The sequence below is a fragment of the Agathobaculum hominis genome, assembly GCF_014288055.1.
In the GTDB taxonomy this organism is placed as follows: Bacteria; Bacillota; Clostridia; order Oscillospirales; family Butyricicoccaceae; genus Agathobaculum; species Agathobaculum hominis.
In genome coordinates, this window is the sequence record NZ_JACOPK010000004.1 from 1 (window position 1) to 57,224 (window position 57,224).

General features: G+C 58.8%; 57 protein-coding genes and 1 rRNA gene (1 of these 58 running past the window's edge). 47 read left to right on the plus strand and 11 right to left on the minus strand.

The window, feature by feature from the left end; all coding sequences use genetic code 11:
* Nucleotides 1-128: 128 nt before the first annotated feature.
* The 7 genes from rrf (at nt 129) to metG (ending at nt 6,882) form a co-directional block, all read left to right on the plus strand.
* Nucleotides 129-245: ribosomal RNA gene (rrf, locus tag H8S02_RS04935) — 5S ribosomal RNA — on the plus strand.
* A 340-nt stretch (nt 246-585) separates the two neighbouring features.
* Nucleotides 586-1,443 carry a Rossmann-like and DUF2520 domain-containing protein gene (locus H8S02_RS04940; RefSeq protein ID WP_186969578.1) on the plus strand — a complete coding sequence of 286 codons (858 nt, stop codon included), beginning with the start codon at nt 586-588 and terminating at the stop codon, nt 1,441-1,443.
* Nucleotides 1,440-2,282 (plus strand): 3-methyl-2-oxobutanoate hydroxymethyltransferase, encoded by an 843-nt coding sequence (panB, locus tag H8S02_RS04945; RefSeq protein ID WP_186969579.1) that lies wholly within the window; start codon nt 1,440-1,442, stop codon nt 2,280-2,282. The genes H8S02_RS04940 and panB overlap by 4 nt, the downstream gene beginning before the upstream one ends.
* Before the next feature lie 22 nt (nt 2,283-2,304).
* Nucleotides 2,305-3,162 (plus strand): pantoate--beta-alanine ligase, encoded by an 858-nt coding sequence (gene panC, locus H8S02_RS04950; protein ID WP_186969580.1) that lies wholly within the window; start codon nt 2,305-2,307, stop codon nt 3,160-3,162.
* Nucleotides 3,159-3,551: an aspartate 1-decarboxylase gene (gene panD / locus H8S02_RS04955; protein ID WP_118684522.1), complete on the plus strand. Its 393-nt coding sequence runs from the start codon at nt 3,159-3,161 to the stop codon at nt 3,549-3,551. Before panC ends, panD begins: the two co-directional genes overlap by 4 nt.
* Before the next feature lie 154 nt (nt 3,552-3,705).
* The gene (locus H8S02_RS04960; protein WP_118684524.1) at nt 3,706-4,482 is read left to right on the plus strand and encodes an IclR family transcriptional regulator; all 777 of its coding nucleotides are present in this window, start codon (nt 3,706-3,708) and stop codon (nt 4,480-4,482) included.
* Nucleotides 4,483-4,947: 465 nt separating this feature from the next.
* Complete coding sequence (gene metG, locus H8S02_RS04965) at nt 4,948-6,882, plus strand: methionine--tRNA ligase (RefSeq protein ID WP_186969581.1); 1,935 nt, start codon at nt 4,948-4,950, stop codon at nt 6,880-6,882.
* A 58-nt stretch (nt 6,883-6,940) separates the two neighbouring features.
* On the opposite strand, the gene H8S02_RS04970 is transcribed toward metG, so the two are convergent.
* Nucleotides 6,941-7,729: a site-specific integrase gene (locus H8S02_RS04970; RefSeq protein WP_186969582.1), complete on the minus strand. Its 789-nt coding sequence runs from the start codon at nt 7,727-7,729 to the stop codon at nt 6,941-6,943.
* 142 nt (nt 7,730-7,871) lie between these two features.
* Here H8S02_RS04970 and H8S02_RS04975 point away from each other — a divergent pair, with 142 nt between their 5' ends.
* The 21 genes from H8S02_RS04975 (at nt 7,872) to tyrS (ending at nt 25,647) form a co-directional block, all read left to right on the plus strand.
* On the plus strand, nt 7,872-8,771 hold the full coding sequence (locus tag H8S02_RS04975) for a stage III sporulation protein AB (protein WP_186969583.1): 900 nt from the start codon (nt 7,872-7,874) through the stop codon (nt 8,769-8,771).
* The gene (locus H8S02_RS04980) at nt 8,765-9,283 is read left to right on the plus strand and encodes a stage III sporulation protein AB (protein WP_186969584.1); all 519 of its coding nucleotides are present in this window, start codon (nt 8,765-8,767) and stop codon (nt 9,281-9,283) included. Before H8S02_RS04975 ends, H8S02_RS04980 begins: the two co-directional genes overlap by 7 nt.
* Before the next feature lie 17 nt (nt 9,284-9,300).
* A complete protein-coding gene (gene spoIIIAC, locus H8S02_RS04985) occupies nt 9,301-9,495 on the plus strand; it encodes a stage III sporulation protein AC (protein WP_118684534.1) in 195 nt (64 codons plus the stop codon).
* Nucleotides 9,492-9,881 carry a SpoIIIAC/SpoIIIAD family protein gene (locus H8S02_RS04990; RefSeq protein WP_186969585.1) on the plus strand — a complete coding sequence of 130 codons (390 nt, stop codon included), beginning with the start codon at nt 9,492-9,494 and terminating at the stop codon, nt 9,879-9,881. Before spoIIIAC ends, H8S02_RS04990 begins: the two co-directional genes overlap by 4 nt.
* A gap of 11 nt (nt 9,882-9,892) precedes the next feature.
* Entirely contained in the window at nt 9,893-10,984 is a 1,092-nt protein-coding gene (locus H8S02_RS04995) for a stage III sporulation protein AE (protein WP_186969586.1), read from the plus strand.
* Nucleotides 10,981-11,448, plus strand: coding sequence for a hypothetical protein (locus tag H8S02_RS05000; RefSeq protein WP_118723446.1), 468 nt, complete (start codon nt 10,981-10,983; stop codon nt 11,446-11,448). The genes H8S02_RS04995 and H8S02_RS05000 overlap by 4 nt, the downstream gene beginning before the upstream one ends.
* Nucleotides 11,445-11,969 carry a hypothetical protein gene (locus tag H8S02_RS05005; RefSeq protein WP_186969587.1) on the plus strand — a complete coding sequence of 175 codons (525 nt, stop codon included), beginning with the start codon at nt 11,445-11,447 and terminating at the stop codon, nt 11,967-11,969. Before H8S02_RS05000 ends, H8S02_RS05005 begins: the two co-directional genes overlap by 4 nt.
* A gap of 46 nt (nt 11,970-12,015) precedes the next feature.
* Nucleotides 12,016-12,543: a SpoIIIAH-like family protein gene (locus H8S02_RS05010; protein ID WP_186969588.1), complete on the plus strand. Its 528-nt coding sequence runs from the start codon at nt 12,016-12,018 to the stop codon at nt 12,541-12,543.
* Nucleotides 12,544-12,612: 69 nt separating this feature from the next.
* Nucleotides 12,613-13,074 carry an Asp23/Gls24 family envelope stress response protein gene (locus H8S02_RS05015; protein ID WP_186969589.1) on the plus strand — a complete coding sequence of 154 codons (462 nt, stop codon included), beginning with the start codon at nt 12,613-12,615 and terminating at the stop codon, nt 13,072-13,074.
* Nucleotides 13,075-13,329: 255 nt separating this feature from the next.
* Nucleotides 13,330-13,806: a transcription antitermination factor NusB gene (gene nusB, locus H8S02_RS05020; RefSeq protein WP_186969590.1), complete on the plus strand. Its 477-nt coding sequence runs from the start codon at nt 13,330-13,332 to the stop codon at nt 13,804-13,806.
* Complete coding sequence (locus tag H8S02_RS05025) at nt 13,799-14,746, plus strand: tRNA (adenosine(37)-N6)-threonylcarbamoyltransferase complex transferase subunit TsaD (RefSeq protein WP_186969591.1); 948 nt, start codon at nt 13,799-13,801, stop codon at nt 14,744-14,746. The genes nusB and H8S02_RS05025 overlap by 8 nt, the downstream gene beginning before the upstream one ends.
* A 48-nt stretch (nt 14,747-14,794) precedes the next feature.
* Nucleotides 14,795-16,069: an exodeoxyribonuclease VII large subunit gene (gene xseA, locus H8S02_RS05030; RefSeq protein ID WP_207722069.1), complete on the plus strand. Its 1,275-nt coding sequence runs from the start codon at nt 14,795-14,797 to the stop codon at nt 16,067-16,069.
* Nucleotides 16,070-16,306: an exodeoxyribonuclease VII small subunit gene (xseB, locus tag H8S02_RS05035; protein ID WP_118684554.1), complete on the plus strand. Its 237-nt coding sequence runs from the start codon at nt 16,070-16,072 to the stop codon at nt 16,304-16,306.
* Nucleotides 16,303-17,184 carry a polyprenyl synthetase family protein gene (locus H8S02_RS05040; RefSeq protein WP_186969592.1) on the plus strand — a complete coding sequence of 294 codons (882 nt, stop codon included), beginning with the start codon at nt 16,303-16,305 and terminating at the stop codon, nt 17,182-17,184. The genes xseB and H8S02_RS05040 overlap by 4 nt, the downstream gene beginning before the upstream one ends.
* A gap of 813 nt (nt 17,185-17,997) precedes the next feature.
* Nucleotides 17,998-18,585: a hypothetical protein gene (locus H8S02_RS05045; RefSeq protein ID WP_207722070.1), complete on the plus strand. Its 588-nt coding sequence runs from the start codon at nt 17,998-18,000 to the stop codon at nt 18,583-18,585.
* Nucleotides 18,586-18,612: 27 nt separating this feature from the next.
* Nucleotides 18,613-20,478 (plus strand): 1-deoxy-D-xylulose-5-phosphate synthase, encoded by a 1,866-nt coding sequence (gene dxs, locus H8S02_RS05050; protein WP_186969593.1) that lies wholly within the window; start codon nt 18,613-18,615, stop codon nt 20,476-20,478.
* On the plus strand, nt 20,471-21,268 hold the full coding sequence (locus H8S02_RS05055; protein ID WP_186969594.1) for a TlyA family RNA methyltransferase: 798 nt from the start codon (nt 20,471-20,473) through the stop codon (nt 21,266-21,268). Before dxs ends, H8S02_RS05055 begins: the two co-directional genes overlap by 8 nt.
* Nucleotides 21,268-22,128 (plus strand): NAD(+)/NADH kinase, encoded by an 861-nt coding sequence (locus H8S02_RS05060; protein WP_186969595.1) that lies wholly within the window; start codon nt 21,268-21,270, stop codon nt 22,126-22,128. Before H8S02_RS05055 ends, H8S02_RS05060 begins: the two co-directional genes overlap by 1 nt.
* A 42-nt stretch (nt 22,129-22,170) precedes the next feature.
* Nucleotides 22,171-22,626, plus strand: coding sequence for an arginine repressor (argR, locus tag H8S02_RS05065; protein WP_186969596.1), 456 nt, complete (start codon nt 22,171-22,173; stop codon nt 22,624-22,626).
* Between the two features lie 18 nt (nt 22,627-22,644).
* A complete protein-coding gene (gene recN / locus H8S02_RS05070) occupies nt 22,645-24,324 on the plus strand; it encodes a DNA repair protein RecN (protein ID WP_186969597.1) in 1,680 nt (559 codons plus the stop codon).
* Nucleotides 24,325-24,423: 99 nt separating this feature from the next.
* Nucleotides 24,424-25,647 carry a tyrosine--tRNA ligase gene (gene tyrS / locus H8S02_RS05075; protein ID WP_186969598.1) on the plus strand — a complete coding sequence of 408 codons (1,224 nt, stop codon included), beginning with the start codon at nt 24,424-24,426 and terminating at the stop codon, nt 25,645-25,647.
* Nucleotides 25,648-25,707: 60 nt separating this feature from the next.
* On the opposite strand, the gene H8S02_RS05080 is transcribed toward tyrS, so the two are convergent.
* Nucleotides 25,708-26,622, minus strand: coding sequence for an AEC family transporter (locus H8S02_RS05080; RefSeq protein WP_186969599.1), 915 nt, complete (start codon nt 26,620-26,622; stop codon nt 25,708-25,710).
* Nucleotides 26,623-26,666: 44 nt separating this feature from the next.
* On the opposite strand from H8S02_RS05080, the gene H8S02_RS05085 reads away from it, so the two are divergent.
* The gene (locus H8S02_RS05085) at nt 26,667-27,521 is read left to right on the plus strand and encodes a LysR family transcriptional regulator (RefSeq protein WP_186969600.1); all 855 of its coding nucleotides are present in this window, start codon (nt 26,667-26,669) and stop codon (nt 27,519-27,521) included.
* Here H8S02_RS05085 and H8S02_RS05090 read toward each other — a convergent pair.
* Both H8S02_RS05090 and H8S02_RS05095 read right to left on the minus strand, forming a co-directional pair.
* Nucleotides 27,518-28,513, minus strand: coding sequence for a D-isomer specific 2-hydroxyacid dehydrogenase family protein (locus tag H8S02_RS05090; RefSeq protein ID WP_118684574.1), 996 nt, complete (start codon nt 28,511-28,513; stop codon nt 27,518-27,520). The genes H8S02_RS05085 and H8S02_RS05090 overlap by 4 nt on opposite strands.
* A 3-nt stretch (nt 28,514-28,516) precedes the next feature.
* Nucleotides 28,517-29,713, minus strand: a complete 1,197-nt coding sequence (locus H8S02_RS05095) for an aminotransferase-like domain-containing protein (protein ID WP_186969601.1) — start codon at nt 29,711-29,713, stop codon at nt 28,517-28,519.
* A 261-nt stretch (nt 29,714-29,974) separates the two neighbouring features.
* Here H8S02_RS05095 and H8S02_RS05100 point away from each other — a divergent pair, with 261 nt between their 5' ends.
* The 5 genes from H8S02_RS05100 to H8S02_RS05120 all read left to right on the plus strand — a co-directional run bounded on the left by H8S02_RS05100 (nt 29,975) and on the right by H8S02_RS05120 (nt 37,058).
* Nucleotides 29,975-32,542: a translation factor GTPase family protein gene (locus H8S02_RS05100; protein ID WP_186969602.1), complete on the plus strand. Its 2,568-nt coding sequence runs from the start codon at nt 29,975-29,977 to the stop codon at nt 32,540-32,542.
* A gap of 187 nt (nt 32,543-32,729) precedes the next feature.
* A complete protein-coding gene (locus H8S02_RS05105) occupies nt 32,730-33,161 on the plus strand; it encodes an RrF2 family transcriptional regulator (RefSeq protein WP_186969603.1) in 432 nt (143 codons plus the stop codon).
* Between the two features lie 112 nt (nt 33,162-33,273).
* Entirely contained in the window at nt 33,274-33,750 is a 477-nt protein-coding gene (locus H8S02_RS05110) for a MarR family winged helix-turn-helix transcriptional regulator (RefSeq protein WP_186969604.1), read from the plus strand.
* Nucleotides 33,743-35,434, plus strand: coding sequence for an ABC transporter ATP-binding protein (locus H8S02_RS05115; RefSeq protein WP_186969605.1), 1,692 nt, complete (start codon nt 33,743-33,745; stop codon nt 35,432-35,434). The genes H8S02_RS05110 and H8S02_RS05115 overlap by 8 nt, the downstream gene beginning before the upstream one ends.
* Nucleotides 35,427-37,058, plus strand: a complete 1,632-nt coding sequence (locus tag H8S02_RS05120) for an ABC transporter ATP-binding protein (RefSeq protein ID WP_186969606.1) — start codon at nt 35,427-35,429, stop codon at nt 37,056-37,058. The genes H8S02_RS05115 and H8S02_RS05120 overlap by 8 nt, the downstream gene beginning before the upstream one ends.
* 51 nt (nt 37,059-37,109) lie before the next feature.
* Here H8S02_RS05120 and H8S02_RS05125 read toward each other — a convergent pair whose 3' ends face one another.
* Nucleotides 37,110-38,306, minus strand: a complete 1,197-nt coding sequence (locus H8S02_RS05125; protein ID WP_186969607.1) for a M24 family metallopeptidase — start codon at nt 38,304-38,306, stop codon at nt 37,110-37,112.
* A gap of 172 nt (nt 38,307-38,478) precedes the next feature.
* On the opposite strand from H8S02_RS05125, the gene cls reads away from it, so the two are divergent.
* Both cls and H8S02_RS05135 read left to right on the plus strand, forming a co-directional pair.
* Nucleotides 38,479-40,005 carry a cardiolipin synthase gene (cls, locus tag H8S02_RS05130; protein ID WP_186969608.1) on the plus strand — a complete coding sequence of 509 codons (1,527 nt, stop codon included), beginning with the start codon at nt 38,479-38,481 and terminating at the stop codon, nt 40,003-40,005.
* 70 nt (nt 40,006-40,075) lie between these two features.
* Entirely contained in the window at nt 40,076-40,315 is a 240-nt protein-coding gene (locus tag H8S02_RS05135; RefSeq protein WP_186969609.1) for a hypothetical protein, read from the plus strand.
* Nucleotides 40,316-40,397: 82 nt separating this feature from the next.
* Here the strand turns inward: H8S02_RS05135 and H8S02_RS05140 are convergent, their stop codons facing one another.
* Together H8S02_RS05140 and H8S02_RS05145 are read right to left on the minus strand one after the other, a co-directional pair.
* On the minus strand, nt 40,398-40,727 hold the full coding sequence (locus tag H8S02_RS05140; RefSeq protein ID WP_186969610.1) for a hypothetical protein: 330 nt from the start codon (nt 40,725-40,727) through the stop codon (nt 40,398-40,400).
* On the minus strand, nt 40,714-41,064 hold the full coding sequence (locus H8S02_RS05145; RefSeq protein WP_186969611.1) for a PadR family transcriptional regulator: 351 nt from the start codon (nt 41,062-41,064) through the stop codon (nt 40,714-40,716). Before H8S02_RS05145 ends, H8S02_RS05140 begins: the two co-directional genes overlap by 14 nt.
* A 161-nt stretch (nt 41,065-41,225) precedes the next feature.
* Here H8S02_RS05145 and H8S02_RS05150 point away from each other — a divergent pair, with 161 nt between their 5' ends.
* Complete coding sequence (locus H8S02_RS05150) at nt 41,226-41,717, plus strand: COG2426 family protein (protein WP_243166419.1); 492 nt, start codon at nt 41,226-41,228, stop codon at nt 41,715-41,717.
* 45 nt (nt 41,718-41,762) lie between these two features.
* Here the strand turns inward: H8S02_RS05150 and H8S02_RS05155 are convergent, their stop codons facing one another.
* Nucleotides 41,763-42,527: a DUF134 domain-containing protein gene (locus H8S02_RS05155; protein ID WP_186969613.1), complete on the minus strand. Its 765-nt coding sequence runs from the start codon at nt 42,525-42,527 to the stop codon at nt 41,763-41,765.
* Nucleotides 42,528-42,673: 146 nt separating this feature from the next.
* On the minus strand, nt 42,674-43,855 hold the full coding sequence (locus H8S02_RS05160) for an MFS transporter (protein ID WP_186969614.1): 1,182 nt from the start codon (nt 43,853-43,855) through the stop codon (nt 42,674-42,676).
* Between the two features lie 92 nt (nt 43,856-43,947).
* Between H8S02_RS05160 and H8S02_RS12680 the strand changes: the two genes are divergently transcribed.
* Nucleotides 43,948-44,070: a hypothetical protein gene (locus H8S02_RS12680; protein WP_279287268.1), complete on the plus strand. Its 123-nt coding sequence runs from the start codon at nt 43,948-43,950 to the stop codon at nt 44,068-44,070.
* Between the two features lie 79 nt (nt 44,071-44,149).
* Here H8S02_RS12680 and H8S02_RS05165 read toward each other — a convergent pair whose 3' ends face one another.
* Complete coding sequence (locus H8S02_RS05165) at nt 44,150-45,589, minus strand: nicotinate phosphoribosyltransferase (RefSeq protein WP_118722322.1); 1,440 nt, start codon at nt 45,587-45,589, stop codon at nt 44,150-44,152.
* A gap of 495 nt (nt 45,590-46,084) precedes the next feature.
* On the opposite strand from H8S02_RS05165, the gene H8S02_RS05175 reads away from it, so the two are divergent.
* From H8S02_RS05175 to H8S02_RS05215, 9 genes are all read left to right on the plus strand, one after another.
* On the plus strand, nt 46,085-47,338 hold the full coding sequence (locus H8S02_RS05175) for an argininosuccinate synthase (RefSeq protein WP_118722324.1): 1,254 nt from the start codon (nt 46,085-46,087) through the stop codon (nt 47,336-47,338).
* 72 nt (nt 47,339-47,410) lie between these two features.
* Nucleotides 47,411-48,802, plus strand: coding sequence for an argininosuccinate lyase (gene argH / locus H8S02_RS05180; protein ID WP_186969616.1), 1,392 nt, complete (start codon nt 47,411-47,413; stop codon nt 48,800-48,802).
* A gap of 2 nt (nt 48,803-48,804) precedes the next feature.
* Entirely contained in the window at nt 48,805-49,728 is a 924-nt protein-coding gene (gene argC / locus H8S02_RS05185) for an N-acetyl-gamma-glutamyl-phosphate reductase (RefSeq protein ID WP_186969617.1), read from the plus strand.
* Between the two features lie 17 nt (nt 49,729-49,745).
* Nucleotides 49,746-50,954 carry a bifunctional ornithine acetyltransferase/N-acetylglutamate synthase gene (gene argJ, locus H8S02_RS05190; RefSeq protein ID WP_186969618.1) on the plus strand — a complete coding sequence of 403 codons (1,209 nt, stop codon included), beginning with the start codon at nt 49,746-49,748 and terminating at the stop codon, nt 50,952-50,954.
* 217 nt (nt 50,955-51,171) lie between these two features.
* Entirely contained in the window at nt 51,172-52,068 is an 897-nt protein-coding gene (gene argB, locus H8S02_RS05195; protein ID WP_243166420.1) for an acetylglutamate kinase, read from the plus strand.
* A gap of 62 nt (nt 52,069-52,130) precedes the next feature.
* Entirely contained in the window at nt 52,131-53,312 is a 1,182-nt protein-coding gene (locus H8S02_RS05200) for an aspartate aminotransferase family protein (protein ID WP_186969619.1), read from the plus strand.
* A gap of 62 nt (nt 53,313-53,374) precedes the next feature.
* On the plus strand, nt 53,375-54,289 hold the full coding sequence (gene argF / locus H8S02_RS05205; protein ID WP_186969620.1) for an ornithine carbamoyltransferase: 915 nt from the start codon (nt 53,375-53,377) through the stop codon (nt 54,287-54,289).
* A 150-nt stretch (nt 54,290-54,439) separates the two neighbouring features.
* Entirely contained in the window at nt 54,440-55,204 is a 765-nt protein-coding gene (locus H8S02_RS05210; protein WP_186969621.1) for a tRNA threonylcarbamoyladenosine dehydratase, read from the plus strand.
* A gap of 375 nt (nt 55,205-55,579) precedes the next feature.
* On the plus strand, nt 55,580-56,503 hold the full coding sequence (locus H8S02_RS05215) for an FUSC family protein (RefSeq protein ID WP_186969622.1): 924 nt from the start codon (nt 55,580-55,582) through the stop codon (nt 56,501-56,503).
* Nucleotides 56,504-56,627: 124 nt separating this feature from the next.
* Here the strand turns inward: H8S02_RS05215 and H8S02_RS05220 are convergent, their stop codons facing one another.
* Nucleotides 56,628-57,224, minus strand: partial view of a recombinase family protein gene (locus tag H8S02_RS05220; RefSeq protein WP_186969623.1) — the end only. It continues 1,083 nt past the right edge of the window; only the last 597 of its 1,680 coding nucleotides appear in the window; its start codon lies beyond the right edge, outside the window; it ends in the stop codon at nt 56,628-56,630.

Genomic DNA, 57,224 nt, shown 5'->3' on the forward strand with positions numbered 1-57,224 from the left:
GCAGTAATGTATGGAGCGGACTGATACTAATAGGCCGAGGGCTTGACCTAAAAAATTAGGTGTAACCTCGATGAAGAATAGCGATTGCGAGTAAGATTGTTCAGTTTTGAAGGTGTAAATCTTCAAAAGTAGGTGTTAATGGTGACGAGGGTACACCTGTTCCCATTCCGAACACAGTAGTTAAGCTCGTTTACGGTGACAATACTTGGCTGGCGACGGCCCGGGAAGATAACTCAACGCCTACATCATTTCAAACCGATCCGAAAGGGTCGGTTTTGTTGTTTTTAGGTGGGAGAAAAATTCCGAATGGGAGCTTTCGGATGATTCGTGTCTGCGAAGTCAAAACACAGACTGTCGGAAAAATGATAGTTTTTCGAGAGCCTCTCAATACAGGTGTATGCTGCCATCACTTTTTCCTTGCTTTTTTTCATTCATCGCAGTATAATGCGATTATCGGGCTTCGCGCCCGGCAGGCGGATGGTATTCCCTTATGGAAACTGTACCGGCACATTTTATCCCTGAAAGCCCCGTTCCATCGGGCAGCAGGATCGCATCACCCATGAAAACGAAAGGCTGGGTGATCGAATGAAAACTGGTTTTATCGGAGCAGGCAAAGTCGGCTTCTCTCTCGGCAAAATGTTTGCGGAGAGCGGACTTCCGCTGACCGGCTATTACAGCAGGCAGCGAGAGGCGGCGCAGGAGGCGGCTGCATTTACCGGAACACGCGCATACAGTGATCTCTGCGAGTTGGTGCAGGACAGTGATGCGATTTTTCTGACTGTTCCCGACAGAGCGATTACCCCGGTTTATCTCGAACTGCGGTCGTTTTCCCTTTCAGGCAAACAAATATGTCATTGCAGCGGCGCACTCTCGGCCCGGGACGCTTTTCCCGGCATCGAGGAGACAGGTGCGTTCGGTCTTTCCATCCATCCGCTTTTTCCCGTCAGCAGCAGGTACGATTCGTATCGGGAACTTGCGGATGCTTTTTTCTGTCTGGAGGGCGAAAAAAGCGCCATCCCGGCATGGAAAACGCAGCTGGAGTGCTGTGGCTGCACGGTGCAGACCATCGATGCAGCGGTCAAGCCGCTCTATCATGCGGCCTGCGCCACGGCGAGTAATCTGGTCTGCGCGCTCGTGCAGCAGAGCATCGATGAGCTGACGCGCTGCGGCTTTAGTCAGGAAGATGCGCTTCGCGCACTGACGCCGCTCATCCGCAGCAACACCGCGCGTCTGCTTGCGGTCGGCCCGACAGAGGCGCTGACCGGTCCGGTCGAACGAAACGACTGCGAAACGGTGAAAAAACATCTTGCCTGTCTCACGGAGGGAAATGAGAGGGCGCTTTACACAGCAGCTACCCGAAAACTGATCGAAATAGCGGTCGGCCGGCATCCGGAAGCGGATTACGGCGCATTGCGGGAGCTGACGGAGGAAGGACAAAAATGAAAAACACAGTAGCAACTCTCGCCGCGATGAAGCGGAACGGCGAGAAGATCTCGCAGCTGACCTGTTATGACTATTCGACCGCGAAGCTGATCGACGCGGCGGGAATCAACATGATCCTGGTCGGCGACAGCCTCGGCATGACTATGCAGGGCTACAAGGATACGCTTCCGGTAACGGTCGATGAGATGATCGTTTACGGCCGCAGCGTTGTGCGCGGCTGCAAGGAGACGTTCGTTGTGGTCGATATGCCGTTCATGAGCTATCAGATCTCGATCGAGCAGGCGATGCAGAATGCAGGCCGCATCATGAAGGAGACTGGTGCGAGCGCGGTCAAGCTTGAGGGCGGAAAAGAGGTCTGCCCTCAGATCCGCGCCATCACGGCCGCAGGCATTCCGGTCGTCGCGCATATCGGCATGACGCCGCAGTCGGTCAACGCCTTCGGCGGCTTTACCGTGCAGGGCAAGGGCGAGGCAAACGCACGCCGCGTGCTCGAGGATGCGCTCGCGGTACAGGAGGCAGGCGCTTTCGCGGTAACGCTCGAATGCGTGCCGCCGAAACTCTCCGCGCTCATCACGAAAAAGCTCGACATCATCACCATCGGTATCGGCGCTTCGCCCGAGTGCGACGCGCAGGTGCTGGTCTGGCAGGATATGCTCGGCATTTCGGACTTCAAGCCCAAATTCGCCAAGCATTTCGCCGAGGTAGGCGAGACCATGCGCGAAGCGTTCCGCGCCTATGACGGCGAGGTAAAGTCCGGTGTGTTCCCGGCGAGCGAGCACACCTTTGTCAAGAGTGACTGCACGGAGGAATTTCTGGCGTCTCTCGATGTGGAATATTAAGGCTGCTGTGGAGGTAAATACAGTGATTATTGCAGAAACGATTGCGCAGGTTCGTGCGCAGGTAAAGGAATGGAAGAAGCAGGGCCTGACGGTCGGTCTCGTGCCGACGATGGGCTACCTGCATGAGGGTCACGCGAGCCTGGTAGACAAGGCGGTTTCGATGTGCGACCGCGTTGTCGCGTCGGATTTCGTCAACCCGACCCAGTTCGGCCCGAATGAGGACCTGGAGTCCTATCCGCGCGACTTTGACCGCGACTGCGCGCTGCTCGAGGGGCACGGATGCAGCATGGTGTTCCATCCCTCGGTCGAGGAGATGTATGCGCCGGACGCTGCGACCTTTGTTGAGATACTGTCCGACATGCCGGGGCAGCTGTGCGGCAAGACCCGCCCCATCCACTTCCGCGGCGTGTGCACGGTCGTGTCCAAGCTGTTCAATATCGTCACCCCGGACAAGGCGTTTTTCGGTCAGAAGGACGCACAGCAGCTCGCTATCATCCGCCGCATGGTACGCGATATGTCCTACGGCATCGAGATCGTCGGCTGCCCGATCGTGCGTGAGGCGGACGGTCTGGCCAAGTCCTCGCGCAACACTTATCTGAGTGCGGAGGAGCGCAAGGCGGCGCTCGTGCTGTCGAAGGCGGTATTCCTCGGCGAAAAGCTCGTCCGCGAGGGCGAAACGGATGCCGACAAGCTCGTTTCCGAGATGAAGGCCTGCATCGAGGCGGAGAAGCTCGCGAAGATCGACTATGTTTCCGCCGTCGACGCGGTCACGATGGAGAGCGTACACCGCATCGACCGTCCGGTGCTCGTCGCGATGGCTGTCTACATCGGAAAGACCCGTCTGATCGATAATTTTCTGACGGAGGACTGCGCGAAATGATGCTGAACATGCTCAAGGGTAAGATTCACCGCGCGACCGTCGTGCAGGCCGAGCTGGACTACGTCGGCTCAATCACGGTCGATCAAGATCTTCTGGATGCCGCCGGCATTCTGGAATACGAAAAGGTGCAGATCGTTGACGTCAACAACGGCAGCCGCTTCGAGACGTACACCATCTCGGGCGAGCGCGGCTCGGGCATGATCTGCCTGAACGGCGCAGCGGCGCGCTGCGTCAGCACGGGCGACAAGGTCATTATCATGTGCTACGCCCAGCTGAGCGCGGAGGAGGCGAAAACGCACAAGCCGCAGGTCGTTTTTGTCGGCGAGGACAACCGCATCGAGCGCATCACGACCTACGAGAAGCACGGTCTGCTGCGCGATATGGCTTAAAAAATCGACACGATCGCCGCTGTTCCGGGTACAGGCTCCGGACGGCGGCTTTCTTTGTTATGAAAAAAACAAAGGGATTTCCTCTTGCATTTTTCACATGAAACCTGTATGATGATAAGTAGTTTTATAATACGAAACGAAGGGAGCCTGTCATATGGCCGAACATTCCCCGGTTCAGTCGCTCGACCGGGCCTTTGACCTGCTGGAGATTTTATGCCGGTCGCGCGGCGGCATGACGATCGGTGCGCTGTCTGCGGAGACCGGGCTGCACAAGTCCACCGTGCACCGTCTGCTTACGAGCATGTGCATGCGCGGCTATGTGCAGCGCGACGCGGAGACCAGCATGTACCGCGCGGGCATGCGCCTGTGCGAGATGTCGAGCTATATCGTAGATAATCTGGACGTTGTCGACCGGGCGCGCGCCGTGCTGGAGCGCCTCGGCCGCGAGACGGACGAGACCGTTCACCTCGTCATGCGGGACGAACGGGATGTTGTCTATATCCATAAGATCGACGGCGGAAACAGCGCCATCCGTATGTTTTCGCGCATCGGCATGCGCCTGCCGCTTTACTGCACGGGCGTGGGCAAGGCGATCCTTGCGACATGGCCGAGGTCGGAGGCGCGCGCGGTCTGGGAAGCGAGCGACGTTTACGCATGGACGGAGAATACGATTACCGACGAGGAAGCGTTTTTCCGCGAGATCGACAAGGTGCGCCAGCTCGGCTACGCGCTCGACAACGAGGAGAACGAGGTGGGTGTCCGCTGCATCGCGGCGGCGATACCGGACTACCGCGGCCGGGCATTTTATGCGATCTCGCTGTCCGCGCCGACCGCCCGTATGGCAGACGAGCGCATCATGCAGTTGCGCGGTCCGCTGCTGCGTGCGAGCCGCGACATCGCGCAGGCGCTCGGCGGCAGCACGGGACGCTGACGAGGGGGATGGCCTGCGCAGGGGGAGCCTGCGGACGAGGTGCATCCTGTGAAGCCGGAATACAGCCCGAATATTGACATTGCGGCGCGGCTGTTGTAAAATAGTATCACCATATTGCAAACGCGATGAAGGGGAAAGTACGCAGCGAGGTACGGCAAAGCGAGTTTCGGACGGTGGGAGCGAAACGCGGAGGGCGCGGCAGAAAATGGCCCCGGAGCGCCGCACCGAACCGTTCGGCAAGGCTGCGGCGGCGCTGTCCTGCCGTTATCGGGGCGAAGGGTAAGTTTTTACCTGCTGAGGCGCACGTTCGCGAGGACGGCGCAAAACAAGGTGGTAACACGGAAGCGTGCGGCTCCCGTCCTTGAATGGCCTGGATGCCATTGGAGGGCGGGAGCTTTCTGATGCAGTCTGACACAGGATAAGGAAATCACGCAAAACGTTATCAATAAAGGAGAGTATCAACCAATGGAGAAGAAACCGTATTATATCTCGACGGCGATCGCATACACCTCTGCGAAGCCGCACATCGGCAACACCTATGAGATCGTGCTGGCCGACGCGATCGCGCGCTACAAGCGCATGACCGGCTATGATGTCTACTTCCAGACCGGCACCGACGAGCACGGCCAGAAGATTCAGGAGAAGGCAGAGGCTGCCGGCATCACGCCGCAGCAGCATGTCGACAAGGTCGCGGGCGAGGTCAAGGCGATCTGGGATCTGATGAACACCACTTACGATAAGTTCATCCGCACCACCGACCCGATGCACGAGAAGAAGGTGCAGAAGATCTTCAAGAAGCTGCACGATCAGGGCGATATCTACAAGGGCGCGTACAAGGGCAAGTACTGCAAGCCGTGCGAGTCCTTCTGGACCGAGAGCCAGCTCAAGGACGGCTGCTGCCCGGACTGCGGCCGCCCGTGCGTGGACGCCGAGGAGGAAGCATACTTCTTCCGTATGAGCAAGTACGCCGACCGCCTGATGAAGCACATCGAGGAGCATCCGGAGTTCATCCAGCCGGAGAGCCGCAAGAACGAGATGGTCAACAACTTCCTGAAGCCCGGTCTTCAGGACCTGTGCGTTTCCCGTACCTCGTTCTCCTGGGGCATCCCGGTCGATTTTGACCCGGGTCACGTTGTCTACGTCTGGCTCGACGCGCTGACCAACTATATCACCTTCTGCGGCTACGACCCGGACGGCAATCACGACGAGCACTACAAGAAATTCTGGCCGGCGGACGTTCATCTGATCGGCAAGGACATCATTCGTTTCCACACCATCTACTGGCCGATCTTCCTCATGGCGCTCGGCGAGCCGCTCCCGAAGCAGGTATTCGGTCATCCGTGGCTGCTCGTCGGCGACGGCAAGATGTCCAAGTCGCTCGGCAACGTGATCTACGCGGACGATCTGGTCCGCCTGTTTGGCGTTGACGCAGTCCGCTACTACGTGCTGCATGAGATGCCGTTCGCGAACGACGGCGTGCTCTCCTACGAGCTGCTCTGCGAGCGCATCAACTCCGATCTCGCGAATGTTCTGGGCAACCTCGTCAACCGCACTATTGCCATGACCAAGAAGTATTTCGGCGGCATCGTTCCGGCGCCGACCGCACCGGAAGCGCTCGACGATGAGCTCAAGGCGGTTGCCCTCGGCCTGCCGGCGGCTGTCGAGAAGAAGATGGACACCCTGCACGTTGCGGACGCGATCGACGAGGTATTCGCGCTCCTGCGCCGCTCCAACAAGTATATCGACGAGACCATGCCGTGGGCGCTCGCAAAGGACGAGAGCAAAAAGGAGCGTCTCGGCACGGTCATGTACAACCTGCTCGAGGCCATCCGCTTTGCAGCCGTTGAGCTGAAGCCCTACCTGCCGGACACCGCAGACAAGATCTTCGCACAGCTCGGCATCGAGAACAAGGGCGTTGAGAGCCTTGCCTCCTTCGACGGCATGCAGGCCGGTCAGCCGGTCGGCGAAGCGTCCATCCTGTTCGAGCGTATCGACATCCCGAAGAAGCTGGCAGAGATCGAGGAGGAGAAGAAGGCAGCCGAGGCAGAGCAGAAGCCGGCTGTCGAGTTCCTGCCGGATATCCCGTTTGACGATTTCTGCAAGGTCGACATGACGGTATGCAAGGTCCTTGCCTGCGAGAACGTCAAGAAGAGCAGCAAGCTCCTCAAGTTCCAGCTGGATGACGGCTCGGGTACGCCGCGCCAGATCCTCTCCGGCATCGCAAAGTATTACAAGCCGGAGGAGCTTGTCGGCAAGACGGTCGTCGCCGTCACCAACCTGCCGCCGCGCAAGATGATGGGGCAGGAGTCCAATGGCATGCTGCTGTCCGCAGAAAAGGACGAGAAGCTGAATCTGCTGATGCTGGACGATAAGATTCCGGCGGGCGCGAAGCTCTGCTAAAGACTGTCGCGAAACCGCGTAAACGCAAGAGCGCAGACATTTTGTCTGCGCTCTTTTCTTATGCGTTCCATCCAGCCTTCTCCTGCTCAGAACGCAGGAGCTTTTCGTATTCCTCGCGTGCGAGCGTCGAAATATTGTGCAGGATACGCTCCTGCGTCTGCAAATACAGCTTGCGCAGACAGCGCGGCGTGCATTTGCCTGCCTCGACCTGCGCATCGTGCGCAAGCGACTGAATGAGGGCGGTGACGGTCGTGCGGCCGACCGGCGTGCCGCGCCGCGTGATGAAGATCGGTCCCGACAGAATGCCCTCGCGCCCGGCAAAGTCCAGAAGCTCTTCCTTCAGACAGCCGCACAGCTGCATATCATATTCCGGCAGACCGCCGGCCTGCGCGGCGCTTACCGTGACCGCATCGAGCAGATGCACGGGAAGTCCGGTCGTGCCGAGCAGCTTGACAAGCAGGTAGGCGCGTTCCTTTTCGAGGATGCGCGCGGTTTGGAGCAGACGCAGATATTCCTCGCGCGTCAGCTCGGGCTGCTCGGTCTCGGGCAGGGGTGCGGGCATGACCTGCCAGCCGCGCCGTCCGCAGAAGGCGAGCAGGCTGTTCGCGGCGGAGACCGCGCTGTTGATGGTGCTCGGACAGTAGCCCTGCTCGCGCAGCGCCTCGGGCCATCGGCGCATCGCGTCATGGCTCAGCCTGCGTCCGGGCAGAAAGCCGCACAGCTTGCCAAGGCTGTTGCGGTAGCATTTCAGCGTTTCCTCGGTGCGGCCGCGGCTTTGCAGATCGGTCAGAAAGGTTTCGGTCAGGGTATCGTCGAGCAGAATGACGTCCTCAGAGACAGCTGTCATTATGTGCACGCTCCTTTGTGTTAATTCGGATTATGTGAGCTCATTATAGCGCAGGGACGGGCGCGAAAACGGTCGAATGGCGGCGGCGGACAGCAGTGTTTTTCCGGACGAGCCGCTCATAGAATGGAGCAGGTGATGAAACATGGGAAACAGACAGGATGGGGTATGGATGCAGGCGATCGCGTGCCTGCCGGAGGAGCGCGCCGCGGCGCTCAGCAGGGTTGCGGAGCAGGAACGGATCGAGGAGCTGCGGCTGCGCTGCGGCGAAGCGCCAAGCGTGCGCATCGGCGGGGCGGAGCGCCCGCTGTCGCTCGCGCCGGTGACGGCGGACGAGCTGCGCGAAACCGTCAGCCGCGCGGCGCGGTACTCGGTACACAGCTATGCAGAGAGCATGCGGCAGGGTTTTCTGCCGCTCGAGGGCGGCCACAGACTCGGTCTGTGCGGCACAGCGGTCTCAGAGAACGGCAGCGTCACGGGCGTGCGGCGGATTTCCTCGCTCAATCTGCGCGTAGCGCGGCAGATCGACGCGCTGGATGATATTCTTGCACCGTATATCGGGGAGGGTGCGCCGTTTTCGCTTCTCGTGCTCGCACCGCCCGGCTGCGGCAAGACGACGCTCGTGCGCGAGTGGGTGCGGCTCGTTTCGGACGCCGGGCACACCACAGCTGTTGCGGACGAGCGCGGCGAGATCGCAGGCCTTGCCGAGGGCGTGCCGCAGTTCCGTATCGGGCGCTGTACGGACATCCTGGAGGGATGCACGAAAAAGCAGGCGGCGCTCATGCTGCTGAGGACCATGTCTCCGGCGCTTGTCGCGATGGACGAGATCACCTCGCCCGAGGACATCGAGGCGGTCGCGCTCTGCGCCCACTGCGGCACGGCGGTGCTCGCCGCCGCGCATGCAGCCGGGCCCAGCGACCTGCGGCGCAGACCGCTCTACCGGCGGCTGCTGTCGCTCGGCGTGTTCGAGCGGGTGCTGACGATCGAGCAGAAGGACGGGAAACGAAGCTATCGAATGGAGAAAACGGAGGGAACGACATGCTGAAACTGATCGGCTCGGTGATGATCTTCGGCTCGTGCGCCGCACTCGGACTGAACGCGCGGCGTGAGCTGCGGCGCAGAGTCGCGGCGGCGGACGCCATGCTGCTCGCGCTGCGGCTGATGGAGAACGAAATCACCGCGCGCCGCACGCCCATGCCCGAGATCATCGACCTGCTCGCGAAGAACGAGAACGCGGTCGTCCGGCAGATCTTTTCCGGCGTGCGCCGCCGGATGCGTGAGCGCAGCGGACTGTCGCTCAGCTATCTTTGGTGTGCAGGCATGCGCGCGGCGCAGACGGACGCCGGTCTCGGCCGGGAGGAGTGCGGCGTGCTGTGCGATGCTGCGAATTTCCTCGGACGGTATGACGCTTCCGAGCAGAAGGCCGCCATCGACACGGCGCTGCATCGTTTGCAGATGCTGCGCGAGCTGGCTTTTGCCGAGCTGCGCGACCGGGGCAGCCTGTACCGCACCTGCGGCATCGCGGCCGGTCTGCTCGTTATTCTGGTGCTAGTCTGAAGCGGAGGGGGAAAACGATGGACGTTGATTTGATCTTCCGCATCGCGGCGGTCGGCATCCTCGTCGCGGTGCTGGGGCAGCTGCTGACGCGGTCGGGGCGGGACGAGCAGGCGCTCATGACGACGCTCGCGGGCCTGATCGTGGTACTTATGCTGATCGTCGAGCAGATCAGCCGGCTGTTCAGCATGATGAAGAGCGTGTTCGGGTTTTGAGCGGCGTCGGACTGCTCGCGGGCATCGTCGTGCTCACGCTCGTGCTGTCGCTCACGCTCAAAAAGGACGCGCCCGTCATCGCGTTCCTGCTCGTGCTCGCAGCCGGAGTCGTTCTGCTGCTTCGGCTCGGCGAGGCGGCGCAGAGCACGATGCAGCGCTTTTCCGCGCTGCTCGCACGGGGCAATCTCGACGCAGAGCTGTACGGGCCGGTGCTGCGCGTCGTCGGCATCGCGGTTCTCGTGCGCATCCTCGCGGCGCTCTGCCGCGATGCAGGCCAGTCCGCGCTTGCGGCGAAGGTGGAGCTTGCCGGGACGGTGCTCGCATTCGGCGCGGCGCTGCCCCTGCTCGAACAGGTGCTGACCTTTCTCACAGAATGGACGGTATGATGAAAAAACGGATGAAAATTCTGGCGGCGGTTTTGCTGCTGCCGCTTGCTCTGTGCCTGTCCGCCGGGGCGGCGGAGGCGGACGCGCAGCGCGGGCAGGACGAGGCGGCGCTGCGGAGCGCGGTGACGGGCGAGGCGCAGCCGTATCTTGCGGGCACGGACGGGCAGGACGTTGCAGGCTCGTTCGCACGGCTGCTCCGAAACGCCGTGCCGGACGCGAAAAGCGCGTGGGCGAAGGCGGCCGGCAGTCTCGGCGCGGCGGCCGGCATCGTTATCCTGACGGCGGCGGCGCGCGGCTTTTCCGAGGCGGCAGGGGGCGCGGCGAACGATGCGGTCGACATGGCCGGGGCGCTCGGAATCTCCGCTGTGCTGCTCCGGGACTTTTCGGGCGTGCTGTCGCTCTGCCGGTCGGCGCTCGACGGCATCAGTGTGTTTTCCGCGACGCTCCAGCCGGTCCTCGCGGCGGCGCTCTCGATGGGCGGCAGCGCCGTGACCGCCACGACGCTTCAGGTCGCCTCCATGTTCGCCTTTGACCTCGTCCTTCGATTGATCGAAGGCCTGCTCGTGCCTGCGGTGTGCGTATATCTCGCGGTCACGGTCGTGGATGCGGCCGCCGGGAACGGCGTGCTGCGCGGGCTTGCAGAGGGCATCGGCAGCCTGTCGGCCGGAGCGCTCAAGCTCATACTTACGCTGTTCACCGCATATCTTGCCGTAGCGGGTGGCGTTTCGGGGAACGTGGACCGCGTTGCGCTCAAAACGGCGAAGTTCGCGGTCTCGGGCGCGGTCCCGGTGGTCGGCGGCGTCATGTCGGACGCGGCGGAGACCGTTCTGTCGGGTGCGGAGCTGCTGCGCGGCTCGGTCGGCGTTTTCGGCATGATATGCGTCACGGCGATCTGTCTCGCGCCCTTTGTCCGCGCCGGGGCGTGCTATCTGTGCTTCAAGGCAGGCGCGGCCCTGCTCTCGCCCCTGTGTTCGGACAGCCTCAGGCGTCTGCTCTCGGGCATCGGCACGGGGTTCGGTCTGCTGCTCGGCATGCTGAGCGCCGCCTGCACCATTCTGTATCTGGAACTTGTTTATGCTGTTGCGATGGTGAAACCGTTATGAATGAACTGCTGCATACCATTCTGCTGCGCGTGACGCTTGCCGGGGCGGCGTCCGCAGCGGCACTGCGCATGGCCGGGAGCGGCGCGATGCGCGAGACAGTGCGTCTCGCGGCCGGTCTGCTCATGCTCGCGGCTCTTTTACAGCCGCTCGGCAGTCTGCGCTCTGCCGGGTGGAGCGTGTCCGCCGCACCGGACACGCAGGCGATACGCGAGACCAACATGCAGACCGCGATGAGCGCGGTCGCGTCGAGCATCGCAAAGGCGCTCGAGAGCCGCGCCGCCGCCGAGGGCTACGACTGCCGCTTTACGGTCACGATGGCGACCGACGAGAGCGGTATTTTACAGGTAGACCGCGTGACCGTGCACTGCGGTGCGGACGATATTGCGCATCTCAGGGAGATACAGGAGCTTGTGACGAGCGAATGCGGCGTCCCGGCGGAGCGGCAGGAGGTGATCGCACGATGAATACGGAAAAACTGCACGAGCTTTGCGCGCGGCTGCGGCCGCTCGCGAAAAAATACCGCGCGGCACTCATTGTCCTGCTCGCGGGCGTGCTGCTGCTCGTGTCGGGCGGCCGGGAGGAAAAAACGGACGCCGCGCAGACGCAGACCGGCGCGGACAGCTTTTCGCTGAGCGATTTCGAGTCGCAGCTCTGCCGCCGCCTGTCTGCGATCGACGGCGCAGGCCGGGTCGAGCTGATGCTCTCGCTCGAGCAGACCGGGGAGGCGGTGTATGCGGTCAACACGAGAGAGACCGGCGGCGCGGCCTCGAGCCGGGAGAGCGATGTCGCGGTCATTTCCTCGTCGGGCTACGGCGAGACCCCCGTGACGGTCAAAAATGTCCTGCCGACGTTCCGCGGCGCGATCGTGCTGTGCGACGGGGCGGAGAACGCCGCGGTCCGGCTCGCCGTAACGCAGGCTGTCGAGACGGTGTGCGGTCTGACGAGCGACCGCATCACGGTTCTGAAACGCGCCTCCGGCGCATAGAACGGTCATATGGAAATCTTTCACCGCATCGAGGAGGGCGAGCGTGATGAAAAAAATCAAGAAACGAGGCGCGGTCTACGGCGTGGTCGCACTGCTGCTGTGCACGGCGGCGTATCTCAACTGGAGCTATGTTGAGCCGCCGGCGGATCTGCTCCAGACCGACGGGAGCAGTGCGGACAGCGCTTCTGCTGCATCGGACGACAGCGCGGCGGCGGGAGAGGATTATTTCGCATCCTCGCGTCTGACGAGAGAAAAGGCGCGCGACGAGGCGGTGAGCACACTGAAGGAGCTGTCCGAGAGCGCGGATGCGGACGAGACCGCGAAGGAGGATGCCGCCTCGCAGATCTCCGCGCTGGCCGCGGCTTCCGTGCAGGAGGCGAACATCGAGAGCCTCATCCGCGCAAAGGGCTATGCGGATGCGGTCGTCATGCTCTCGGACGGCTCGGCGAACATCGTGGTCTCGCCGCCGGAGGGCGGCCTGCAGGCGGACGATGTGACGAAGATACGCGATATCGTGGTCTCTGAGACCGGCATGAGCGCCGGACAGATCAAAATCGTCGAGGCCGGCAGCTGACAGCCTCATATTTTCCCTTTTCATTTTGCGCCCGATGTGATATACTCTTGCTAAAGGAGAGTGAGCACTATGGCGGATCATAAGGAATACTGGTCGACCGAGAGCGATCAGGGTTCTATTCGCATTTCTGAGGACGTTGTTGCCTCTATCGCGGCGCTTGCAGCCTCGGAGACCGACGGCGTGAGCGGTCTTTATTCCAGCGTAACGCGCGACATTGTCAGCTTTCTGAGCAAGAAAAACCTGTCCAAGGGCGTGCGCGTCGAGCTGGGCGAGGAGGACACCGTAAAGGTCGAGATCAGCTTTCTCGCGCTGTTCGGTCATAACATCTGCGAGGTCGCAAAGCAGGTGCAGGACAACGTCAAGAGCCAGATCGAGTCGATGACCGGCCTGAATGTGGTCGAGATCAATGTACACGTCGGCGGCGTGACCTTCGCGCCTGCGGCAGAGGAAAAGGCCGCAGAGCCGGAGGAAAAGCCGGCGCAGACCGCAGAAAAGCCTGCCGGGGAGCAGGAAGAAAACGCGGCCGAGTAAATCCGGAAAAATGTGCGGTGAGCGTCGGTCTCGCCGCACATTTTTTATGCCCGGTACGCCGGACGCGGAAACGTCATGGGCAGCACTGCACAAGGGAAAACGGCAGCGCTCTGCGGAAATTTTGCGCTCCTGTGCAATTATGCGGTATTGCCCTTGCGTTTTTCTGTAAAATAGGATAAAATAAGATATTGATAGTATAAAAAACATGAATATCAGTTACCTTGATAAATAAAAACAGAGAAGGAGCCTGCCGCCGTGAACGAGAATGTGATGAGCAGAACAAAAGCAAGAGAGATCGCACTGCACCTTATCTTTGAGATGGGTTTTCAGCAGTTTGAGCCGGAAAATCTGGAGGAACGGCTGGACGAGAACATTATGCGCTCGCTCAAAACCGATGCCGAGATGTATGCGGGCAGGCTGAGCGTCGAGAACGCCGACTATATCCGCGCAGTCGTCAAGGGCGTTGCGACCCGTGTGGACGAGCTTGACGACGCGATCGAGCGCAACGCAAAGGGCTGGAAGCTGAACCGCCTGTCGCGCATGACCAAGGCTGTGCTGCGCCTTGCGATCTATGAGATGCGCTATGTGAGCGACGTTCCGGTCGGCGTTGCCATCAATGAGGCGGTCGCGCTCGACAAGATCTACGACACCGAGGAGGCTGCTGCCTTCATCAACGGCGTTCTGGGTGCGGTCGCGCGCGAGAAGCAGGAAAAGGACGAGACCGATGCCTGAGCGCTTTCTGGGGATCGATACGTCCAATTACCGCACCTCGGCTGCGGTCTATGACGCAGACTCTGGCGAATGGTGCAACCGCGGCAGCCTGCTGACCGTGCCCGAGGGCGCGATCGGCCTGCGGCAGTCGGACGCACTGTTTCAGCACACCGTGCATCTGCATGAAAAAATCGAAGCTCTGCCGCAGGGCGAGGTGCGCGCAGTCGGCGTCAGCACCCGTCCGCGCGCGGTCGAGGGCTCGTATATGCCCTGCTTTCTGGCAGGAAAAAGCGTCGCGCACAGTGCGGCGCATTTGCTTTCTGTGCCGCTTTTCGAGGTATCCCATCAGCAAGGGCATATCGCGGCGGCGGCGCTGTCCGCCGGGCGGCTCGACCTGCTGGACAGCCGCTTCCTCGCGTGGCATCTGTCGGGCGGCACGAGCGAGCTGCTTTACGTCGAGTGCGGCGCGGACGGCCTGCCGGACTGCACCTGCATCGGCGGCACGACCGACCTTGCGGCCGGTCAGCTGCTCGACCGGGCGGGCGCACTGCTCGAGCTGCCGTTCCCGTCGGGCGCGGCGCTGGATGAGCTTGCGCTGACGGCAGAGCCGCAGAAGGGCTTTCGTCCCAGAGTGACGGACTGCAGATTCTCGCTCTCCGGCATGCAGAACCAGGTGGAAAATAAATTTAAGACCGAAAAGCCTGAGGACATGGCGCGCTTCGCCCTCGAAACCGTGGCCAATGCGGTCATCAAGGCGACCGAACAGGCGAAGGAGCGCTATGACGTTCCGGTGCTGTGCGCCGGCGGCGTGATGGCGAGTCGGGTCATCCGCGCGCGCATGGAGAAGCGCTTCGGCAGCGGCGTCAGCTTTGCCGAGCCGACGCTCTCGGGCGATAACGCCGTAGGCGTGGCGGTGCTCGCGGCAAGACTGTACCGAAAAACCGGCGCAGACGGACAGTGAGCCTGTCGAAGATCTGCGCTTTTCCGACAAACAGAGTGTGAAATCATTATGGCAGCGATTTATACCGTATCTCAACTGAATAACGAAATCAAGGATCTTCTGGACGCCGTTCCGGGCTACCGCAGTCTGCTGGTGCAGGGCGAGATCTCGAACTACAAGGCGCACTCGTCCGGCCATCACTACATGACGCTCAAGGACCGGGACGCGGCCATCAACGCCGTCATGTTCCGCTCGGACGCCATGCGGCTCAAATTCCGGCTGGAGAACGGCATGAAGGTCATCGTCCGCGCGCGTGTCAGCTCGTTTCCGCGCACGGGTGCGGTGCAGCTTTATATCTCGGAGATCATTCCGGACGGCGCAGGCGCGCTGAACGTCGCCTTCGAGCAGCTGAAGGCAAAGCTGCAGGCCGAGGGCCTGTTTGCCGAGGCACACAAAAAGCCGATCCCGGCCTGTCCGTCCTCCATCGCGCTCGTGACCTCGCCGACCGGTGCGGCGGTGCGCGACATGATCCGCATCCTCGGGCGGCGCTGGCCGCTCGCGAAAGTCGTGCTCTACCCGGCGCAGGTGCAGGGACAGGGTGCGGCGGAGAGCATCGCGCGCGCTCTCGCGCTCACGAACGCGATCGGTGAGGCGGATGTCATCCTGTGCGGCCGCGGCGGCGGCTCGATGGAGGATCTGTGGGCGTTCAACGAAGAGGTGACGGCGCGGGCGATCTATGCTTCGGAGATCCCGGTCATCTCAGCGGTCGGCCATGAGCCGGACGTCACGATCGCGGACTTTGTCGCCGACCTGCGCGCCCCCACGCCATCCGGTGCGGCAGAGCTCGCGGTTCCAGACCGCACGGACTGGAAGGCGACGCTCGAAATGCTGGACGCGCGGCTGCGTGCGGCGGCGGGAAAGCAGACCGAATCGCGCAGAAGGCAGCTGCAAAGCCTGAGCGAGCGCCTGTCCGTGCGCACGCCCGTCCGCTATATCGCGGAAAAGCGGCTTGTGCTCGACACGCTGACCGAGCGCCTTCAGGGAACGGTCCCGGCGCGGCTTGCGCACGAAAGACAGCAGCTCCGGACAGCGCAGGACCGCCTGCTTGCGGCAGGCAGGGGAAATCTGCACCGCGCGAGACTGCGCTTCACGCAGACTGTCGCGTCGCTCGACGCGATGAGTCCGCTGCGCGTGCTGAGCCGCGGCTATGCGGTCGCGACAAAGGGCGCACGGGGCGCGGTCGTGACCGATGCGGCGGCGCTGAAGGAAGGGGATGCGCTGCATATCCGATTTGCAAAAGGCGCGGCAGACTGCCGCGTGATCCATACCGAGGAGGAACAATAAATGGCGGAAAAGACGTTTGAAAGCCAGATGGCGCGGCTCGAAGAGATCGTGCGTCTGCTGGAGCGCGGCGAAGCGCCGCTCGCGGAGAGCATGAAGCTGTTCGAGGAGGGCACAAAGCTGTCCGCCGCCCTCGGAAAGCTGCTCGACAAGGCGGAACAGAAGGTGACGGTCGTTCAGGAAAATCTCCAGGGCGAGGTAACAGAGCGTCCGTTCGACGCAGAGGAGGCGGCAAAATGACATTTTCCGAACAGCTGAGCGCGGATATCGCGCTGATCGAGCCGGCGCTCGAGGGCTATCTCTCGCGCGAGACGCATGAGGGCTACGACCGCATTTTCGAGGCGGCGAAATACTCTGCGATGGCGGGCGGCAAGCGCCTGCGTCCGGTGATCGTGCTCGAGTTCTGCCGCCTGCACGGCGGCGACATCAAAAACGCCCTGCCGTTCGCGTGTGCGCTCGAAATGATCCATACCTATTCGCTCATTCACGACGATCTGCCGTGCATGGACAACGACGATCTGCGCCGCGGCCGTCCGACCTGCCACAAGGCGTTCGACGAGGCGACGGCAGTGCTCGCCGGCGACGGTCTGCTGACCGCGGCGTTCGAGACCGCTTCGCAGGCAGACGTTCCAGCGGAGACTGCGCTGCGCTGCATCCGGATTCTGAGCGAGAACGCCGGTATGAACGGCATGATCGGCGGTCAGGTGCTCGACATGCTCGCGGAGCATCGCCGTATTTCCGAAACCGAGCTGCGCCTGCTCCAGAAGCTCAAGACCGGCTGCCTGCTGCGCGCCGCATGCGAGCTCGGCTGTGCGGCGGCCGGAAAGACCGATACAGAGAGCATCGCGGCCGCGCGCGCCTATGGCGATAAGCTCGGCCTTGCCTTCCAGATCGAGGACGATATCCTCGACATCGAGGGCGACGAGAAAACGCTCGGCAAGTCCATCGGCAAGGACGCGGCAAGCGAAAAATCGACCTTCCCGTCCCTGCTCGGTCTGGATGCGTGCCGAAAGCTCGCAGGCGAGCTGACCGAACAGGCCGTCGCGGCGCTCACGCCCTATGAAGGACGCGCGTTTCTGGAAACGCTCGCGCGCAGCCTGACCGGCCGCAAATCTTAAGATGTTAAAATTCTGCGTATTCTTCGTCTAATGTTGAAAAACGCTCGAATTTATGGTAAACTGAAAACAGTGACGTAGTATCCTAGTCAGTACATGCAATTCCCAAGACGGGCCTAAAAATCCGTAGACGGGCATATCGATGAAGTCTCTGGTGTTTGCTTCTTACGCCCAGTTTGGGGTGGATGCTGGAGGTTAAGGCCTGCGGGCGCGCTTCAATGGCATGAAGTACCGACCCTCTCGCCGTGGAGACCCGTGACTGTCGGACACCTATAGCATCCCTTTGGGGTTGATGGATGTCCAACGGCACGGGATGAAACCTGCAATGCGGTGCGGATGACCCTGTGAGGAATTGATCCCCCTCGCGCTGTTCAGAAACGCTGTGTGCAGTGTAGCCTGCCTTGAGTGGCCATGGTGAATATCGTATCCGCCTGCGGTTTCCCGGCCAGGAATGCCGTGGGAATTGACGGTTGAAACCATGTCTGCAAAAGAGGCTAAGAATTGTGTTGACTGCTGTGGAAATCACCTAGGCTATTCGTTTACGAGGCAGGCCGTGGATTGCAGTGCGGACTCAGTGGCAATTCGGTCCCGGTGATGGCAACATCCCGGCACGGACTTTAATGGGAAACCCCCACGGCGGCGACGCGTGGCAGTTCGCGGGGAAATCCAACCGAACCTCAAGCCGCAAGATTTACTCGGCCTGCCGTCACTGCCTTTTATCTATTTCCGGCGTCGCTCTCCTGCGTAAAAACAGGGGAGCGGAGCCGTTTGCCATATGTGACCGGTTTGAAAAAAGAACTGAGGAGTCGTATCGTTTTGGAGTCAACAGAAAACAAGCAAAAGAAAAAGCCGCCGCAAAAGCCGTCCGTTGTCAACGTCCGCTGGGTCGTGACGATCATGGCGGTCAGTTTTGTGCTGTCGGTGGTCATGTCGTATATCTCGAATGAAGCGCTCAACAGCGCAGGCACAGTCCTGTCGTTTGTGGTGCTGTTCTTCTTTATCGGCCTCGGCATCGTGTTCGACATGATCGGCGTGGCCGCGACCTCGGGCACGGAAAAGGAGTTTCACTCCATGGCGGCGCACAAGGTGCGCGGCGCGCGCGAGGCGGTCTGGATGGTGCGCAATGCGGAAAAGGTATCGAGCATCTGCAACGATGTCGTGGGCGATATCTGCGGCATTATCTCCGGTGCAACGGGCGCGCTGATCGTGACGCACATCACTGCCGGTACGGACGGCGCGACCAAGGTTCTGGTCTCGCTCCTGATCACGGGTCTGATTTCTGCGGGTACGATCGGCGGCAAGGCGGCCGGAAAGGGCATCGCTGTCGCTGCGAGCGGCAAGGTGCTTGCGCTGTGCGGCCGCGTTCTGTCCGTGCTGCCGCTCAAGCTGGATAATAAAAGATAAAACTACCGTTCCGGTGGGGATATTTTCATGAAAAGATATGGAATTTTGAACAATATAACCAGTCCTGCTGATCTGAAGGGACTGTCGTATGACACGCTTGGCGTGCTGTGTGCGGCGCTGCGCGAGTTTATCGTGGACTCGGTCTCTCAGACCGGCGGCCATCTCGCCTCCAATCTCGGCATCGTCGAGCTGGCGGTAGCACTCGAACGGGAGTTCGACTCCTCGCGCGACCGCATCATCTACGATGTCGGCCATCAGTGCTACGTCCACAAGATACTGACCGGCCGCCGCGACCGTTTTTCAACGCTGCGGCAGTACGGCGGCCTTTCCGGCTTCATGAAGCCGGAGGAGAGCATTACTGACCCGTGCATCACGGGCCACGCCTCGGACTCGGTTTCGGTCGCGCTCGGCATGGCGCACGCGCGCACGCTCAGAAACCAGAAATACCACGTTGTCGCGGTCATCGGCGACGGCGCGCTGACCGGCGGCATGGCGTATGAGGCGCTTTCGAATGCCGGCACGTCGGGCGAGCCGCTGCTCGTCGTTCTGAACGACAACAATATGTCGATCGCGAAGAATGTCGGCGGCCTGAGCCGTCATCTGTCGCGTCTGCGCGTCAGTCCGCGTTATCTGGGTGCGAAGGTGCGTATCAAGGAAAAGCTCGCGCGCATTCCGGGCGGACGGGCGCTGACGCAGTCGATCTCGCGCACCAAGGCGCGCATCAAGGGCTTCCTGCTGCCGACGTCGCTGTTCGAGCAGATGGGATTTACCTATCTCGGCCCGGTGGACGGCCACGACCTCAAGAGCGTCTGCGAGCTGCTGGCACAGGCGAAAAAGATGAAAAAGCCGGTGCTGCTGCACGTGATGACGCAGAAGGGACGCGGCTACGCGCCGAGCGAGAACAATCCGGAGAAATATCACGGCGTATCGCAGTTCGACCGCGTGACGGGCGAATTTCTTGCGAAGAAGAAGGAGGACTTCTCGGCGCGTTTCGGCGCGGAGCTGTGCGGTCTTGCGGACAAGGACGCGCGCATCTGTGCGATCACGGCGGCGATGCCGTCGGGCACGGGTCTGACCAGATTCTCCACGCTGCACCGCGACCGCTTCTTTGATGTCGGCATCGCGGAGGAGCATGCGGTCGCTATGGCGGCCGGCATGGCGGCGCAGGGCCTTGTCCCGGTCGTCGCGCTCTATTCAACGTTTTTACAGCGCGCCTACGACCAGGTCGTGCATGATGTCGCGATTGAAGGACTGCATGTCGTGTTCTGCATCGACCGCGCGGGCATTGTCGGCGCGGACGGCGCGACCCACAACGGCGTGCTCGATATTGCGTTTCTGCGCTCGATCCCGGGCGTGACCATTCTCTGCCCGTCGAGCTTCGCGGAGCTGCGCTCGATGATGACGCGCGCGGTCTATCACGAGAACGGCCCGGTCGCCATCCGCTATCCGCGCGGCGGCGAGGGCGCATGGCGCGGCGACACTTCGTCGCAGCCGCTCGCCTGTGTCCGGCAGACTGCCGGTCATGAGGTCACGCTCGTTACGCACGGCATTATGATAAACGAAACGCTTGCAGCAGCGGAAAAGCTGGAAAGCCGCGGCGTCCGCACGCAGGTCTGCAAGGTAAACGAACTGAGTCCGGCGCTCGAGCAGGCGCTTGCGGCACAGGAGGATGCGCTTTCCGGTCTGTGCGTCGTCGTGGAGGACACGGTCGACAACGGCGGCGTGGGCGAATGGCTTGCCTCGCACCGCAGCGGCAGAACGCTGTGCATCAGCACGGGCAACCGCTTCCTGCCGCACGGCAGCGTGAACGATCTGTACCGTCACTGCGGTCTGGACGCGGACGGTATTGCGGAATTTGTGATGGAACATCGAAAGGAGACCGGTCTTGGCTAAGAAACGACTGGATGTACTGCTGTTTGAAAAGGGTCTGTGCCCCTCGCGCGAACGCGCGAAGACCGCTATCATGGAGGGCATCGTGTATATCGCCGGACAGAAGGCCGGCAAGGCAGGCGACATGGTGGACGAGAACGCCGAGCTTGAAGTCCGCGGCAACGACAATGCGTTCGTCTCGCGCGGCGGCAAGAAGATCGAGAAGGCGCTCAATTACTTTGCGATCGACCCGTCCGGCCTGACGGTCATGGACGTCGGCGCATCGACCGGCGGCTTTACCGACTGCCTGCTGCGGCGCGGCGCGGAGAAGGTCTACTCCATCGACGTCGGCTACGGTCAGCTCGCATGGAGCCTGCGGCAGGATCCGCGCGTCAAGTGCATGGAGCGCACGAATATCCGCTATGTAACGCCGGATATGCTCGAGGAAACCCCGTCGCTCTGCGTCATCGACGTATCGTTCATCTCGCTGAAGCTCGTGCTGCCGGTCGTTGCGGGCCTGCTGACCGAGGACGGCCGCGTGGCCAACCTCATCAAGCCGCAGTTTGAGGCCGGCAAGGGCAAGGTCGGCAAGAAAGGCGTCGTGCGCGAGCCGGAGATCCATCTGGAAGTGCTCGAGAACTATGTAGAAAACGCACATGCGGCAGGCTTCAAGGTGCTCGACGTAACGTTTTCGCCCATCAAGGGGCCGGAGGGCAACATTGAATTCCTCGGCTATCTGGCGAAGCAGGGCGAGGAGCATATCCCGGATCTGGCGGAGGTTGTGCGTCAGGCGCACGAGGAACTGGACAGCTGATGCGGACGTTTTTCATCTACCCCAATCTGCGCAAGCAAAGTGCGCGGGAAATTCTGCCTTCGGTCTGCGAGCGGCTCCGGGGCAGGGATATTCGCCTCATCCTGCCCAATCAGATGCGGGGCACCATGCACGCGCTGCATGATGAGGTGATGGCGCTCGATTACATGGATACTGCCGAGGCGGTCCGCATCGCGGACGCCGCTGTCGTTCTGGGCGGAGACGGCACCATGCTGCGCATCGCCCGGGCGGCGGCGCAGAATGAGCTGCCGCTGCTCGGCATCAATGTCGGCCACGTCGGCTTTATGACCGAGCTGGAGCCGGCGGAACTGGATAAAATGCAGGCGCTGCTCGAGGGGGACTATCAGCTCGACAGCCGCATGATGCTGCATGTCGAGGTCGAGCGCCATGGCCGCAGGGTCTATGAAAATGACGCGCTGAACGATATCGTCATTGCAAAGGGCACCGCGTTCCGCGTGGTGCGCGTCGGCATATCGGCCGATGGCGAGGAGGTCACGCGATTCAACGGAGACGGCGTGATCGCGGCGACACCGACCGGCTCGACGGCCTACGGCCTGTCCGCAGGCGGCCCGGTGATCGAGCCGAGCGCGGAAAATCTGGCGGTCATTCCCATCTGCGCGCATGCGCTGGCGGCAAAGTCGTTCGTATTCGCGCCCGAGCGCACGCTCGCCATCACGGCAGCCTGCGAGGGCGGCAGCGAAGTGTTCATCTCGGCGGACGGCGGACAGGGGTTCGCCGTGCGTCCGGACGACCGGGTGCTCATCACGCGATCTGCGCTGCGCACGCGGCTGATCCGTCTCAAGGGCAACAGCTTTTACCGAATACTGCAGCAGAAGCTGTGATTTTATAAAAAAAAAAGCATTTCTGAACAGGGGGTGCGTGAAATGAAATTTCAGAGACAGGCGAAGATCCTGGAGCTGATCGATCGCTTCGAGATCGAGACGCAGGAGGAGCTGACCGACCATCTGCGTGCGATCGGCTACAGCACCACGCAGGCGACAGTCTCGCGCGACATCAAGGAGCTGCGGCTCATCAAATCGCTTTCCACTGAGACCGGAAAGTATAAATATACGGCTGCGGCGGCTGGTGCAGCGGACAGTTTCACGACTCGTCTGCGGAATATTTTCCGTGAGTGCGTGACCGATATCGACGCCGCGCAGAACATGGTCGTCATCAAGACGCTTCCCGGTCTGGGTCAGGCGGCGGCGATGGCGATCGACGCGATGCGCGCGGTGGATGTGGTCGGCACACTGGGCGGCGACGACACGGTTTTCGTCGTTATGCGCGATACCGAGAGCGCTGAGCGGTTTTCCAGACAGGCGCATGATATTCTAAAGTAAGCAGGTGAGGACGCGGCAATGCTGCAACTACTCCACATTGAAAATATTGCCGTGATCGAGCGCGCGGACATCGAGCTGGAGGGCGGACTGACCGTGCTCTCCGGTGAGACCGGCGCGGGCAAGAGTATCGTCATCGACTCGATCGGCGCGATCCTCGGCAGACGAGTCAGCCGCGATCTGGTGCGCTCGGGCGCGAAAAAGGGCTTTGTCAGCGCGGTATTCACCGAGCTGCCGCCGGCGCTCTGCCAGCTTGTCAACGAGCTGGATCTTGCCGGTGACGAAGGGGATACGCTGCATATCCAGCGTCAGCTCACCGCGGACGGAAAAAGCTCCTGCCGCGTCAACATGAAGCCGGTGTCGGCCTCGACACTGCGGCTGCTTGCGCCGTATCTGATCGACATTCACGGTCAGAACGACGGTCAGAAGCTGCTCGACGAGGCGCATCATATCGACTATCTGGACGGCTACGCAGGAAATGCGGCGCTGCTCGAGCGTTACCGGCCGAATTATCAGGCGCTTCTGGCGCTCCGGCGCGAAATTCACGCGCTCGAGACCGGCGAACAGGAGCGCTTGCAGCGCATCGATATGCTGTCGTTCCACAAGGACGAGATCGAACAGGCGGCACTGAAGCCGGACGAGGACGAGACGCTTGCACAGCGCAAGGCGTACTTCGACCACGCAGGAAAGATAGCGGGTGCACTCGAACGCGCACGGCTTGCGCTGAGCGGCGACGATGAGGTCGGCGGCGCATGCGCCATGCTCGATGAGGTGTCGGCGGCGATTTCCGCGCTGCGCGAGGTGTCCGATGCCTTTGACGGCATGGCGGAGCAGGCCGAGGAGGTGCGGCTGCTCGCGGCCGATCTGCGCGACAGCGTAGCGGCACAGAGCGGCAATCTGGACTTTTCCTCGGCGGAACGCGAATATGTAGAACAGCGCCTCGACGAGATATACCGTCTCAAGCAGAAATACGGCGGTACGATACCGGAAATTCTGGCGTACCGCGACAGAATCGAGGCAGAGCTTGACGCGCTTCAGAATGCGGACGACCGCCGTGAGGAGCTTCGCGGGCAGTACCGCGAAATGCTTCGCCAGACCAAGAGCATTGCAGCCGAGCTGACCGAGGCGCGGCGCACGGCGGCGAAAAAGCTCGAACAGGAGATCGTGCGCGAGCTTTCCGAGCTGGATATGGACAAGGTCCGCATGCGCATCGCCGTGCACACCGGGACCAAGCTGTCCGCGCACGGCTTTGACACCGTGACGTTCGAGATCTCGGTCAATCCGGGCGAGCCGGAAAAGCCGCTCTCCAGAGTCGCCTCCGGCGGCGAGCTGAGCCGTATCATGCTCGCGCTCAAAAACGTATTGACAGCGGGCGAAGATGTTGGTATGCTGATTTTTGACGAGATCGATACCGGCGTGTCCGGTCACGCAGCACAGCAGATCGGACGCAAGCTGTCCGCCATCGCGCGGAAGAAGCAGACGCTCTGCGTGACCCATCTGCCGCAGATCGCGGCGATGGGCGACCATCATCTGCGCATTTCCAAATCCGTCCGCGACGGGCGGAGCTTTACGGACGTCAGTCCGATGGATCGCGCACACCGCATCGACGAGATCGCACGGCTGCTGTCCGGTGAAGAAATCTCGGACGCCGCGCGCAAAAATGCAGAGGACCTGCTCGATGCGGCAGGGCAGGGGGCATAGCAATGGTGTTTATCGACGAGAGACATAAGGAACGCGCCCCGTAACAGCGTTTCAGTACAGGATATAAAGGATAAAATCAAGTAACAGGAGAAATATTCGATGAAACTTTACGACGAACTGAAAGCGCGCGGCCTGATCGCGCAGGTAACGAACGAAGAAGAGATCAGCGAGATGATCAACAACGGCAAGGCGACGTTCTACATCGGCTTCGACCCGACCGCAGACAGCCTGCACGTCGGTCACTTCATGGCGCTCTGCCTGATGAAGCGCATGCAGATGGCAGGCAACAAGCCGATCGCGCTCATCGGCGGCGGCACCGCCATGATCGGCGACCCGTCCGGCCGTACCGATATGCGTTCGATGATGACCGTCGAGACCATCCAGCACAACTGCGACTGCTTCAAGAAGCAGATGGAGCGCTTTATCGAGTTCGGCGAGGGCAAGGCGCGGATGGTGAACAATGCGGACTGGCTGATGAATCTCAACTACATCGAGTTCATCCGCGACATCGGTTCCTGCTTCTCGGTCAACAATATGCTCCGCGCAGAGTGCTTCAAGCAGCGCATGGAAAAGGGCCTGAGCTTCCTCGAGTTCAACTACATGCCGATGCAGTCCTACGACTTCTACTACCTGTTTAAGAACTACGGCTGCAATATGCAGTTCGGCGGCAACGACCAGTGGAGCAATATGCTCGGCGGCACCGAGCTGATCCGCCGCAAGCTGGGCAAGGATGCGCACGCCATGACCATCACCCTGCTGCTCAACAGCGAGGGCAAGAAGATGGGCAAGACTGCCGCGGGCGCAGTATGGCTCGACCCGAACAAGACCTCTCCCTACGATTTTTACCAGTACTGGCGCAACGTGGACGATGCGGACGTACTCAAGTGCATCCGCATGCTGACGTTCCTGCCGCTCGAGGAGATCGAGAAGATGGACAAGTGGGAAGGCGCACAGCTCAACAAGGCGAAGGAGATCCTTGCCTACGAGCTGACCGCTCTGGTTCACGGCGCAGAGGAGGCGGAAAAGGCGCAGACCGCTGCGAAGGAGATCTTCGTATCTGGCGGTGCGGCTGCCAATATGCCGACCACTACGCTGACCGATGCGGACTTTACCGACGGCCAGATCGGTGTGCTGACCCTGCTGGTCAAGTGCGGTCTCGCGGCCTCCAACGGAGAGGCGCGCAAGCTCGTACAGGGCGGCGGCGTTTCTCTCAACGGCGAAAAGGTCGCGGATTTCAAGCAGCAGCTCGCAAAGGACTTCTTTAACGAGGAGTGCATGATCAAGAAGGGCAAAAAGACCTTCCACAAGGCTGTTCTGGGATAAGACAGAAAAAAGCGGCGCGAACCTTTGGGTTCACGCCGCTTTTCCGGTCATCTGAAGAATTTACGAGAGCAGCCGTTCCGCAAAGAGCATGACGAGCGGGAGCGTTGCGACCGAGAGAATGGTGGAGAGGCAGACGTAGGAGACTGCCCGGCGGTAGTCCTGATCGAACTTCTGCGCAAAGATGGCGGTGCTGCTTGCGATCGGCGTTGCGGCCGCGATGAGCGTGATGAGCGTAATCTCGCCGCGCGCGAAGGGGAACGGCAGGAACACGAGTATCGTGACCGCCGGAACGACGAGCAGACGCAGTGCGGAGAAGAGATACAGCCGTACATCAGCGAACAGACCGCGCAGCTGCACCTTGGAGAGATAGTAGCCGAGGATGATCATGGCGAGCACGGTATTGCCGTCCGCGATATAGCCGATGGTACCGGTAACGACCGTCGGGAGCGTCGGCTGGAGCACGAAAAGCGCGATGCCGATGACCATGGAGATAAAGACCGGATTGACGAAAACCATTCTGAGATTCATGGTCTCCTTTTTGCCGGAAATGATGACGATGCCGTAGGTCCACTGCAAAAGGTTTGCGAACGTGCTGAACGAGACCACATAGAACGCTGCTTCCGGCCCGAATACAGCGGTAACGAGCGGAATGCCGATAAAGCCTGCATTGCCGAAGGCGACAGCGAAGTTTTCGATCCGGTGACGGGTGCCGCAGGTCAGATACGCGACCGCGATGGACGCCGCGAAAGCAATGACCGCGATCAGAGCGGAAAGACCCATCGCGCGCAGCTTTTCCGTGCTGAATTCAGACATATAGCTGCGCAGAATGACGCACGGGATGACCGCATACAGCAGCACGTTGGAAAGATCACGGCTGCCCTGTTCGGTGATCATGCCGCGGCGAGAGAGGAGCAGACCGAGCAGCATGAGCGCAAACATGATGATGGTCTGCTGAAGAAGAATTTGAGTGATCATAAGTATAAAAATCCTGTCAGTATGATAAAATGGGAGGAAAATGCGTGGAAATTTACCAGCTTCGGCAGTTTGCAGCGGTCGCAAAGACCGAAAATATGACGCGCGCCGCACAGAGCCTCAGCATGGCGCAGCCGGCAGTATCCAAGACGATACGAAATCTGGAGAGCGAGCTGGGTGCGGAGCTGTTCGAACGGACGGGAAAAGGACTCAGACGCACCGAACAGGGAGATATCCTGCTGCGGTACGCCCGAGCCATTCTGAATGCGGAGCTGGACGCGCGGCGCGAGATCGAGGAGAGCCTGCACCGCGCCGGCGGTCTGTGCATCTGCGCACTGTCCTGCGTCGAGCGACTGAGCGACATTCTGGCCGGCTTCGCGGCCGAGTACGGCAACGCGGATTTCCGCATCGGCAGCACGCCCGAGGGCAGCGACCTGCTGCTCGACAGCGCCGTCTCCCGGGACGAGGTCCCGGCGGGCGCCGAGGTGCTGTTCGACGAGGAAATCTGCATCGCGGTCCCGGACGGGCATCGCTTTGCGGACTGCGGCGCGGTCTCGCTGACCGAGCTTGCGGATGACCCGTTTATCGCGCTAAGCGGTTCGGAGTCCTTTCAGCAGGTTTCCGAGCATATTTTCCGCTCCGCAGGCATCGCCATGCACGCGGCGATCGAGTGCGACAGTCTGGCGCTCCAAAGCCGCCTGCTGTCCTGCGGCATGGGTATCGCGCTTGCCGCGGCCGGAGAGTGGAGACAGCTGTGCGAGGAGGGCAGTGTGCATCTGCTGCACATCCGCGACGCCGAATGCCGGCGCTACATCTATGTGCAGCAGCTCAGTCGCTTTGAAACGCATTCCATGCGTGCCTTCCGCGCGTTTCTGCGCCGGTATTTTTCCGAAATCGGTTAAGCGTGCACCTCAAGCGGCACGTTCTCGCCTGCATCAAACTGGTGCAGGCTTTCGAGCGAGCACTGTACCATGTCGAACACTGCCTGGTCGGTGAAAAACGCAACGTGCGGCGTGACGATGGTGTTCTGGAAGGATTTGAGAATGATATAGTCGTGGTTGGTGACATGGCTGTTGTAGCTGTGATCCACGCGGATGACGTCATCCTCGCCCTCGAAGCAGTCCACGCCGACCGAGCCGATGCGGCCGGATTCGATTCCCTCGATCAGAGCGCGGGTGTCAATGAGTGCGCCGCGCGCGCAGTTGATGATAACAACGCCGGGCTTCATCTTTCTGATGGACTCGGCGTTGATCATATGGAACGTCTCGTCGTTCAGAAAGGTATGCAGCGTAACGATGTCGGACTGTGCATAGAGCGAGTCGAGCGAAACGTATTCCACACCCATTTTCTTCATTTCCTCGGACGGATACGGATCGTGCGCGACGATATGGCAGCCGAAGCCGGAGAGGTTCTGGATGACGGCCTTGCCGATGCGGCCGGTGCCGATGACGCCGACGGTGAGGTTCTGCATCTCCATTCCGCGCGCCGAGCCGGCCGCGCCGAGCGAGTTGTCCGCCGTGTGCGAGCGGAACATGATATAGACCGCCTTGCGGATGCACATCAGCATGAGCATGACCGTGTAGTTCGCGACCGAGTAGGGCGAATAGCCTGCGTGCGACACGCGGATGCCCAGACGCTTTGCCGCCTCAAGATCTACGTTGTCGTAACCGATGGTGCGCAGCGCGGCGTAGCGTACACCGTTTTCTGCGAGCTTCTCCAGAACCGGCGCCGGAAGATCGCAGGTGCAGGAAATGCCGTCGAAGCCGCGCGTCAGGCCGGCGTTGTCGACTGTCAGCGTGCCCGGCTGAAGCTCGAGGTCCATGTTCAGAGACTGACCGAAGTGATCGAAAAACGCGCGTTCGTCCGGACGGGCGTTAAATGCCATAACTTTCATGATTTAGTGCTCCTTTACCCATTCATGCGTCAGTCTGCCGAGAATTTCGATGCCCTTTACGATCTGTTCATCGCTCGGGGTGGAATAGTTCAGACGGAAGGCGTTCGAAATCTGCTTTTCATCTGCGAGGAATGCCGAACCCGGTACGCACAGCACGCCGCGCTTGATGGCCTCGCGGACAAACGGCTGCGCGTCCATGCCCTCGGGCAGAAATGCCATGACGAACAGACCGCCCTCCGGCTGCGGGAAGGTGACGGACGGGTGGAACGTGCGGCGCATGGTGTCGAGCATCAGTCTGCACTTTTCGCGGTAGACGCTGCGCGACTTTTCGAGATGCGACGCGAAATCATATTTTGTCATGTACTCGTTGCACACATACTGGAACAGGACGTTGGAGTGCACATCGGTGGTCTGCTTGGCGATGGTCAGCGGCATGGTCAGCGACTTGTCGAAAACGAGGAAGCCGAGGCGGAATGCCGGGGCCATGACCTTGGAGAAGCTGCCGGCATACAGGACGCGGCCCTCGGTGTCCATCGACTTGATGGTCGGGACATCTTCGCCCGAGAAGCGCAGCTCGCCGTAGGGATTGTCCTCGAGGATGGCGATGTCGTACCTGCAGGCAAGCTCATAGACCTTTTTGCGCTTTTCGAGCGTGGTCGTGATGCCGGAGGGGTTCTGGAAGGACGGAATGGTATAGAGCAGCTTTGCGTTCGGGTTCGCCTTCAGCGCGGCCTCGAGTGCGTCGATGTCCATGCCGTCCTGCTGCATCGGCACGCCGACGAGCTTCGCGCCGTAGGAACGGAAGGTATTCAGACAGCCGACAAATGCCGGATCCTCGGTCAGGATGACGTCGCCCTCGTTGACGAGCACCTTGGTCGTGAGGTCGGCGCACTGCTGACCGCCGGAGACGATGAACAGCTCGTTTTTCTCGAAATCAAAGCCCTGCGTGCGTGCAAGGTATTCCTTCATGGTATCGCGCAGCGGCGTATAGCCTTCAGACAGGCCGTACTGAAGCACGGAGACCGGCGCGTTCTTCATGACGTCGGCCATGATCTCCGCGATCTCGGGAACAGGAAAGGTCTCCGCGGACGGATTGCCGCCGCCAAACGAGATCATGCTGGGGTCTGCGCCGAGCTTGAACAGCTCGCGGATTGCAGAGCCGTGCACGCCGGACATGCGATGGGAAATAGTGTACTGCATATATATCGCTCCTGATAAAGAATTGAATGACAAAAGAAAAGGGCATAGAAACCCCATAGTCGGTGGTTTCAGCCCCTTTGCTGATATGATTATTGTAAACCTGCACAAACTTTATGTCAAATATCTGTTGTTTATGACGATATAACGCGAAAGAATAGTGCAGACGGCTTGCAGTATCCCGGAAAACCTGCGATAATATCAGTGATACCCTGCGAGCTGTCCTCTGACAGGCACAGTTCGGAACAGAAAGCGAAAACGACTATGAAACATATCTGTATAGGCATAACCGCGCACGTCGATGCCGGAAAGACAACGCTCTCTGAGGCGATGCTCTTCCGCGCGGGTGCGCTCAAAAAAATGGGGCGGGTCGATCACCGGGACGCATTTCTCGACACCTTTGCGCTCGAGCGGGAGCGCGGCATCACGATCTTCTCCAAGCAGGCGGAGTTTTCTCTGCCGCACACGGAGGTAACGCTGCTCGACACGCCGGGACATGTAGATTTCTCCGCAGAAATGGAGCGCACGCTTCAGGTGCTCGATTACGCGGTGCTCGTCATCAGCGGCACGGACGGCGTGCAAGCGCACACGGAGACGCTCTGGCGGCTGCTCGCGCGACACGGCATTCCGACGTTCCTGTTCGTCAACAAGATGGATCTGGACGGCGCAGAGCGCGTTCTGCTGCTGCGTGAGCTGAAAACGCGACTTTCCTCGGGCGTGGTCGACTTCGGCGATGAGAGTACGCTGCACGAGGAGCTGGCAGTCTGCGATGAGACGCTGCTCGAAAGGTATTTCGAACAGGGAACGGTCGCAGACGAGGATGTTGTGCGTCTCATCCGTGAGCGCAAGGTCTTTCCGTGCTTTTTCGGTTCGGCGCTCAGGCTGGACGGCGTGGACGCGCTGCTCGACGCGCTCGACCGCCGCACCGTGCAGCCCGAGCCGCAGGCGGACTTCGGCGCGCGTGTATTCAAGGTCGCGCGCGACGCGCAGGGGAACCGCCTGACCTACATGAAGATCACCGGCGGCTCGCTTGCGGTCCGCGCACAGCTTTCGGGCGGAGAGAACGGCGGCTGGCAGGAAAAGGTCAATCAGCTGCGCGTCTATTCGGGCGAAAAATTTACCGCTGTGGAGCGTGCTGAACCGGGCATGGTGGTCGCGGCGACCGGCCTGACGCATACCGCGCCGGGCATGGGGCTGGGGGCAGCGGCAGGTGCACTGCCGCCTGTGCTGGAGCCTGTGCTCAGCTACCGCGTCGGTCTGCCGGACGGCTGTGATGCGCACACCATGCTCCGCAGCCTGCGGCAGCTCGAGGAAGAGGACCCGCTGCTGCGTGTCGTCTGGAACGAACAGCTGGGTGAGATCCACCTGCAGCTGATGGGTGAGGTGCAGCTCGAGATATTGACCGAGCTGATCGAGTCGCGCTTCGGTGTGCGCGTGACCTTTGACGAGGGCAGCATCGTCTACCGGGAGACCATCGCGGAGCCGGTCATCGGCATCGGCCATTTCGAACCGCTGCGGCATTACGCCGAGGTGCATCTGCTCATGGAGCCGGGCGAGCGGGGGAGCGGCATCACGCTTGCAACGGCCTGCTCGACCGATGAACTCGACCTCAACTGGCAGCGGCTTATTCTGACGCACCTCGCGGAGAAGGCGCATCTCGGTGTGCTGACCGGCGCGCCGCTGACCGATGTGCACATCACACTCATCGCCGGACGCGCCCACGTCAAGCATACCGAAGGCGGCGATTTCCGTGAAGCGACCTACCGTGCTGTGCGCAACGGTCTGATGCAGGCGCAGAGCATTCTGCTCGAGCCATATTACGATTTCACACTCGAGCTGCCGGACGAATGCGTCGGCCGTGCAATGAGCGATATTCAGCGCATGAACGGCACATTTGAGTCGCCGCAGCCGCTGCACGGAGGGTCGGTGCTGACCGGCAAGGCACCCGTTGCATCTATGCGAAACTACTGGACTGAGGTCGCCTCCTACACCAAGGGACGCGGCAGACTTTCGTGCACGCCGGGCGGATATGAGGTCTGTCACAACACGGAGGCGGTCGTGACGGCCATTGGCTACGATGCCGAGCGAGACACGGAAAATACGGCGGACTCGGTATTCTGTTCACACGGCGCAGGCTATGTCGTGCACTGGGACGAGGTCCGCGCACACGCTCATCTGGACACGAGCCGTGTGCTTGCGCAGCCGGAAGAGGAGGCGGAGCCGGCATCTGTGCCGCACAGCGGTGTACGTTCATCGGGATTTGAAAATGACAGCGAGCTTCGGGCGCTGTTCGAGCGCACCTACGGACCGGTTCGGGATCGCGGCTTTGAAGCACTGCAGCAAAGCCGGAAAAAGGCGGAGACGCTCGAACAGCTCTATGTGACACGCATCCGGCAGGACGATTATCTGCTCGTCGACGGATACAACATCATTTTTGCGTGGGACGAGCTGAAGGCCATCGCGGCGGAGGACGTAAACGCGGCACGCGAGCGGCTTGTGAATATCATGAGCAACTACCAGGGTGTGCGCAGGTGCCACCTGATCCTCGTGTTCGATGCCTACAAGGTCAAGGGCGGCACAGGCTCGGTCGAAAAACGCCACGGCATCCATATCGTCTACACCAGGGAGGCCGAGACGGCGGATATGTATATCGAGCAGGCGTCCTACGATCTGTCGCGCAGGCATCGCGTGCGCGTCGCTACCTCGGACGGCATGGAGCAGATGATCATTCTGGGACACGGCGCGGAGCGTATGTCTGCGACTGAGCTGAAATGGGAGGTTGAGCAGGCGGACGAGCATCTGCACGGAATTATTCAAAATCTTCAGCCATGAGCATACAGGATGCAGGTATAAACAAATATTTTCTGCAAATTATTAAAATGGAAAACACAGGGGGTTGAAAACATAGTAAACCTGTGGTATATTAGTGGTAAAGGTGCCGGCAGGGGAGTAAAGCCGACACAGAAAGAAAGGATGGGGCGCACCCGAACCGAAAAAACAGAGGTGCGCCGGATAGATTATGAAGATTTCAACCAAAGGAAGATATGCGCTTCGACTGATGATCGATCTTGCACAGCACGATGCCGGCGGCTATATACCGCTTCGCGATATTTCCAGACGACAGGAGATTTCGGCAAAATATCTGGAGCAGATCGTCGTACAGCTTTCGCGTGCGGGCTTTGTGACCTCGACGCGCGGCGCACAGGGCGGCTATCAGCTGGCGCGTCACCCGTCCGAGTATACGGTGGGCGATATTCTGCGCATCACGGAAGGCTCTCTCGCTCCGGTTGCCTGTCTGGAGCATGAACCGATCGACTGTGCGCGAGCAAATGAGTGTATCACGCTCGATTTCTGGCGCGGACTGTACGATGTGATCAACCAATATGTCGACTCGGTAACACTCGAGGAACTGGTCAGCAATGAAAAAAATACGTTGAATTTCTCGATTTGAAAATCACCCCGGAGGCTTCGGCTTCCGGGGATTTTTTTCTTGACAAACCGATATGGATGTACTATCATCTAAATAGTTGATACTACAACTATAACAGGAAGGAGCGCTAACGGTGGATCAGAGCCGCAGACAGATCACAAAAATCGCCCGGGAGGTGACCAAGTTTACCGTCAGGGAGATGAAGGCGGAGGGGATCGGGACGGCCGAGTTCGATTTTATCCATCTCGTGCGTCATCACCCCGGCATCACGCAGACGCAGATACGCGATGCACTCAAAATCGACAAAGGCGCAGCGGCGCGGCGCGCAGCAAGTCTGGAAGCAAAGGGATACCTTGTGCGCCGGGAAAATCCGAACGATCACCGCAGTCAGCTGCTGTACGCAACGGAAAAGGCCGAAGGCCTGCGAAATTCCAAGGCGGCCATTGAGCAGACGTTTTATGAGTGGCTGCTCGATGAACTGTCTGAAAGCGACCGTGACAGCTTCTGCCGCGTTCTGAACGATCTGTATCTGCGCTCGAAAAAGGAGGCGCGCGCAGGCTTTCCAGAGGTCAGCGCACGGCTGGAGACGGGGGCGGGGGAGGATGAATGACCGCCGCGATCCGCAGAGGATCACCTGGTATTTCGCGCAGGAGAAGAGCACGCTTGCGGTCGTTACAGTTTCCGGCCTGCTGTATAATGCAGGTCTGCTGGCAGGGCCGCTGTTCGAGGGCCGGCTCGTCGGCACGCTGCTCGATGTGCTGAACGGAACGCAGACAGCGGAATGCATGGCGCTGCTCGCGCTCGCGTATCTTGCGACCATTGCAGCCGTGCAGGGCGTGCGCTGCATCAAACGACTGTATGTCCGCCGGTTCGCAAATGACATCAACCGGCGCATGAAGCATATGCTCTATGCAGATCTTGTGCACCGCTCGAAAAAAGAACTGGACAGGGAAGGAAGCGGCGCGGTGCTGACCAAGGCGATTTCAGATGTCGATGCCTGCGCGGAGGGCATGCGTAAATTCACGACGGAGATATTCGATACGGGCGTTGTGCTCGTGTGCTACATCGGTCTGCTGCTCTGGTATGATGTGAAAATCGCATTGCTGAGTCTGCTGTTCCCGCCGCTTGCATATTTTGCCGCAGAGCGTATGAAAACCATTGTACAGCGCACCAATGCGGCGTTTCGTTCGAGCGCAGAGCGGCTGAATGCGGCGACGCTCGACCGCGCGGCAGGCGCATTGACATATCGTATCTTCGGCTGCGACGAGCAGCGAAACGCGGATTATGATGTACATCTTGCGGATTATGAGAGGTGTGCGGTGAGGGCCAATATATGGGTGTCCGCGCTGCCGCCGCTGTATAATGCGCTTTCCATGACAGGCGTTCTGTTCATCCTGTATCTCGGCGGCGCCCGCGTACAAAGCGGTGCGTGGGACATTGCGGCGTTCACGACATTTATTGCCTGCTTCGCGAAGCTGTCGGTAAAATCCTCCAAGGCAGCCAAGCTGTTCAATGCCGTGCAGCAGGCGCAGGTGTCATGGGGACGCATCAAAGACTTCCTCTGCACACCGCCGGAGGAACAGGATCTGCCGCAAAAAGTACCATGCTGCGTGAAGGCGACCGGTCTCTCTGTACCGGGTGTGCTGGAAAATGCGAATTTCGAGATTAGACCGGGACAGATAATCGGAATAACGGGACCGGTAGCGTGTGGAAAAAGCATGCTCGGAAAGGCGTTTTTGTGCGAAAATCCGTATGAGGGCTCTATCCGGTTTGACGGCCGCGAGCTTGCGTCCCTCGATGAAACAGAACGATGCGCATATATCGGCTATCTGGGGCACGACACGGAGCTTCTGAGCGATACGGTCGAAAACAATATCCTGCTCGGCGGCACAGGAGATGTGAAGGCACTGCTGCGGGCTGTACAGCTCGAACGGGAAGTGACGCCGGAAACACGCATCGGCGCAGGCGGCGTGCGCCTGTCCGGCGGACAGCAGCAGAGGCTCGCGCTCGCGCGGCAGCTCGTAAATCTGAAGCCGCTACTGATTCTGGATGATCCGTTTTCTGCGCTCGATCGCAAGACCGAACGTGAGGTGTTTGATGAGCTTAAAAAAACAGCGAAAGACTCCGCAGTTTTGCTGATTTCGCATCGTTTATATGTATTTCCGGAGCTTGATGGTGTGCTGTGGATGCAGAACGGTGCCGTGCGCACCTCGACACACGCGGAGCTGATGGCCGGCTGTCCGGAGTACGCCGAGCTCTATAAGCTGCAGCAGGGAGGACAGGAAAGTGCATAAAAACGTCAGTACGGTTCGGATTATCCTCTCCTCCGCGCTAAAAAACGCAGTTTTAAGCATCGGAACGGTCGCTGCGGTCGCCGGCGCCATCGTGACGGCGCTCATCCCGCCGCTTGTGCTCGAACGCATCGTAAACACGCTCACGGAAGGAAAACGCCTGGGAATTATGCTCGTTTCAGCATATTTCGGCATTATTTTAATGGCAGGACTTGCTGAGTCAGCAAGAGAAAGCCTTCTCTCCGTGTTTGGACAGCGTATCACGCGCAGTCTGCGTCACGAGCTCTGCGGAAAACTGTCCCGACTGGATACGGGATGTTTTGTGCAGCAGACACCCGGCGAAATCGTATCACGGTTTGTTGGTGATGTCGACACCGTGGAAAATCTGTTTACCGGCGGCATCATTGGCATGACAGCAGATTTCGGTAAGATTATCAGCATATTAGCGATCGTTTTTATAAAAGCGCCCGGTCTCGCATGGATGATTATTGCACTTATACCGGCGTTGTACATTTTCACGAGGGTGATTCAGAAGCGAATGCTTCGTGCGCAGATGGACAGCCGGGCTGCGGCTGCGAGCGTTTCCGGCTTCCTGCCCGAAACACTGCACTGTATCCGCACAGTGCATCTTCTTGGTCGCGAAGGATTTATGCGGAAACGTTATGATGAAGCAATCGAGGAGGGCTATCAGGCAACAGAACGTACAAATTTTTATGATTCGGTGTACTCTCCGGTCATTCTGATCGTGAGTGCTGCGGTAACTGCGCTGGTTTTTGTTCTTTCAGCATCAGGAAATCCATCGCTTCGTCATCTGTTCGGCATGTCCGCCGGTACAGCAGTCGCTGTGATCTCGTATATTTCACAGGTATTTACGCCACTTGAAAGCATCGGCATGGAAATACAGACCGTGCAGTCAGCAGTCGCAGGCGTGCATCGAATCGACGATTTTCTGGCTCTTTCGGAAAGAGATACCGGTAGCGCTGCTGCTGAAAAATCAGATTTGAGTATTTCTGTGAATGAGGTGGATTTCGCTTATACTGCGGATACGCCGGTCCTGGAGAATATTTCGCTGAATATAAGAGAGGGCGAGCACGTTACGCTGACAGGACGAACCGGAGCAGGAAAATCAACGCTGTTCAAGCTGCTGATGGGGCTGTACCGCCCGCAGAAGGGCAGCGTGCGCATTATGGGACGCGAGGCGTCGGATATTCCGGATTCAGAGAAACGGCATCTGTTTGGCTGCGTGGAGCAGCATTTTTACGCGCCTCCCGGTACGATCGAGGAACAGATTACGCTGTTTGACCCGGAAATTACGTATGATGATGCGGTGAAGGCGGCAAAGCTCACGGGCCTGCACGCGGCAATCATGGCACTGCCTGAAAATTATAAAACGATGTTTTCGGAGGCTCACTTTTCCCAGGGACAGCGGCAGCTGCTAGCAATCGCCCGCGCGGTAGCAGCTGATCCGAAAATACTGCTTCTTGATGAAATCACCGCGGATCTCGATGCGGAAACCGAACACTGCGTTCTTGCAGCGCTGCGTTCCGCCGCAGGAGGACGCACTGTTGTTTCGATTTCGCATCGGCTGTATGAGGAAAAGGGCAGCAGAAGAGTCGAGATTGGCTGAGATGTAAAAGACGGCTGAGGATAAAAACTCAGCCGTCTTGTTGTATTTGTATCAGTAATTGATTTCGAGACCGGTCTCGCAGTCTCCGGTAAGTGATTTTGCGGCGCTGTCTTCCGTAACTTCATAGGTGTTTTCCGTGCCGATGAGGCCAATGCCTTCGAGCGCGATTTTCGGCTCGACCGCAAACGTCATGCCGGGTACGACCGGATCGTTAAAGCCCTTGGCAAGAACCGGCGCCTCGTCCATCGTCAGACCGATGGAATGACCGAGAAATTTGCAGGAATTCATAAAGCCGTCGCGGAATGCCGGGTCAACAGCGGCGAGGATCTTTTCGTAAATCTCAGCCGGAACCGCACCCGGACGCAGCAGCTCAGCGGTCATCTTCTCGAGTGCAATGCACTGCTCGTGTGCGGCACGGATCAGATCCGCCTTCGGATTTTCGTCAAGGTCGCCGAAATAGAACGTGATGCTCTTGTCGGTGTGATACCCGCGCCAGCCGCATGGAATGTCGAGCAGCACGGTATCGCCTCCGCGAAGCAGGCGCTCGGTCGAACCGATGGACTTCATGGCGATGCAGGTGCCGACCGTGCCGGAGGGGCTGTCGAGCGCCGTTGGCATCAGGCCGTTCTCACTGTAGCTTGCAAGGCCGAGCACATCCTCGGCCGCCGGCTGATTGAAACGGGAGATACCCATCGCGCCGTGGTCGAGCATGGAGGTGCAGATCTCAGAACACAGACGAGCTTCGCTCAGGCCGGGGCGCAGGAGAGCCGGTGCAACGGTTTCGAGAACCTTTGCGTGGATTTTGCCGGCGTGCCTCATGCACTCCAACTCGTAGGCGCTCTTGACGGTGCGCAGACCGCCCAGAATACTGTCGATGGAGGCAGGAGCGAAAGGAAGATACTTCTGGAGCATGGCGAGCTTTTGCAGCGTTATCGTCCGCGTCGCGACGTAAACCGTTTCGGGGATATGAGGAAAGGCGGATGCAATGCCGCGGAAGCTGCCGAGCGGACGGATGTCGGCGAAGCTGGAGTCGCGCACGGCGCATTCATAGGAATGGCGCACGAAAAGGGCCGCCTCATCGGGCGTGATGACGAGCGCGCCCTCCTGCATTGTGCCGGTAAAATAATACAGGTCGATCTTGCTGTCGAGCAGGATCATTCCCCAGTCGGGGTGGGCGGCAGACATCGCGCGGCGCAGGTTTTCCAGACGCGCGGCGAGCTCGGCCGCAGGAACAGCGGTATGTGGCATGGTTATCCCTCCGTTTTTTTATTATAGCTCCTTCATCATACCACAGCTGTACCGCAAAAGTCGAGAGGGCAGCGCAGCTTTTTTGCGCATCCGGCTGCGTTCGATTGACTTTTTTTCGCTGCTGCGGTATCATGATATATAAAGAAAAATGCCCGCAGGGAAAGGAGTCGTTATGCGCAGATTTTTCGGCCGGATACTTGGTGACCGGCGCGTTGCTGGCGGATTGTTTTTGATTTTGGAGCTGATCGCCGTGATGTGGGGCGTGGGCTGGATGAGCGAGCGATGGCCGTCGGTCACGCCGGCGCTCACCATTCTCAGCTTTGTCATCGTGGTCTGGCTCGTCCGCAAGTACGACAATCCGACCTATAAGATTACATGGATTATCATTATCCTGCTGTTTCCGCTGTTCGGCGGCCTGTTTTACCTGTTCTGGGGTAATACGCCTTTCAACCGCGCGCGCACACAGCATCAGTATGAGCCAAATCCGCCGGATTTCACCGATTACATGCGCAAGCCTGCAACGGAGGAGCTTTCGCAGCTGCATCCGCGTCATGCGGCCCGCACGCGCTATATCGACAGTCTGTGCGGCATGCCGGCCTGGACGAACACGGAGGCGCATTACTTCCGCGCCGGCGAGGATATGTTTGCTTCGATGTGCGAGGAGCTGGAAAAGGCGGAGCGGTTCATCTTTCTCGAATACTTCATCATTGAAGAAGGCAGGATGTGGAACACGATTCTCGATATTCTGGCGCGAAAGGCAAAGGAAGGTTTGGATGTCCGCATCATTTACGATGATGTCGGGTCGATCGCGACGCTGCCGCAGCACTATGACCGCTATCTCGTGTCGCTCGGCATCCGTGCGGTCCGTTTCAACCGCTTTATTCCGACGCTCAATACCTATCTGAACTATCGAAATCACCGCAAAATGATGATCATAGACGGCAATGTGGGGTATATGGGCGGCATCAACCTTGCCGATGAATATATCAACGAAAAGGTACGCTTCGGCTACTGGAAGGATACCGGCATCCTGCTGCGCGGTGATGGCACGGCGAACATGACTTCGCTGTTCCTTCAGATGTGGGAGTATGTGACGGGCGAGAAGATTACCGCGTTCGAAAACTATCTGCCGACGGTCAAGCTGCCGCAGGACGGCTGGGTGCAGCCGTTCGCCGACTCGCCGCTCGACGATCTCAACATCGGTGAGTCCACCTATCTTCAGATCATTCACAACGCGCGAAAGTATGTCTACATCACGACGCCGTATCTTGTGCTCGACAACGAGATGATCACGGCACTGACGATCGCGGCGCAGTCGGGTGTTGACGTCCGCATCCTGACGCCGGGCATCCCGGATAAAAAGCTGGTCTATATGATCACGCGGTCGTATTATCAGCAGCTGCACCGTGCAGGCGTGAAAATCTATGAATACCGCCCCGGCTTCCTGCACGCGAAGAGTATCGTCTCGGACGACGATACGGCGGTGGTCGGCACGATCAATATGGATTTCCGCTCGTTCTTCCTGCACTTTGAGTGTGCGACCTGCTTCTACAACAGCTCGGTCGTAGCGTCGGTCAAGCAGGATATCCTCGAAACGATCAATGTCAGCCGCCGAATTGACGACGCATGGCTGCGGCGCGTTCCGTGGCTGCGGTCGATCGCCGCAAGCGTGCTGCGCCTGTTCGCGCCACTGCTGTAAGCAGCTGATTTTGAAAGATGAAAATCGTGGGGGATAAAGCGAACAGATCGAAAGTTGTGGAGGTCTATGTATGAAGAAAATAATTGCAGGAACAGGATTTGAACTTACAGGAACATTGATGGTGCTATGTACTTCTTTGATGGCAAGCATGAATATGGAAAATACAACAGAGTGGAATACGGAATTGGGCAGATATTGGCAAACAGTATCTGATATGAGTTTATTCCCTGTGCTGATAACAGGAATTATTTTATTGGTAACAGGCATTGCATTTTCTTTATGGGGTGTTTTTTCAAAAGAAGATAAATAAACGCTGTTCCAGTTCGATAGACCGTGCATCTCAAAAAGGCACCGCCTCATTTTTCGTGAAGCGGTGCCTTTTTGATACATTTTTACGTGCGCAGACCGAGATGCAGCAGCAGATAAAGGATGCAGGCTGCGATGGCGGCCCAGATGAGGCTGGTCATCAGAGTCAGAAACAGGCCGCGGAGCGGAAAACGGGTGCGGCGGAGCAGCAGTCCGAGCGAATGCGCGTCTCCCATGGCGCTGATGGCACGTTCGATGGCCTGCCCGCGCGGGCAGCCGGTGCTGCGTTCGAGAAGCTCCGCACGCGAGAGAATATGGTCAGCCAGCTCGCGGCGCACGCGGCGGCGGTAGGGCGGCCAGAACAGCGGACCGCAGACCTCGTCGAGAAAAGCGGCAAGGCGTTCATCTTCGTGCACAGGTCTCACCTCCTGCGGCCAGACTGCTGCATTTGCGGCGGTAATGCTCCCATTCGCGGCGGCACCGCGCAAGCGTCTTTGTCCCCTGACGGGTGAGACGGTACCAGCGGCGCGGTCGGCCGCCGTTCATGCGCTCGCGCGAGCGGATGTCGCCGCGCTCCTCTAGCCGGTGCAGCAGGGGGTACAGGTCGCCCTCATGCCCGGCAAAGGTGCGGTCGCACTGGCGCTCGAGTATCGTTATGATCTCGTGCCCGGCGCGTTCTCCGTCGGCAAGTATGCCCAGCACGAGCAGTACATTGCATGACGCCCAGCAGGCGTCGTTCCCCCGGTCGGACATCGTTCTCACCTCCGCATATGACTTGCTATACACAGTATACCCGAAGTACGGCGATGCGTCAAACTGTTGATAAAATTCACACAAAATTTATAGGAGCGCCCTTGCGTTTTCTGCGCTCAAAGGGTAAAATAAAAGTAATATTTCGAAAAAGGAGTAGAAGATTGTTTTCTGCATTATTTGACTGGCTGCTCGGCGCGGGGCGCGAGGCGGCCGTTTTTATCATTTCCATGGTGCCGCTCGTAGAGCTGCGCGGCGCAGTACCGCTCGGCGCGGCCGCCGGAATCCCGTGGACGACGCTTTTTCCTCTGGCCATCCTCGGCAATATGCTCCCCATTCCGCTGCTGCTCGTGTTCGGGGAAAAGCTGATGGAATGGGCAGAAACCCTGCCGCCGCTGCGTAAATTTGCTGCTGCGTACAAGAAAAAACTGCTGAGCAAAAGCGGCGAGGTCACAAAATACGCCCGTCTCGGACTGTATCTCTTCGTTGCTGTTCCGCTTCCGGGAACCGGCGCGTGGTCGGGTGCGCTGATCGCAACGCTGCTGAAAATGCCCAAAACGCGCGCGCTGCTGTCTATTTTCTGCGGCGTCATCACGGCGGGCATCATTATGCTGATCGCGTCTCACGGCGTGCTCGGTGTGGTAAAGATGATATAAACAAACGCAAAAGGCACTCTCATTCATCTGAGAGTGCCTTTTGCGTTAGTGCTTTCCGCAGCCGTGTTCGCCGCAGGTGTGATGGCCGCTGCCGTGTTCGTGCTCGTGATGGGTGCAATGGACGTTCGGATTGAAGGTCAGCTGACCGGCTGCAAGCGCTGCCGCAGCTTCGTCTGCGCTGCCCGAAACACCGCCGTACAGTCGAATGCCCGCCTGCGCAAGCGCAGTCTGTGCGCCGCCGCCGATGCCGCCGCAGATCAGCGCGTCGACCTGATGCGCGGTCAGGAAGCCTGCAAGGGCACCGTGGCCGCTGCCGTTCGTGTCGACTACCTCGCTGTGCCTGATCTCGCCGTTCTCCACATCGTACAGCTTGAACTGCTCGGTATGGCCGAAATGCTGAAAGATGGTTCCGTTCTCGTAGGTAACTGCAATTCTCATGATATGTTCTCCTTTTTCTGTAATCTGCTGCGGGGACTGTGCCGCGTTTCTGCGGCAGCGGTGGCAGCAGAGCGGTCCTGTGCCGTCGCACAGGCGGTAGCGTCCGCCTGCGATCACGAGCGTCTTGCCGCCGATCAGGCTGTCTGCAATCTTTGTCCGCGCAGATTCGTAGATTTCGGTCACTGTTGTCCGCGAAATATCCATCTGCGCGGCGCATTGCTCGTGGGTGCATTTCATCAGGTCGATCAGCCGCACGGCTTCGTATTCATCCACGGTCAGCGTGATGCTTCCCGGCGAAGGGATACCTTCGGGTACAAAGCGGTCGAACTCCGGCACGGTGCAGATGCGCCGCCATCGGCAGGGTCTTGCCATTGCTGTCACTCCGTTTCCGACATATGTCGATAATTATTATAACACACAGGATGGGTTCGTTCAACCCACAATGAAATTTATGAACGGAGAGAAACGAAAATCCCGATGCAGATCAGCTCTGCACCGGGATCGAGAAGAGAGAGATTTTAGCGTTTTTTCAGGTAGCGCATGTTGCACAGAGCGGAAACGACGAGCATCGCCGCCGCGATGAGCAGCAGAGCAAAGCCGATGCGGATACCGCCGTGGTTTGCGGCAACGCCGATCGCTGCCGGGGCAGCCGCAGCGCCCAGACCGTTCAGCGTAACATAAATGCCCATCGAGGCCGGATAGCGCGAGAACAGGTCGCCGGCATTCGAGACCGTCGTGCCATACATGCCGGACATACACAGGCCGAGTCCGATGGTAGCGACGATCAGTACCGGAAGGCTGGTGCCGAGGACGAGCAGGACGAGGAAGGCTGCGATGCCGAAGCACATGACGGTGATCATCTGCCACGGGCGGAACCTTGCCGCGATCACGCTGCACGAGAAACGGCCGACAAGCAGCGAGATCCAGAGCAGCGAAGTAACGATCTGCGCCGCGCCCGCTGCAAGCACGCCGGAGTCGATGTAGAACGTAGTCAGCCAGCCCATCATGGATGCTTCGACCGCTTCGTAGAAAAAGCAGAGCGCGGTGGTCAGCCAGAACAGACGCTCGCGGAAAAATCCGTAATCGGTGGCGGATTTCTGCGTGCTTTCCGCAGGCTTTTCCTCATCCATTTTCATAAACAGGCCGAACACAAGGCCGAAGGTGAGCAGAACGACTGCGATTTCGAGCGCCAGACGCCAGCCGTTTTCACCGCCGAGCTTCTGGCAGGCGAGTACCGCGAGCGGCGCAACGCACGCGCCGAATGCAAACGCAGCATGCAGCATATTGAGCGGCGTTGCACTGCCGTTTGCGTATTCGCTCATGACGCGGTTGTTGTAGTCGGTAATGCCGCCCTTGGAGATGCCGGTCAGGAACATGGCTGCCAGAAGCCAGAGCGGCGAGCCGCCGGTCAGGAGCATGACAAAGCCGACAGCGAACAGATAATACAGAATGAGATAAGCCCGCTTGAGTCCCCATTTTACGGCGAGAATGCCGGACAGCAGGCCGATGCCGAGATAGCCGACAGACTGGGAGGAGATCAGTGTTCCGCCGAGCTGGTAGTCGAGCCCGTAGGCGGCGCGGAGATCGGGAAGGACGGAGCCGAGCATGATCGAGCCGAGGCCGTGTGCGAAATAAACGAGAAACAGCTCAGCGACAACAAAACGCTTGTTGCGGCTGATAGATGATAAAAATGCCTTCATAGTGTTTACCCCTTCTGGTTTGCGAAAATGAAGCATTGAGGAAATGCGAAACAGCATTCTCTTGCTTGCAGAGAACATTATAGCAGGATAAAATGCGGTTTTCCAGCACAATCTTGCGAATTCGTGCAGAAAAAACGGAAGAAAAACCGGTGAAAACTGCCATCCGTCAGGCTGCGGAGCTAGAAAAAATGCGCGGCCGCCTGCGCGGTTTATAAAATCTTGCGCTCGCGTATTTGAGCACAGAAAAACAGCGGACCGTGGAAGGTCCGCTGTCATGTGTACGTTTGAATATAATCAGATGCGGCAGGATTCGAGCAGCTCGTTCTTGCAGGTCCAGAGCTTTTTGGACAGGTCGACAAAGTAGGTCTGCGGATTCTCGAAGCGCTTGATCTGATCCCAGAGCGTGTCCACCTCGCGCATGCAGTAGTCGCGGATCTCGGTGATCGAGGGCGACTGATAGATGCATTCACCGTTCTTGAAGATCTGCTGGCGCAGCGGACGGACGGTGTAGTCGGTAACGACGCGCTGCTTCCATGTGTGGATCGGGTGGAAGAGAACATAGGGGAGAGCCGGATCGATGACCTCGTCATGAATGGTCAGAACGTCGCCCAGCGCCTTGCCGGTCTTGTTGTCGAACAGACGGTAGACCTGCTTGAAGTGCGGCGTGGTGATCTTCTCAACATTTTCGGAGACCTTGATCTTCGGAATGATCTCGCCGTCCTCGTTTTCAACGGCTGCAAGCTTGTAAACGCCGCCGAATACCGGCTCGGACTTGGAGGTGATCAGACGCTCGCCGATGCCGAACGAGTCAATCTGCGCGCCCTGTACGATGAGGTCGCGTACCAGATATTCATCGAGCGAGTTGGAGGCCATGATCTGCATATCGGAGAAGCCTGCGTCGTTGAGCATCTTGCGCGCCTCGACCGAGAGATAAGCGATATCGCCCGAGTCCAGACGGATGCCCTTGGCGCGGATGCCCTTTTCAGCAAGCTCCTTTGCCACGCGGATGGCGTTCGGAACACCGGATTTGAGTACATTATAGGTATCGACGAGGAATACGCAGTTGTCCGGATAGATCTCGGCATAGGCCTTGAAGGCCTCGTACTCGCTGTCGAACATCTGCACCCAGGAATGCGCCATCGTGCCGCCGGCCGGGATGCCGTGGTCGCGGTCGGCCAGAACGCAGGCAGTACCCTGACAGCCGCCGATGAAGGTTGCGCGCGCACCGTAGATCGCGCCGTCATAGCCCTGTGCACGGCGGGAGCCGAACTCGAGCACGGTGCGGCCCTGCGCGGCGCGGGTGATGCGGTTCGCCTTGGTGGCGATCAGCGTCTGGTGGTTGACGGTCAGCAGAACCATGGTCTCAACGAACTGCGCCTGAATCATCGGGCCTGCAACGGTGACGAGCGGCTCGCCCGGGAATACCGGCGTGCCCTCGGGGACAGCCCAGACGTCGCATTCGAACTTGAAGTCGCGCAGATAGTTGAGAAACGCCTCGGAGAAGCATTTGCGGCGGCGGAGGTATGCGATGTCCTCCTCGGTGAAGCGGAGATTTTTGAAGTAGGAGATCAGCTGCTCGACACCGGCCATGATGGCATAGCCGCCGCCGTCCGGAACGCGGCGGAAGAACATATCAAAGTATGCGCGGCGGTTGCCCATACCCTTTTCAAAATAGCCATTTGCCATCGTGAACTCGTAGAAGTCGGTCAGCATGGTAAGATTTCTTTCGGTCATTGCGATAAACGCCCCTTTGCGTGAGAAAAAGACACGCGGTAAATTCATAGCCTGTGCACTGTCTTGACACACAGTATTAAACATATAATAGTACGTTTTATGGAAAAGTGCAAGCATTTCTTTCGTTGGAGAGAGTTAAATTTTCGGCGGAGCGGGGGAGACAGACGGGCATCAGAAAGGTACAGACATGCTCTGACGGCCCGAGGAAAACAGGCGGGCAGCGAATGATACTGTGAAGGAATGCCTGTTTTATGCGGACAAATGATAGGACAAAATCTATCGGCGCCGTGCAAAAAACAAAAGAAAAGCAGAAAAGATACCTATTTAATATAATGGGAATAATGGTGAGAAGCAGCGCGGGCAGACGAGGAACAGAAATGCACAAAGTGAATAAATATACATTACATAAAATAATTATAAATTTTTCTTGCCAAACGGGAAATGTGGTAGTATAATAAAACCATCGAAAAAACGATGAATGCGAGGTCAAACGATATGGAAAAGAAATATAACAAAGTTGTTCTGGCATATTCCGGCGGTCTGGATACTTCGGTACTGATCCCGTGGCTCAAGGAGCATTACGGCTGCGAGGTCATCGCGGTTTCCGGCAACGTCGGTCAGGGTACTGAGCTGGACGGTCTGGAGGAGAAGGCGCTCAAGACCGGCGCTTCCAAGCTGTACATCGAGGATCTGACCAAGGAATTTGTTGATGACTATATCATTCCGACCGTCAAGGCGGGCGCAACCTATGAGCAGTACCTGCTCGGCACTTCCTTCGCGCGCCCGATCATCGCAAAGCGCATCGTAGATATTGCTCTCAAGGAAGGCGCAGACGCGATCTGCCACGGCTGCACCGGCAAGGGCAACGATCAGGTTCGTTTCGAGCTGGCGATCCATGCATTCGCACCGCAGATGGACATTATCGCTCCGTGGCGTTTCTGGGAGCTGAACAGCCGCGAAAAGGAGATCGCGTACGCTGAGGCGCACAACATCCCGCTGAAGATCAACAAGGAGACCAACTACTCCAAGGATAAGAACCTGTGGCATCTGAGCCATGAGGGTCTGGATCTTGAGCTTCCGTCCAACGAGGCTCCGATCAACAAGCCGGGCTTCCTCGAACTGGGTGTTTCCCCGGAAATGGCTCCGGACAAGCCGACCTATGTTACCATCCACTTCGAGAAGGGCGTTCCGACCGCTGTGGACGGCGAGAAGTTGGACTCCGTTGCCCTCATCGAGAAGCTGAACAAGCTCGGCGGCGAGAACGGCATCGGCATCCTCGACATCGTCGAGAACCGTCTGGTCGGCATGAAGAGCCGCGGCGTTTATGAGACCCCGGGCGGCTCTATCCTGTACGCAGCACACGCAAAGCTCGAGGAGATCACCCTCGACAAGGAGACCTCGCACTACAAGACGCAGGTCGGCCTCAAGTTCGGCGAGCTGGTCTACAACGGCCAGTGGTATACGCCGCTGCGCAAGGCGCTGTCCGCATTCGTCGACTCCACGCAGGAGACCGTTACCGGCGACGTAAAGCTGAAGCTGTACAAGGGCAACATTATCCCGGCTTCCGTAACCTCTCCGTACAGCCTGTACTCCGAGGATATGGCTACCTTCAACGAGGATGACTGCTACGATCAGGCAGACTCCGCAGGCTTCATCAATCTGTTCGGCCTGCCGCTCAAGGTACGCGCGCTGAACGATCAGATGCTGTTCGCCAAGACCGGCGAGCACTTCCCGTCCGTTGATAAGTAAGTTAATTTAAGATCGTAGGGCGGCATGTCCGAAATGTGCCGCCCTACGGGTGTTTTGAGAGGTAACAGCACTATGGCAAAATTATGGGCAGGACGTTTCCAGAAGGAGACCGATCTTGTAGTAAACGACTTTAACTCGTCCATCCTGTTTGACTGCCGTCTGTACAAGGAGGACATCACCGGCTCAATCGCGCACGCGACCATGCTGGGCAGACAGGGCATCATCGAGGAGCACGAGGCCGAGAAGATCGTTGAGGGCCTCAAGGGCATCCTCAAGGATATCGAGGAAGGCAACGTAGAGTTCTCGCTCGATTACGAGGACATTCATATGAACGTCGAGCAGCTGCTCACCGAGCGCATCGGCGATACCGGCAAGCGTCTGCATACAGGCCGTTCGAGAAACGATCAGGTCGCGCTCGATATGCGTCTGTATGTCAAGAAGGAGATCAAGAAGATCATCGAGCTGATCCTCGGCTTCATGAAGGCGCTCACCAAGAAGAGCCGCGAGAATCTGGACGCTGTCATGCCGGGCTATACACATCTTCAGCGCGCGCAGCCGACGACGTTCGCACATTATATGATGGCATATGCCAATATGCTGAAGCGCGACATCACCCGTCTCCAGGACTGTTACGAGCGCATGGACGAGATGCCGCTCGGCTCGGGCGCGCTCGCTTCCACCACCTATCCGATCGACCGCGACTTCGTCCGTGAGCAGCTCGGCTTTTCGCGTCTGACCGACAACTCGCTCGACGGCGTTTCCGACCGCGACTACTGTGTTGAGCTGCTTTCTGCACTCTCTATTCTGATGATGCACCTGTCGCGTCTGTCCGAGGAGATCATCTCCTGGTGCTCGTGGGAGTTCAAGTTCGTTGAGCTTGACGACGCATACTCCACCGGCTCGTCCATCATGCCGCAGAAGAAAAACCCGGACGTCTGCGAGCTCATCCGCGGCAAGACCGGCCGCGTTTACGGCGCGCTGACCACCATGCTGACCGTTCTGAAGGGTCTGCCGCTTGCATACAACAAGGATATGCAGGAGGACAAGGAGGCTGTTTTCGGCGCGATCGACACGGTCAAGCAGTGCCTTGAGGTATTTACTCCGATGTTCGCGACCATGACGCTGCGCCGCGACAATATGCGCAAGGCGGCGTCGCGCGGCTTCATCAACGCGACCGACTGCGCGGACTACCTCACCAAGAAGGGTGTTCCGTTCCGCGATGCGTACAAGACGGTAGGCCGTCTGGTCAACCAGTGCATCAAGGCGGACGAGACCCTCGAGACCATGACCATGCGCGACTTTGCGGCGATCTCCAACAAGTTCGGTGACGATGTCTATGATGCACTCGACCTGCGTACCTGTGTTGCAGAGCGCAAGGTCATCGGCGGCCCGGCTCCGCAGGAGGTCACCCGCCAGATCGACAAGATCGAGAAATTCGTTGCCGATGTGGAGGACGAGTTGTAATTATGAGCAAACCGAAGATTTATATTGACGGCAAGGAGGGCACGACCGGCCTTCAGATCTACGAGCGTCTCGGCAAACGCGACGACGTAGAGCTGCTGCTCATCGACGAGGACAAGCGCAAGGATACCGAGGAGCGCCGAAAGTTTCTGAATGCGGCGGACATCGTGTTCCTGTGCCTGCCGGATGCCGCAGCGAAGGAAGCCGTCACGCTGATCGAAAACGACCATACCCGTGTGATCGACGCATCGACCGCACACCGCACCGACCCGGACTGGGATTACGGCTTTGCGGAGCTGTCCAAGGCGCACCGCGCCGCGATCGCCGGCTCCAAGCGCGTTGCCAACCCGGGCTGCCACGCGAGCGGCTTCATTTCCTCTGTTTATCCGCTCGTTGCACGCGGCGTTGTCCCGGAGGACTTTGCTTTTACCTGCTCGTCGCTCACCGGCTATTCGGGCGGCGGCAAAAAGATGATCGCGGAATATGAGGATGCCGAGCGCGACAGCCGTCACGACTCTGAGCGCATTTACGGCCTCAATCTGCATCACAAGCATCTGCCCGAGATGGAATACGTCTGCGGTCTGATGCACGCGCCGGTTTTCGTGCCCATCGTAGGCGATTTCTACAAGGGTATGGCGACGACGGTCATGCTGCCGGGTGTGGATGCGCACATCGTGCACGACACGCTCGCAGAGCACTACGCAAACCAGAATTTTGTGACGGTCGCGCCGACAGGCGGAGATGAAAACGTCATTTATGCAAATACGATGGCAGGCCGCGACAGCCTGCGACTGATCGTCTGCGGCCATGAGGAACAGACGATCGTCACCGCACTGTTCGACAATCTCGGAAAGGGTGCGTCGGGTGCTGCGGTGCAGAACATGAATATCATGCTCGGCCTGGAGGAAACGACGGGCCTGACGCTCTGAAACGGAGAAGAAGAACTATGAAGATCATTGACGGCGGCGTTTGCGCCGCAAAGGGTTTCAAGGCGGGCAGTGTGCGCTGCGGCATCAAGGCGAGCCGCACGAACGACGATACCGCGATCATTTTCAGCGAATGCGAGTGCAACGCTGCGGCGACCTACACGATGAACCGCGTAAAGGCGGCTCCGGTCTATGTTACCATGGAGCATCTGGAAAACGGCGTGGCTCGTGCGATCGTTGCAAACTCCGGCAATGCAAATGCCTGCGCCCCGGACGGCATGGAGAACGCGCGCCGCATGGCGAAGGCTGCGGCAGACTTCCTCGGCGTGGACGAGGAGGATGTTGCGGTAGCGTCCACCGGCGTTATCGGCCAGCGTATCAATATTGAGTGCATCGAGAAGCATCTGTCCGAAATCGTTCTTTCGGACGACGCTTCGGAACAGGCAAACCGTGCAATCATGACCACCGATACCCGCACCAAGACGGCGGCGGTCGAGTTCACGGTCGGCGGCAAGACCTGCCGTATCGGCGGCATCTGCAAGGGCAGCGGCATGATTCACCCGAACATGGGCACCATGCTGTCCTTCATCACGACTGACTGCGCGATCTCTCACGAAATGCTGACTGATGCACTTCAGGAGAACGTGAAAAAGACCTACAACCGTGTAACGGTTGACGGCGATACCTCGACCAATGATATGTGCGTCGTTCTGGCGAATGGTCTGGCAGGCAATGAACTGATCGACTGGCAGAACGAGGATTATCAGGCGTTCTGCAAGGCGCTGAACGAGATCAATACCCGTCTGGCGCGTCAGATCGCAGCGGACGGCGAGGGCGCGACCAAGCTCGTGACCTGCACGGTCAAGAATTCGCGCAGCGAGGAGACCGCCGAGCGTCTGGCAAAGGCGGTTGTCGGCTCGAATCTTGTCAAGGCTGCCATGTTCGGTGCGGACGCGAACTGGGGCCGCGTCCTGTGCGCAATGGGCTACTCCAAGGCGCCGTTCCGCCCGGAGTACGTTGATGTAGCGTTCGAGTCCGAAAACGGCTCGGTTGCTGTCTGCGAGAAGGGCGCAGCGCTGAATTTCGATGAGGAGCTTGCAAAGAAGGTTCTCACCGCAAACGAAGTCACCATTCAGATTGACGTTCACGAGGGTGAGCACGCTGCTACGGCCTGGGGCTGCGATCTGACGTATGATTATGTCAAGATCAACGGCGACTACCGTACCTGAGCGGCGATAAATCGCGTGATCCTTCGTCAGCAGCGCGCTTGCGTACATGTGTACGCGGCGTGCGCTTCTTCCTCGGCTGACACGATTTCTCTTGCTCAGGAGGCGGAGCGAGCTGCGCGAATGCAGACGAGGTTTCTCTTGCGCAGGGGACACAGAGCAGATTGCGTGAGTACGCATCTATCTGATAAAAACATATCCGAAAAAGGAACGAAAAAGCATGGATACTCCCATCACAGAACAGAAAACAGACAATATGGATGCGGAGCTGAGAGCCAACATTCTGGTCGAGGCTCTTCCGTATATCCAGGAATATTATGGTCAGACCGTTGTCGTCAAGTACGGCGGCAACGCGATGATAAATGACGAGCTGAAGGACGCGGTCATCCACGACCTCGTTCTGCTCAATCTGGTCGGCGTCAAGGTCGTTATCGTGCATGGCGGCGGTCCGGAGATCAATGACATGCTGACCAGGATCGGCAAGGAAAGCAAATTCGTCAACGGTCTGCGCTATACCGACCGTGAGACCATGGACATTGTGCAGATGGTGCTGTGCGGCAAGGTCAACAAGGATCTGGTCACCCTGCTTGAAAAGGCGGGCGGCCGCGGCATCGGTCTCGGCGGCATGGACGGCGGTCTGTTCCAGGCGAAGCGCCTGACCGACCGTTCGGGCACGGATTACGGCTATGTCGGCGATATTGTCGACGTTGATCCGGCTCCGGTCATCGACGTGCTCCAGCAGGGCTACATCCCGGTCGTTTCGACCGTTGCGCAGGGCATCGACGACGAGACCAACTACAACATCAATGCCGATACCGCAGCGAGCAAGCTTGCCGTTGCGCTCGGTGCGAAAAAACTCATCCTGCTGACCGACGTGCGCGGTCTGATGCTCGACGTCAACGATGAAAACAGCGTGCTGCATCGACTCAAGGTTTCTGAAGTGCCCAAGCTCGTGCGCGACGGCGTCATCAAGGGCGGCATGATCCCGAAGGTGGACTGCTGCGTTGAAGCGGTCCGCAAGAGCGTTGAGCGCGCGACCATTCTCGACGGCCGCGTCAAGCACTCCATCCTCATCGAGCTGCTTTCCGATGTCGGCGCAGGCACGATGTTTCAGTAATTCACAGCAATCAGTAGATTTATGCTGATTTCGCAGATTTTCCACGAAAAGGGCGAAAACCAATGACATATAACGAACTGAAAAACGAAGAAAATAAATATGTAATGAACACCTACGGCCGCTTCCCGATCGCGCTCGACCACGGCAAGGGCGCGACCCTGTGGGACGTAGAGGGCAAGAAGTACATCGACCTTGCCTCCGGCATCGGCGTCAACTGCATGGGCTACGACAACCAGATCCTTATCGACGCGATCACCCAGCAGGCGCACAAGATCATGCACGCCTCCAACCTGTTTACCACGGAACCGATGGTGCAGGTCGCGAAGAAGCTCGTCGAAAAAACCCACCTGAACGGCAAGGTATTCTTCGCTAACTCGGGTGCGGAGTCCAACGAGGGTGCGATCAAGCTTGCGCGCAAGTATTCTTTCGACAAGTACGGCGAGGGACGCTACAAGATCGTAACGCTCGTCAATTCCTTCCACGGCCGCACCGTAACCACGCTCAAGGCGACCGGCCAGGATCGTTTCCATAACTATTTCTTCCCGTTCACCGAGGGCTTTGACTACGCGGTCGCGAACGACATCGACGATGTTCGCCGCAAGGCCGACGATATGACCTGCGCGATCATGATGGAGCTTGTACAGGGCGAGGGCGGCGTGCTGCCGCTCGATCAGGAATTCGTCAAGCAGGTCGAGGCGCTCTGCCGCGAGAAGGATATGCTGCTCATCATCGACGAGGTACAGACCGGCATCGGCCGCACCGGCAGCCTGTTTGCGTTCCAGCAGTACGGCATCCGTCCGGATGTTGTCACCATGGCGAAGGGTCTCGGCGGCGGCGTTCCGATCGGCGCTGTGCTCGCGGCAGATACCTGCTGCAACGTTCTGACGCCGGGCACACACGCGACGACCTTCGGCGGCACGCCGCTTGTCTGTGCGTCCGCGAATGCAGTGCTCGATCATGTAGGCGACCCGAAGTTCCTGCATGAGGTCAAGGAGAAGGGCGAATATCTGAAGAACGGCATCCTTGCGCTCGGCAAGGACAGCATCCATGGCGTTCGCGGCATGGGTCTGATGCTCGGCATCATCGTGGACGAGGGCAAGCATTCCGCTTTTGCGAACAAGCTGATCGAAAACGGTGTTCTGGCGATCACCGCCGGCAAGAATGCGGTTCGCCTGCTGCCGCCGCTGATCATTTCCAAGGAGGAAATGGACGAAGCACTGGCAGTCATGGCAAAGGTATTTTAAGAAAACGCCGCACAATGAAAGCGCGGTATGGCCTTAACGGATTATAGAAAGGTGTTTTACCAATGAAGCATTTACTCAAGCTGCTCGACTGCTCCACCGAGGAGATCATCGGCCTGCTCGATCTGGCAGATCAGCTCAAATATGAACAGAAGCATAATATTTCCCATCGCCATCTGGAGGGCAAGAGCCTCGGCATGATCTTCCAGAAGTCCTCCACCCGTACCCGCGTTTCCTTCGAAACCGGCATGTATCAGCTCGGCGGTCAGGCGCTGTTCCTGTCCAACCGTGACCTTCAGATCGGCCGCGGCGAGCCGGTGCAGGATACCGCGCGCGTTCTGAGCCGCTATCTGGACGGCATCATGATCCGCACCTACGCACAGAAGGAGGTCGAGGATCTGGCGGAGTACGGCTCTATTCCGATCATCAATGGTCTGACCGATTTCTGCCATCCGTGTCAGGTTCTGGCGGACCTGATGACCATCCGCGAGAAGTTCGCTGTTCTTGAGGGCCTCAAGATGTGCTACATCGGCGACGGCAACAACATGGCAAATTCTCTGATCGTCGGCGGTCTCAAGACCGGCATGAAGGTATCTATCGCAACGCCGGTGGACTACCGTCCGGATGCTGAAGTCATGGCCTTCGCAGAGCCGAACCCGAACTTCTTTATCACCGACGACCCGATGAAGGCTGCGGAGAATGCAGACGTTGTCATCACTGACACCTGGGCATCCATGGGTCAGGAGGCGGAGAAGGAAGTCCGCATGAAGGCATTCCAGGGCTATCAGGTCAATGACGAGCTGCTCGCCGCCGCGAAGCCGGGCTGCATGGTGCAGCACTGCCTGCCGGCATACCGCGAGCAGGAGATCACCACCAAGGTGTTCGAGGAGCACGCAAGCGAGATCTTCGAGGAAGCGGAGAACCGCCTGCACGCACAGAAGGCTGTCATGGTCACTCTGATGGGCAGCATCGAAGAATAATCCGGGGCAACCCCAAGTGCCTGCAACGCGCAGAAAACGTTGCAGGCGCTTTTTTCTGTACGCCATTTGCAGAAATCCTATTGACATACTCTGAAAAGCTGTGTAAACTTATATCAGTATGTAAAAATGGAGAATAAGGAGCAGATAGACGTGTTAAACCAGTTTTCGAGAACAGAACTGCTGCTGGGTCATGAGGGCATGGAAAAGCTCAGCAAGGCTCGCGTAGCGGTATTCGGCATCGGCGGCGTCGGCGGCTATACGGTAGAGGCGCTCGCACGCAGCGGCGTCGGCACGCTCGACCTCATCGATGACGACAAGGTATGTCTGACGAACATCAATCGTCAGATCATCGCAACGCGCAAGACCGTCGGTCAGTACAAGGTGGACGTAGCCGAGGAGCGCGTGCACGACATCAATCCGGACGCAGTCGTGCATACCTATAAAATGTTTTATACCCCCGAAACGGCGTCGCAGTTCGATTTTACGCAGTATGATTACGTTGTCGACGCGATCGACACCGTGACCGGCAAGATCGAGCTGGTCGAGCAGGCAAACAGGGCCGGTACGCCCATCATCAGCTGCATGGGCGCCGGCAACAAGCTGAACGCTGCGGCGTTCGAGGTGAGCGACATCTACAAGACCTCGTTCTGTCCGCTCGCGCGTGTTATGCGCTACGAGCTGCGCCGCCGCGGCATCCGGAAGCTCAAGGTGGTCTATTCGCGCGAGCAGGCGATGACGCCGATCGACGATATGGCGACCAGCTGTCGCCAGAACTGCATCTGTCCGCCGGGTACGGCGCGCAAGTGCACCCAGAGACGTCAGGTTCCGGGCAGCACGGCCTTTGTGCCTGCCGCAGCGGGACTGATCGCTGCCGGCGAGGTCGTCAAGGATCTCACGGGCGTGAGAAACGATTGATACAGGACGGCCGGCGCTATTCAGCCGGCCGTTTTTTTGCAGTTGACTCTATAACGGTTATAGAGCTTATAATGGGATACGGAGGAGGTACAGCCGTCCCGAATGATCAGACAAAACCAGCTCAGACGAACGGAGTTTACCCTGTGAAACGTGATTTCACCACATCTGCTCGCATGGTCTGGAAACCGCAGGATTTTCGCGCGAGATCACGCTGGTCGACCAGGGTTTCACTGACGATCTTTCACAGCACGTCACCGAGGTCAGCATTCCTGTGCGAGGCATAAAATGACTGGAAAGCCGCCCTCGGATATGCTATACTGTTTTCTGTATAAAAAAACAGGAGAGCGTATTCTCCTGCAAAGGGCGGTAAAAAGAATGCAGTTTTTCAAAAAAATACGAATCGGTCAGCGTGCAGTCAAGACTGCGCTTTCGGTCGGGATCGCGCTTGCGGTTGCGCAGATTTTAGGTTCCAGTCTGCCGATTTTTGCGGCGATCGGTGCGATTTCGGTTATGAGCCGCACATGGAGCGACTCGCTGAAGGAAAGTCTGACGCAGGTTGCCGGTACATTTCTCGGTTACCTGATCGCATGCGCTTTTGTACTCTGGCTGCCGTGGCGGCCGCAGTTCTTTCTGTGGATGGCAGTCGGCACGCTCTGCGTCATCACACTCTGTATCGCGCTGCGGCTGAATTTTGCCATTCCGCTCGCGAGCATTGTGTTCGCGGATGTCTGTCTGTACACGGGCGGAGACGCCGTGGTCTACGGCTTTCATCGATTCACAGATACGATGGTCGGTCTTGCGGTTGCGCTCGTGGTCAACATTGTGATCCGGCCGTATAACAACCGGCAGAAAATTCTGGATATGATGCACGAGCTGCAAAAGCAGTTTCTCCCGCTTCTGGAGGCGCGTGTGATCGCGCACCGCTACCCGGATCTTGCGCCGCTGCGCAACAAAATGGCGAAGCTGGACGATGAACTGCGTATTTTTGAAAAACAGCCGGTCGCGCTTTTTCACCATACCGTGCGTGTTTCTGCGCGGCGGCAGGAAGCTGCTTATCTGCGCGGCTGTCAGCAGCTGCTCGATAAAATGGGCGGCGAGCTCGCGGCGCTGTGCAACATGGATTCCAGTCCGGTTCCGGACGATAAAATGCTTGCACGCCTGAAGGAGCACGGTATCGCCGTGCCCGAAGACCTCGAAAAGTATGGATATTGCAGCGAAGTCGACACAGCGGTCATGAATTTCCATGTCGGCAATCTGCTGGATGCCTACGATTACCTGAGTATACTGCATCATGGATAAGGGAAATCAGGGTTCGCGCAGATGCCGAGCGTGACTTTTGGACAAATAAAAAACAGCAGCAAAAAACGGCGCTGCCTCCGAGAAGTGTTCCCGGAAGCAGCGCCTGTTTGCATTTTCTGGAGCCTTAGCCCTTGGCTGCGAGGCTCTGCTCGTAAGACTCAATCATCTTCTTGAACGTGTGTCCCGAACGACGTTCGAGTTTTTCGAGATACCGCATGGTGCTTTCGCTGGTGAAAAGTTTGATTTGCAGCTGAATTTTATCATTATCGACCGTTACAAAGATACGGTCGATATATTTTTGCACAAAATCGCGGTTAATGAGCCCGTTCACCGCATCGTCGCGGGCGGCCTGTAAAACACGGCGGATTTCCGCGATGTGTGCGTTGAGGTCGGCACGGGAGGTCCGGGCGGCTTCCAATTCTTCGAGACAGAGATTGCACTCGTCGATCTCATTGTCGCACTGACGATTCATCTTGAGAAAATCCGCATCCGTGATCTGACCGGTGACGTTGTACTCGAGCAGCTTGCTCTTTTTCTTTTCAGCGAGCTCGCGCCTGGTACGCTGCGTGTCGATCTCCTGCGCAAGACCGGTATCGTCCTGACTGATCGCGCGGTACATTTCGATATAGCGCTCGATCAGTTCATCGGCATTGACGTCCGCTTCCTTGAATACGTCCATCAGAACCGGCCTCAGCTCCTGTTCGTACAGCGGCAGGGAAGG

Coding starts and splice junctions, on each gene's coding strand:
- H8S02_RS05010 (WP_186969588.1), top strand. CDS start 12,016: ATGAAAAAAATCAAGAAACGAGGCGCGGTCTACGGCGTGGTCGCACTG.
- H8S02_RS04980 (WP_186969584.1), top strand. CDS start 8,765: ATGCTGAAACTGATCGGCTCGGTGATGATCTTCGGCTCGTGCGCCGCA.
- H8S02_RS05105 (WP_186969603.1), top strand. CDS start 32,730: ATGAAGATTTCAACCAAAGGAAGATATGCGCTTCGACTGATGATCGAT.
- H8S02_RS05015 (WP_186969589.1), top strand. CDS start 12,613: ATGGCGGATCATAAGGAATACTGGTCGACCGAGAGCGATCAGGGTTCT.
- recN (WP_186969597.1), top strand. CDS start 22,645: ATGCTGCAACTACTCCACATTGAAAATATTGCCGTGATCGAGCGCGCG.
- H8S02_RS05165 (WP_118722322.1), bottom strand. CDS start 45,589: ATGACCGAAAGAAATCTTACCATGCTGACCGACTTCTACGAGTTCACG.
- xseA (WP_207722069.1), top strand. CDS start 14,795: ATGGCAGCGATTTATACCGTATCTCAACTGAATAACGAAATCAAGGAT.
- argH (WP_186969616.1), top strand. CDS start 47,411: ATGGCAAAATTATGGGCAGGACGTTTCCAGAAGGAGACCGATCTTGTA.
- H8S02_RS05025 (WP_186969591.1), top strand. CDS start 13,799: ATGCCTGAGCGCTTTCTGGGGATCGATACGTCCAATTACCGCACCTCG.
- H8S02_RS05175 (WP_118722324.1), top strand. CDS start 46,085: ATGGAAAAGAAATATAACAAAGTTGTTCTGGCATATTCCGGCGGTCTG.
- H8S02_RS04995 (WP_186969586.1), top strand. CDS start 9,893: ATGAAAATTCTGGCGGCGGTTTTGCTGCTGCCGCTTGCTCTGTGCCTG.
- H8S02_RS05090 (WP_118684574.1), bottom strand. CDS start 28,513: ATGAAAGTTATGGCATTTAACGCCCGTCCGGACGAACGCGCGTTTTTC.
- H8S02_RS05005 (WP_186969587.1), top strand. CDS start 11,445: ATGAATACGGAAAAACTGCACGAGCTTTGCGCGCGGCTGCGGCCGCTC.
- dxs (WP_186969593.1), top strand. CDS start 18,613: ATGAAAAGATATGGAATTTTGAACAATATAACCAGTCCTGCTGATCTG.
- panB (WP_186969579.1), top strand. CDS start 1,440: ATGAAAAACACAGTAGCAACTCTCGCCGCGATGAAGCGGAACGGCGAG.
- H8S02_RS05155 (WP_186969613.1), bottom strand. CDS start 42,527: ATGGCAAGACCCTGCCGATGGCGGCGCATCTGCACCGTGCCGGAGTTC.
- argR (WP_186969596.1), top strand. CDS start 22,171: ATGAAATTTCAGAGACAGGCGAAGATCCTGGAGCTGATCGATCGCTTC.
- H8S02_RS05125 (WP_186969607.1), bottom strand. CDS start 38,306: ATGCCACATACCGCTGTTCCTGCGGCCGAGCTCGCCGCGCGTCTGGAA.
- xseB (WP_118684554.1), top strand. CDS start 16,070: ATGGCGGAAAAGACGTTTGAAAGCCAGATGGCGCGGCTCGAAGAGATC.
- panD (WP_118684522.1), top strand. CDS start 3,159: ATGATGCTGAACATGCTCAAGGGTAAGATTCACCGCGCGACCGTCGTG.
- H8S02_RS04975 (WP_186969583.1), top strand. CDS start 7,872: ATGGGAAACAGACAGGATGGGGTATGGATGCAGGCGATCGCGTGCCTG.
- H8S02_RS05160 (WP_186969614.1), bottom strand. CDS start 43,855: ATGAAGGCATTTTTATCATCTATCAGCCGCAACAAGCGTTTTGTTGTC.
- H8S02_RS04940 (WP_186969578.1), top strand. CDS start 586: ATGAAAACTGGTTTTATCGGAGCAGGCAAAGTCGGCTTCTCTCTCGGC.
- H8S02_RS04970 (WP_186969582.1), bottom strand. CDS start 7,729: ATGACAGCTGTCTCTGAGGACGTCATTCTGCTCGACGATACCCTGACC.
- cls (WP_186969608.1), top strand. CDS start 38,479: ATGCGCAGATTTTTCGGCCGGATACTTGGTGACCGGCGCGTTGCTGGC.
- H8S02_RS05200 (WP_186969619.1), top strand. CDS start 52,131: ATGACATATAACGAACTGAAAAACGAAGAAAATAAATATGTAATGAAC.
- H8S02_RS12680 (WP_279287268.1), top strand. CDS start 43,948: ATGCGGTTTTCCAGCACAATCTTGCGAATTCGTGCAGAAAAAACGGAA.
- tyrS (WP_186969598.1), top strand. CDS start 24,424: ATGAAACTTTACGACGAACTGAAAGCGCGCGGCCTGATCGCGCAGGTA.
- H8S02_RS04960 (WP_118684524.1), top strand. CDS start 3,706: ATGGCCGAACATTCCCCGGTTCAGTCGCTCGACCGGGCCTTTGACCTG.
- H8S02_RS05060 (WP_186969595.1), top strand. CDS start 21,268: ATGCGGACGTTTTTCATCTACCCCAATCTGCGCAAGCAAAGTGCGCGG.
- H8S02_RS05100 (WP_186969602.1), top strand. CDS start 29,975: ATGAAACATATCTGTATAGGCATAACCGCGCACGTCGATGCCGGAAAG.
- H8S02_RS05215 (WP_186969622.1), top strand. CDS start 55,580: ATGCAGTTTTTCAAAAAAATACGAATCGGTCAGCGTGCAGTCAAGACT.
- argJ (WP_186969618.1), top strand. CDS start 49,746: ATGAAGATCATTGACGGCGGCGTTTGCGCCGCAAAGGGTTTCAAGGCG.
- argF (WP_186969620.1), top strand. CDS start 53,375: ATGAAGCATTTACTCAAGCTGCTCGACTGCTCCACCGAGGAGATCATC.
- spoIIIAC (WP_118684534.1), top strand. CDS start 9,301: ATGGACGTTGATTTGATCTTCCGCATCGCGGCGGTCGGCATCCTCGTC.
- H8S02_RS05135 (WP_186969609.1), top strand. CDS start 40,076: ATGAAGAAAATAATTGCAGGAACAGGATTTGAACTTACAGGAACATTG.
- H8S02_RS05000 (WP_118723446.1), top strand. CDS start 10,981: ATGAATGAACTGCTGCATACCATTCTGCTGCGCGTGACGCTTGCCGGG.
- H8S02_RS05080 (WP_186969599.1), bottom strand. CDS start 26,622: ATGATCACTCAAATTCTTCTTCAGCAGACCATCATCATGTTTGCGCTC.
- argC (WP_186969617.1), top strand. CDS start 48,805: ATGAGCAAACCGAAGATTTATATTGACGGCAAGGAGGGCACGACCGGC.
- H8S02_RS05115 (WP_186969605.1), top strand. CDS start 33,743: ATGAATGACCGCCGCGATCCGCAGAGGATCACCTGGTATTTCGCGCAG.
- metG (WP_186969581.1), top strand. CDS start 4,948: ATGGAGAAGAAACCGTATTATATCTCGACGGCGATCGCATACACCTCT.
- H8S02_RS05145 (WP_186969611.1), bottom strand. CDS start 41,064: ATGTCCGACCGGGGGAACGACGCCTGCTGGGCGTCATGCAATGTACTG.
- H8S02_RS05040 (WP_186969592.1), top strand. CDS start 16,303: ATGACATTTTCCGAACAGCTGAGCGCGGATATCGCGCTGATCGAGCCG.
- H8S02_RS05095 (WP_186969601.1), bottom strand. CDS start 29,713: ATGCAGTACACTATTTCCCATCGCATGTCCGGCGTGCACGGCTCTGCA.
- argB (WP_243166420.1), top strand. CDS start 51,172: ATGGATACTCCCATCACAGAACAGAAAACAGACAATATGGATGCGGAG.